General features: G+C 39.4%; 48 protein-coding genes. 15 read left to right on the top strand and 33 right to left on the bottom strand.

From position 1 onward, the window contains the following. Nucleotides 1-7: 7 nt before the first annotated feature. From polA to KEM09_RS14050, 3 genes are all read right to left on the bottom strand, one after another. On the bottom strand, nt 8-2,785 hold the full coding sequence (gene polA, locus KEM09_RS14060; RefSeq protein WP_212229243.1) for a DNA polymerase I: 2,778 nt from the start codon (nt 2,783-2,785) through the stop codon (nt 8-10). 152 nt (nt 2,786-2,937) lie between these two features. Then, the gene (locus tag KEM09_RS14055) at nt 2,938-3,384 is read right to left on the bottom strand and encodes a 6-pyruvoyl trahydropterin synthase family protein (RefSeq protein ID WP_212229241.1); all 447 of its coding nucleotides are present in this window, start codon (nt 3,382-3,384) and stop codon (nt 2,938-2,940) included. A gap of 59 nt (nt 3,385-3,443) precedes the next feature. After that, a complete protein-coding gene (locus tag KEM09_RS14050; protein ID WP_212229239.1) occupies nt 3,444-3,749 on the bottom strand; it encodes an ArsR/SmtB family transcription factor in 306 nt (101 codons plus the stop codon). A 192-nt stretch (nt 3,750-3,941) separates the two neighbouring features. On the opposite strand from KEM09_RS14050, the gene KEM09_RS14045 reads away from it, so the two are divergent. Then, nucleotides 3,942-4,916: a polyprenyl synthetase family protein gene (locus KEM09_RS14045; protein WP_212229237.1), complete on the top strand. Its 975-nt coding sequence runs from the start codon at nt 3,942-3,944 to the stop codon at nt 4,914-4,916. Nucleotides 4,917-4,973: 57 nt separating this feature from the next. On the opposite strand, the gene deoC is transcribed toward KEM09_RS14045, so the two are convergent. The 3 genes from deoC to dtd are packed head-to-tail and all read right to left on the bottom strand — an operon-like array spanning nt 4,974 to nt 6,677. Beyond that, nucleotides 4,974-5,864, bottom strand: coding sequence for a deoxyribose-phosphate aldolase (gene deoC, locus KEM09_RS14040; protein ID WP_244825023.1), 891 nt, complete (start codon nt 5,862-5,864; stop codon nt 4,974-4,976). A gap of 31 nt (nt 5,865-5,895) precedes the next feature. Beyond that, nucleotides 5,896-6,225 carry a nucleotide pyrophosphohydrolase gene (locus KEM09_RS14035; RefSeq protein ID WP_212229235.1) on the bottom strand — a complete coding sequence of 110 codons (330 nt, stop codon included), beginning with the start codon at nt 6,223-6,225 and terminating at the stop codon, nt 5,896-5,898. Then, on the bottom strand, nt 6,225-6,677 hold the full coding sequence (dtd, locus tag KEM09_RS14030; RefSeq protein ID WP_212229233.1) for a D-aminoacyl-tRNA deacylase: 453 nt from the start codon (nt 6,675-6,677) through the stop codon (nt 6,225-6,227). The genes KEM09_RS14035 and dtd overlap by 1 nt, the downstream gene beginning before the upstream one ends. A gap of 179 nt (nt 6,678-6,856) precedes the next feature. Here dtd and lplA point away from each other — a divergent pair, with 179 nt between their 5' ends. Further along, nucleotides 6,857-7,843, top strand: a complete 987-nt coding sequence (lplA, locus tag KEM09_RS14025) for a lipoate--protein ligase (RefSeq protein WP_212229230.1) — start codon at nt 6,857-6,859, stop codon at nt 7,841-7,843. Between the two features lie 55 nt (nt 7,844-7,898). Here the strand turns inward: lplA and uvrC are convergent, their stop codons facing one another. The 13 genes from uvrC to nadA all read right to left on the bottom strand — a co-directional run bounded on the left by uvrC (nt 7,899) and on the right by nadA (nt 22,324). After that, nucleotides 7,899-9,722 carry an excinuclease ABC subunit UvrC gene (gene uvrC, locus KEM09_RS14020; RefSeq protein WP_212229228.1) on the bottom strand — a complete coding sequence of 608 codons (1,824 nt, stop codon included), beginning with the start codon at nt 9,720-9,722 and terminating at the stop codon, nt 7,899-7,901. Beyond that, nucleotides 9,712-11,349 carry an adenine deaminase gene (ade, locus tag KEM09_RS14015; RefSeq protein ID WP_212229226.1) on the bottom strand — a complete coding sequence of 546 codons (1,638 nt, stop codon included), beginning with the start codon at nt 11,347-11,349 and terminating at the stop codon, nt 9,712-9,714. The genes uvrC and ade overlap by 11 nt, the downstream gene beginning before the upstream one ends. A 22-nt stretch (nt 11,350-11,371) precedes the next feature. Then, a complete protein-coding gene (gene mnmG / locus KEM09_RS14010) occupies nt 11,372-13,249 on the bottom strand; it encodes a tRNA uridine-5-carboxymethylaminomethyl(34) synthesis enzyme MnmG (RefSeq protein WP_212229224.1) in 1,878 nt (625 codons plus the stop codon). Between the two features lie 41 nt (nt 13,250-13,290). Then, entirely contained in the window at nt 13,291-13,713 is a 423-nt protein-coding gene (gene ybeY, locus KEM09_RS14005) for an rRNA maturation RNase YbeY (RefSeq protein ID WP_212229222.1), read from the bottom strand. Next, a complete protein-coding gene (locus KEM09_RS14000; RefSeq protein WP_342344008.1) occupies nt 13,713-14,108 on the bottom strand; it encodes an ATP-binding protein in 396 nt (131 codons plus the stop codon). Before KEM09_RS14000 ends, ybeY begins: the two co-directional genes overlap by 1 nt. Before the next feature lie 129 nt (nt 14,109-14,237). Beyond that, a complete protein-coding gene (locus KEM09_RS13995; protein ID WP_212229220.1) occupies nt 14,238-15,386 on the bottom strand; it encodes a murein hydrolase activator EnvC family protein in 1,149 nt (382 codons plus the stop codon). Beyond that, nucleotides 15,376-16,227 carry a lipoprotein insertase outer membrane protein LolB1 gene (gene lolB1, locus KEM09_RS13990; RefSeq protein WP_212229219.1) on the bottom strand — a complete coding sequence of 284 codons (852 nt, stop codon included), beginning with the start codon at nt 16,225-16,227 and terminating at the stop codon, nt 15,376-15,378. The genes KEM09_RS13995 and lolB1 overlap by 11 nt, the downstream gene beginning before the upstream one ends. Next, on the bottom strand, nt 16,227-17,972 hold the full coding sequence (locus KEM09_RS13985) for a tetratricopeptide repeat protein (protein WP_212229218.1): 1,746 nt from the start codon (nt 17,970-17,972) through the stop codon (nt 16,227-16,229). Before KEM09_RS13985 ends, lolB1 begins: the two co-directional genes overlap by 1 nt. Before the next feature lie 29 nt (nt 17,973-18,001). After that, a complete protein-coding gene (gene dut, locus KEM09_RS13980) occupies nt 18,002-18,439 on the bottom strand; it encodes a dUTP diphosphatase (RefSeq protein WP_212229217.1) in 438 nt (145 codons plus the stop codon). After that, a complete protein-coding gene (locus KEM09_RS22095; protein WP_212229216.1) occupies nt 18,436-19,896 on the bottom strand; it encodes a lipopolysaccharide biosynthesis protein in 1,461 nt (486 codons plus the stop codon). Before KEM09_RS22095 ends, dut begins: the two co-directional genes overlap by 4 nt. A gap of 4 nt (nt 19,897-19,900) precedes the next feature. Beyond that, nucleotides 19,901-20,914 carry a Holliday junction branch migration DNA helicase RuvB gene (gene ruvB / locus KEM09_RS13970; protein ID WP_212229215.1) on the bottom strand — a complete coding sequence of 338 codons (1,014 nt, stop codon included), beginning with the start codon at nt 20,912-20,914 and terminating at the stop codon, nt 19,901-19,903. A gap of 6 nt (nt 20,915-20,920) precedes the next feature. Then, a complete protein-coding gene (locus KEM09_RS13965; RefSeq protein WP_212192294.1) occupies nt 20,921-21,310 on the bottom strand; it encodes a response regulator in 390 nt (129 codons plus the stop codon). Between the two features lie 18 nt (nt 21,311-21,328). Further along, nucleotides 21,329-22,324 carry a quinolinate synthase NadA gene (nadA, locus tag KEM09_RS13960; RefSeq protein ID WP_244825022.1) on the bottom strand — a complete coding sequence of 332 codons (996 nt, stop codon included), beginning with the start codon at nt 22,322-22,324 and terminating at the stop codon, nt 21,329-21,331. Nucleotides 22,325-22,782: 458 nt separating this feature from the next. Here nadA and rpiB point away from each other — a divergent pair, with 458 nt between their 5' ends. The 3 genes from rpiB to KEM09_RS13945 are packed head-to-tail and all read left to right on the top strand — an operon-like array spanning nt 22,783 to nt 25,089. Beyond that, on the top strand, nt 22,783-23,223 hold the full coding sequence (gene rpiB, locus KEM09_RS13955; RefSeq protein WP_212229214.1) for a ribose 5-phosphate isomerase B: 441 nt from the start codon (nt 22,783-22,785) through the stop codon (nt 23,221-23,223). A 6-nt stretch (nt 23,224-23,229) separates the two neighbouring features. Next, the gene (locus tag KEM09_RS13950) at nt 23,230-24,600 is read left to right on the top strand and encodes a lactate utilization protein B (RefSeq protein ID WP_244825021.1); all 1,371 of its coding nucleotides are present in this window, start codon (nt 23,230-23,232) and stop codon (nt 24,598-24,600) included. Nucleotides 24,601-24,645: 45 nt separating this feature from the next. After that, entirely contained in the window at nt 24,646-25,089 is a 444-nt protein-coding gene (locus KEM09_RS13945; protein ID WP_212192292.1) for an RrF2 family transcriptional regulator, read from the top strand. Here KEM09_RS13945 and KEM09_RS13940 read toward each other — a convergent pair. Continuing rightward, on the bottom strand, nt 25,079-25,504 hold the full coding sequence (locus KEM09_RS13940; RefSeq protein ID WP_212229213.1) for a VanZ family protein: 426 nt from the start codon (nt 25,502-25,504) through the stop codon (nt 25,079-25,081). The two genes, KEM09_RS13945 and KEM09_RS13940, sit on opposite strands and share 11 nt — an antisense overlap. A gap of 103 nt (nt 25,505-25,607) precedes the next feature. Here KEM09_RS13940 and hemW point away from each other — a divergent pair, with 103 nt between their 5' ends. Then, nucleotides 25,608-26,741 (top strand): radical SAM family heme chaperone HemW, encoded by a 1,134-nt coding sequence (gene hemW, locus KEM09_RS13935; RefSeq protein WP_212229211.1) that lies wholly within the window; start codon nt 25,608-25,610, stop codon nt 26,739-26,741. Between the two features lie 42 nt (nt 26,742-26,783). Then, on the top strand, nt 26,784-27,641 hold the full coding sequence (locus tag KEM09_RS13930; protein ID WP_212229208.1) for a cation diffusion facilitator family transporter: 858 nt from the start codon (nt 26,784-26,786) through the stop codon (nt 27,639-27,641). 9 nt (nt 27,642-27,650) lie between these two features. Here KEM09_RS13930 and KEM09_RS13925 read toward each other — a convergent pair whose 3' ends face one another. The 3 genes from KEM09_RS13925 to KEM09_RS13915 form a co-directional block, all read right to left on the bottom strand. Further along, nucleotides 27,651-28,847 (bottom strand): homoserine dehydrogenase, encoded by a 1,197-nt coding sequence (locus KEM09_RS13925; RefSeq protein WP_212229206.1) that lies wholly within the window; start codon nt 28,845-28,847, stop codon nt 27,651-27,653. Nucleotides 28,848-28,961: 114 nt separating this feature from the next. Then, the gene (locus KEM09_RS13920) at nt 28,962-30,257 is read right to left on the bottom strand and encodes an O-acetylhomoserine aminocarboxypropyltransferase/cysteine synthase family protein (protein ID WP_212229204.1); all 1,296 of its coding nucleotides are present in this window, start codon (nt 30,255-30,257) and stop codon (nt 28,962-28,964) included. Nucleotides 30,258-30,865: 608 nt separating this feature from the next. Continuing rightward, a complete protein-coding gene (locus tag KEM09_RS13915) occupies nt 30,866-33,127 on the bottom strand; it encodes a GH92 family glycosyl hydrolase (RefSeq protein ID WP_244825020.1) in 2,262 nt (753 codons plus the stop codon). A gap of 284 nt (nt 33,128-33,411) precedes the next feature. Between KEM09_RS13915 and KEM09_RS13910 the strand changes: the two genes are divergently transcribed. Continuing rightward, nucleotides 33,412-35,109 carry a Na/Pi cotransporter family protein gene (locus KEM09_RS13910; protein WP_212229202.1) on the top strand — a complete coding sequence of 566 codons (1,698 nt, stop codon included), beginning with the start codon at nt 33,412-33,414 and terminating at the stop codon, nt 35,107-35,109. Nucleotides 35,110-35,183: 74 nt separating this feature from the next. Here the strand turns inward: KEM09_RS13910 and KEM09_RS13905 are convergent, their stop codons facing one another. The 4 genes from KEM09_RS13905 to lipA all read right to left on the bottom strand — a co-directional run bounded on the left by KEM09_RS13905 (nt 35,184) and on the right by lipA (nt 39,668). Beyond that, nucleotides 35,184-35,780 (bottom strand): class I SAM-dependent methyltransferase, encoded by a 597-nt coding sequence (locus KEM09_RS13905; protein ID WP_212229200.1) that lies wholly within the window; start codon nt 35,778-35,780, stop codon nt 35,184-35,186. A gap of 454 nt (nt 35,781-36,234) precedes the next feature. Beyond that, complete coding sequence (gene recJ / locus KEM09_RS13900; RefSeq protein ID WP_212229198.1) at nt 36,235-37,956, bottom strand: single-stranded-DNA-specific exonuclease RecJ; 1,722 nt, start codon at nt 37,954-37,956, stop codon at nt 36,235-36,237. A 126-nt stretch (nt 37,957-38,082) separates the two neighbouring features. Next, the gene (gene lipB, locus KEM09_RS13895; RefSeq protein WP_212229196.1) at nt 38,083-38,790 is read right to left on the bottom strand and encodes a lipoyl(octanoyl) transferase LipB; all 708 of its coding nucleotides are present in this window, start codon (nt 38,788-38,790) and stop codon (nt 38,083-38,085) included. Continuing rightward, nucleotides 38,790-39,668: a lipoyl synthase gene (gene lipA, locus KEM09_RS13890; RefSeq protein WP_212229194.1), complete on the bottom strand. Its 879-nt coding sequence runs from the start codon at nt 39,666-39,668 to the stop codon at nt 38,790-38,792. The genes lipB and lipA overlap by 1 nt, the downstream gene beginning before the upstream one ends. Before the next feature lie 285 nt (nt 39,669-39,953). Between lipA and KEM09_RS13885 the strand changes: the two genes are divergently transcribed. Then, a complete protein-coding gene (locus KEM09_RS13885; RefSeq protein ID WP_212229192.1) occupies nt 39,954-42,077 on the top strand; it encodes a M3 family metallopeptidase in 2,124 nt (707 codons plus the stop codon). A 146-nt stretch (nt 42,078-42,223) separates the two neighbouring features. Beyond that, complete coding sequence (locus KEM09_RS13880; protein WP_212229190.1) at nt 42,224-43,273, top strand: AI-2E family transporter; 1,050 nt, start codon at nt 42,224-42,226, stop codon at nt 43,271-43,273. A 191-nt stretch (nt 43,274-43,464) separates the two neighbouring features. On the opposite strand, the gene KEM09_RS13875 is transcribed toward KEM09_RS13880, so the two are convergent. The 4 genes from KEM09_RS13875 to KEM09_RS13860 all read right to left on the bottom strand — a co-directional run bounded on the left by KEM09_RS13875 (nt 43,465) and on the right by KEM09_RS13860 (nt 48,252). Further along, complete coding sequence (locus KEM09_RS13875; protein WP_212229188.1) at nt 43,465-44,568, bottom strand: LA_2272 family surface repeat-containing protein; 1,104 nt, start codon at nt 44,566-44,568, stop codon at nt 43,465-43,467. A gap of 259 nt (nt 44,569-44,827) precedes the next feature. Continuing rightward, on the bottom strand, nt 44,828-46,606 hold the full coding sequence (locus KEM09_RS13870) for an STN and carboxypeptidase regulatory-like domain-containing protein (protein WP_212229187.1): 1,779 nt from the start codon (nt 46,604-46,606) through the stop codon (nt 44,828-44,830). Beyond that, complete coding sequence (locus KEM09_RS13865) at nt 46,603-47,607, bottom strand: FecR domain-containing protein (RefSeq protein WP_212229186.1); 1,005 nt, start codon at nt 47,605-47,607, stop codon at nt 46,603-46,605. The genes KEM09_RS13870 and KEM09_RS13865 overlap by 4 nt, the downstream gene beginning before the upstream one ends. Nucleotides 47,608-47,676: 69 nt before the next feature. After that, entirely contained in the window at nt 47,677-48,252 is a 576-nt protein-coding gene (locus KEM09_RS13860) for an RNA polymerase sigma-70 factor (protein ID WP_212229185.1), read from the bottom strand. A gap of 218 nt (nt 48,253-48,470) precedes the next feature. On the opposite strand from KEM09_RS13860, the gene KEM09_RS13855 reads away from it, so the two are divergent. The 5 genes from KEM09_RS13855 (at nt 48,471) to KEM09_RS13835 (ending at nt 53,960) form a co-directional block, all read left to right on the top strand. Then, entirely contained in the window at nt 48,471-49,415 is a 945-nt protein-coding gene (locus KEM09_RS13855) for a hypothetical protein (RefSeq protein WP_212229184.1), read from the top strand. A 127-nt stretch (nt 49,416-49,542) separates the two neighbouring features. Further along, complete coding sequence (locus KEM09_RS13850; protein WP_212229183.1) at nt 49,543-50,031, top strand: RNA polymerase sigma-70 factor; 489 nt, start codon at nt 49,543-49,545, stop codon at nt 50,029-50,031. Further along, nucleotides 50,028-50,912, top strand: coding sequence for a FecR family protein (locus tag KEM09_RS13845; protein ID WP_212229182.1), 885 nt, complete (start codon nt 50,028-50,030; stop codon nt 50,910-50,912). Before KEM09_RS13850 ends, KEM09_RS13845 begins: the two co-directional genes overlap by 4 nt. A gap of 49 nt (nt 50,913-50,961) precedes the next feature. Continuing rightward, nucleotides 50,962-53,442, top strand: coding sequence for a TonB-dependent receptor (locus KEM09_RS22090; RefSeq protein WP_342344007.1), 2,481 nt, complete (start codon nt 50,962-50,964; stop codon nt 53,440-53,442). Nucleotides 53,443-53,651: 209 nt separating this feature from the next. After that, nucleotides 53,652-53,960: a hypothetical protein gene (locus KEM09_RS13835; protein ID WP_212229180.1), complete on the top strand. Its 309-nt coding sequence runs from the start codon at nt 53,652-53,654 to the stop codon at nt 53,958-53,960. A gap of 68 nt (nt 53,961-54,028) precedes the next feature. Here KEM09_RS13835 and KEM09_RS13830 read toward each other — a convergent pair whose 3' ends face one another. Beyond that, nucleotides 54,029-54,748, bottom strand: a complete 720-nt coding sequence (locus KEM09_RS13830) for an SIMPL domain-containing protein (protein ID WP_212229178.1) — start codon at nt 54,746-54,748, stop codon at nt 54,029-54,031. A 97-nt stretch (nt 54,749-54,845) separates the two neighbouring features. After that, entirely contained in the window at nt 54,846-56,729 is a 1,884-nt protein-coding gene (locus KEM09_RS13825) for a DUF4139 domain-containing protein (RefSeq protein ID WP_212229176.1), read from the bottom strand. Nucleotides 56,730-57,671 lie beyond the last annotated feature (942 nt).

Below are 57,671 nucleotides of genomic sequence, written 5' to 3'. Positions count from 1 at the left end.
ACTATTGCTAATGCGCCTCCAGCCAGTTTTCGCCCACACCCATATCCACTTCAAAGGGTACAGATAGCTGTATGGCCTGCTCCATTTCCTCTTTCACAATCGCCTTCACTTTCTCCTCCTCCGATTTCAGCACATCGAAGTTCAATTCATCATGCACCTGCAGAATCATTTTAGAGGCGATTTTTTCAGTTTCGAAGCGCTCCTGGATGTTCACCATGGCCTGCTTGATAATATCAGCTGCAGTGCCCTGAATTGGCGCATTGATAGCATTACGCTCAGCCATCCCCCTCACCACGCCGTTGCGTGAATTGATATCGCTCAGGTTACGCTTACGGCCATAAAGCGTCTCCACATAGTTATTCTCCCTCGCTTTGGCAATGCTACCATCCATAAATTCTTTCACACCAGGGAAACTTTCGAAGTAGCCATCAATTATTTCCTTAGCCTCTTTGCGCGATATAGTCAGGCGCTCTGCCAAACCAAAGGCCGAAATACCGTAAATAATACCAAAATTGGCCGTTTTAGCTTTCCGGCGCATATCAGCTGTCACCTCCTCCAAAGGCACCTTAAATATCTTGGCGGCTGTAGCGGCATGGATGTCCTCACCACGATTAAAAGCATCAATCAGATGCTCATCCCCACTAAAGTGAGCCATCAGTCGCAGTTCCACCTGCGAGTAGTCGGCCGACAGAAACACATGTTCTGTATCGGAAGCTGTAAAAGCTTTGCGTATCTCCTTCCCGTTTTCATCCCGGATAGGAATATTCTGCAGGTTGGGGTTATTGGAGCTCAAGCGACCAGTTACAACCGTTGCCTGGCTATAGCTGGTGTGTATTTTGCCTGTTTTTTCATTAATCAGCTTAGGCAGTGCTTCAACATATGTATTCAATAACTTCACTAAACCTCTGTATTCCAAGATGGCGGGAATAATTTCATGCCTCTCTTTGAGCTTTTGGAGGGTTTCTTCATTGGTACTGTATTGCCCGCTCTTGGTTTTCTTAGCCTTCTCATCAATTTTCAAATGCTCGAACAATACTTCACCCACCTGCTTTGGACTGGCAATGTTAAACGACATGCCAGCCAATTCCTCAATAGTTTTCTCAAGAGCGATGATTTGTTCACGTAATTTTTCAGCAAAATCCTTCAACGCTTCAGCATCCAGCTTTACGCCTTCAAACTCCATGTTAGCCAGCACTTCAATCAACGGCATCTCAATCTCGTTGAACAGCTTCTCAACTGCACTGCCTTTCAACTCCTCCTGAAATTTTAAAGCCAGCTGCAAGGTGATGTCCGCATCTTCGGCCGCATAGTCCAACACATTTTCGGGTGCTAAGTCGCGCATGTTCTTCTGCTGCTTGCCTTTTGGCCCAACCACCGCTTCGTAGGCAATTGGTGTATAATTCAGATAGGTCTCTGCCATGAAATCCATACCATTCTTCAGGCCCGGATATAACAGATGATGCGCCACCATGGTATCAAAATACGGCCCTTTCACATCAATGCCGTAATTCTTCAGGATCAGCATATCGTATTTCAGGTTCTGCCCTATTTTGGTAATCTTTTTATCTTCAAATATCGATTTAAATGAAGCAATTAGTTCATTATTAACCTGACCGTTAATCATCACAGGTACATAATAGGCTTCGTTGGCTTTCCAGGCAAAGGACATGCCCACCAGTTCGGCCTCCATAGCATGCACTGATGTTGTTTCGGTATCGAAACAGAACCGCTGCTTGGTGCTTAATTCAGCTCTTAAGGAAGCCAGCTTCTGATCATTATCCACCAGGTAATAGTGATGGATTACATCCTTTATTGTCTGACGATTACCAAAGCTTGTTTCTACTTCTTCTTCAACAGCTGGTGCAGCCATACCAAACAGATCGCCTTGCACCGGCGACGTGCCGTACAACTGGTTAATGCGCCCGGCCAGGTTTTTAAATTCCAGCTCATCAAACAGCTGATTTATAGCCTGCATATTGGGTTTTTCCTTTTTCAATGCATCAGCATCAAGCTCCACAGGTACATCCAAACGAATGGTTGCCAGCCTATAAGACAATTCCACCTGCTCACGGAAATTAATCATGTTTTCTTTCTGCTTGCCTTTGAGCTCATCGATGTGATCGTATATCCCATTGATACTGCCGTAAGCTTTTATCAGATCTTTCGCGCGCTTCTCACCCACACCGGGACAGCCTGGTATGTTATCAGCTGTATCACCCCATAAAGCCAGAATATCAATGACCTGCAATGGATGATCTATCTCAAATTTTTCTTTTACCTCTTCAACGCCCCACTTATCGATACCACCGCCTTTGCTACGTGGCTTATACATAATCACATTATCCTTCACAAGCTGTGCATAATCTTTATCGGGTGTTACCATGTAAGTGGTATAACCGGCCTGCGATGCTTTATTAGACAAGGTTCCTATCACATCATCAGCCTCATAACCATCTTTGACAATCACCGGAATATTCATGGCCTCAATAAACTGTTTGATATACGGAACAGACAGTTTGATATCTTCCGGCGTAGCATCACGATTGGCTTTGTATTCGGGATATTCTTCGTGACGAAAAGTGGGCCCCGATGGATCAAAAACAACTGCTATATGTGAAGGATTCTCTTTGGTCAAAATCTCCAGCAGTGAATTGGTAAAGCCAAATACAGCCGAGGTATTCATTCCTTTAGAGTTAATACGCGGATTACGAATAAAAGCATAATACGCCCTGAATATCAATGCATAAGCATCCAACAAATACAAATCCTTCTTTTCTTCAAGCATAACTATTGTTTGTTTTTTTTGCTAAGATAAAAAAAGCAACTGGCTACTTGCTTTTAGCTAATAGCTTATTTACAGACTGACATAAAACAAAAAGCCGAAATGAATGATTCACTTCGGCTTTTTGAAGCTAATGGCTATCAGCCAAAAGCTAATTAATTATCACTGGCAAACCACTCAGCATAACTTGTTGCGGTTTCGTTCAGTTTTAAACTAAATAGTTCTATATTTTGAGGCAATCGCTTTTTAATGCGCTCAGCAAAATCAATAAGCATATTCTCACACGTTGGCTGGTAATCGACTATTTCATGGCGTTCCCCCATTTGTGGCAGCGCCAACAGCTGCTCAGAAGGTGCATTGCTGCTAAGTACCACAGCGTGATCCAGCTTATCGACAATCTCCTCATTGACGATTGTTTTCAAATCACCAAAGTCCATCACCATGCCCAATTTAGGATTATTCTCATCCCCGATAGGCTCTCCAATAACCGTTACATTTAAGATGTATGAATGCCCATGCAGGTTTTTACATAGGCCATCATAATTCCACAAAGCATGCGCCATCTCAAACCTAAACTCCTTTGTCAATCTTATCTTTGCCATCTTCACTTCATAAAAAAAGACTGAAACAATCAGCCTTTATGGTCATTTTGCCTGATTTTTTACTTTACTACGGTACACTTACTCACGCAATCCACAATATTTCTTAAGCTGTTATGCTTAAGGTAATAAAAGGTATTTTTCCCTTGACGCTCACTGGCCAATACTCCTTTATCCTTTAAAATACCCAAATGATGCGAGGTGGTTGACTGCTCTATGTTTAAAAGCTTATGGATTTCGGTTACAGTTAACTTATTGCCATCTTCTAAATGACTTAATATGGCAATACGCATTGGGTGTGCAATCGCTTTAAGCATGCCTGCTGCTCTGTCGAGCATCTCTGTATCTAAATCTTTTATTTTTATCATCGACCCCAATATTTTAAAATAATTACAAATGCAAATATATAACTATCTTGTTACATTATCGTTACGAATGTGCAAAAATATTTAAATATTTAGATAATATCAATATGATGAGTTAAAAAATCCTGAATATTATTTAAATTTGGCGCTTATCGTTAATTTGCGCACTCAGTTATTTGAAAGCACTAACTTACTATGTCAGATACAAAGCTCATTAAATCGCCCATCAAGGAAGAAATGAAACAATTTGAACCTTTCTTTAAGGAACAATTGAAATCGAAAATTCCCTTATTGGATGTGATTACCAATTATGTACTTCGCCGTAAAGGCAAGCAAATGAGGCCCATGCTGGTTTTTTTATCAGCCAAACTAAATGGTGAAGTAAGCGAATCGAGCTACATAGCTGCAGCATTAATAGAACTTTTGCACACTGCCACTTTAATACACGACGATGTTGTGGATGAAACCTATCAGCGCCGGGGATTCTTCAGCATTAATGCGCTATGGAAATCTAAAGTGGCGGTATTGGTTGGTGACTTTTTCCTCTCCAAGGGTTTAAGCCTATCGCTGGATACCGGGCAAATTGATGTACTAAAAGTAGTCTCCAATGCGGTGAGTGAGATGGCTGAAGGTGAGCTACTTCAGATAGAAAAGTCGCGCAAATTGGATATCACCGAAGAAGTTTATTACCAAATTATTCGCAAAAAAACAGCTACCCTCATTGCTGCCTGCACAAAAGCCGGTGCTCTTTCGGTTGGTGTAAATGGAGATAAACTCACTAACATGGCCCAGTTTGGTGAAAACCTGGGCATTGCCTTCCAAATACGTGATGATTTATTTGATTACGAACAAAATGGGATGATAGGCAAGCCTACAGGTAATGATATTAAAGAAAAGAAATTGACGTTGCCACTTATTTATGCGCTAGGTAAAACCGACAAGCAAGAGCAGCGACGCATTTTACGACTCATCCGCCGACATCATAAGAACGAGAAGAAAGTACAGGAAATTATTGCCTTTGTAAAAGCCAATGGCGGAATTGAATACGCCACTGAGCAAATGGAACTGTTTGCTGAAAAAGCTAAAAACAACCTTGCTGGCTATCCGGATTCAGAGACGAAAACAGCCCTGCAAACCATGGTGGATTACACCCTCAAAAGAAAGAAATAGTAGTTTATATTATCACCAATAAATAAGCTAAATATAAACTACTACCTAAATTATTAATTAAAAATATTTAATCTCTTTTCTGAAGCCATTTTCCAATTCGGCAATATCACTAATCAGATTATTAGCCAGGCGGCTTGCCCCTAGCCTGAACAGTTGATTATTTAGCCATTCAGCGCCACATATGTGCTTCACCAAACAATAGTACACCAAAGCATCGTCTACTGTTGAAATACCACCCGCTGGCTTAAAACCGATCTTTTTACCCGTCTTTTCAAAGTAGGCTTTAATGGCGCTTAACATGGTAAACGCTGCTTCAAAGGTTGCTGCTGGCTGTTGTTTTCCGGTCGATGTTTTAATGAAATCAGCCCCATACTCCATTGCTATCACACTGGCGGTCCATACATCTTCGGCTTTTGGCAATGTACCCGACTCGAGGATAACTTTCAGATGTGCATCCCCCATTACGCCCTTAATGGCATTGATTTCCTCACCAACAAATTCGTAATTGCCTTCCATAAACTCACCAACGGACATAACAATATCAATTTCATTGGCTCCAAAGTCGATGGCACGCTGTGTTTCCAGCTTTTTCACGTCCAAAAAGGTTTGTGATGACGGAAACCCTGCCGAAACAACTGCACGACCAATATTGACGTCTTTTAAGCCGCTTTTTAATACCGGAGCAAAAACAGGATACACACACAAAGCTGCTACTTGTGGAACAAAATCAAAATGCTGCGGTAATTCATTGACTTTTTCCACAAAATCACGAATATCATCCGAAGAATCTTCTGTATTTAAAGATGTAAGGTCAATACAATTAAATAACAACTTCAATATATCTTTATCCGCCTTTAAATGAAGAGCTTCTTGCTTGGCAGCGTTAATTCCTTCTTCAATTTGTTTATCTGTCAACGAAAAAGGAAACTTATCCATTAATCCATCCATATCTCTATAATTAGCTATTTTTCTCTTGTTATTACTTTTTCAACTTACTGTTATTCAAATGCCTGTTAGCATCTCGTTTAGTTTTTTTAGCTATATTTTTAGCAAAGGCCTCTTCCAGATCAACCCCGGTTTGATTAGCCAGGCAAATTAACACCCAAAGTACATCGGCCATCTCATCAGCCATGTCAGTGTTCTGCTCATTTGACTTAAACGACTGATCGCCATATTTGCGTGCCATTATTCTAGCCAATTCCCCTACCTCTTCGGTTAGAATAGCCATATTGGTCAGTTCGCTAAAATACCTGACACCATAGGTTTTAATCCATTTATCAACCTGTTCCTGAGCTTCAGATAGCTTCATTATTCTCTTCTTTTTGAATCTATTAGTATCGTTACAGGGCCATCATTAATCAATTGAACCTGCATATTAGTCCCAAATTCACCGGTTCCTACCATACGGCCACTTACCGAATGTAATTCATTAACAAAGGCCTCATATAAAGGAATAGCCACTTCAGGACCTGCCGCATTAATATATGATGGACGATTTCCCTTCTTTGTCCTGGCATGCAATGTAAACTGGCTAATCACCAAAAAATCACCAGCAATATCAACTATTGACCTATTCATCACGCCTTCCTCATCATCAAAAATACGTAAGTTACAGGTCTTTTTCACTAACCAATCGATGTCTTCCTTGGTGTCGTCATTTTCGATACCTACAAGAATCATTAATCCCTTATTTATACTTGATTTACAATTTCCATTTATAGAAACAGAGGCCTGGCTTACACGTTGAATAACTAATCGCATAAATTGTATTTTAAGCATCGAAAATACAATTATCTTTCGATAGTTTATAATACTTAACGGAGGAAACCGACCATTTGGTCTATTATTAAACAAAATGAGGTAATCAGTAGTTCAATTGTAGGTAGATCCAATTACGAAAGATATCACTAACTTAATTAAAAACTCATAAAGCTCAATATATGAAAGGATTAATCAGCAAAACCAATAGTCCTTCTTTAAACCTGGCGACGGAAGAGTACCTGCTACGACATACACAGGAAGATGTATTTTTCTTATATACCAATTCGCCATCTATTATTGTAGGCAAACATCAAAATACCCTGGCTGAAATAAATTACGAATTTGTCAATAAAGCATCAATACCCATATACCGTAGATTATCAGGAGGAGGCACAGTTTATCACGATGATAACAATTTGAACTTTTGCTTTATAAAAAGTGGTAAAAAAGGTAATTTAGTGAATTTTGAACGATACTCTGAGCCTATATTATTAGCTCTTAATGAACTTGGCATTGCTGCCACATTTGGCAAAAGACACGATATCCAAATTGATGGTAAAAAAGTATCGGGCAATGCATCTCACGTATATAAAAACAGGGTGATGCATCACGGTACGCTCTTATTTAGATCTGATCTCAGCGTATTAAATAAAGCTTTAAAAAACAATCCTTTAATTATTAAAGATAAAGCGGTTAAATCAGTAAGAAGCGAAGTAGCTAACATATCGGACTATTTAAATGAAGAGATGAATTACAATGAATTCGTTGAATATTTGTTTCAGTACCTTCTGCGATATTACGAAACCGGTGCCCAATTAGAATTAACAAAAGCACAAACAAGCCAAATAGAGGCGATTTCAGAGAGTAAATTCAACACCTGGGAATGGAACTATGGCTACAGCCCCAACTTTGAATTAAAAAGACTTTATAAGCTGGAAAACGGAACAAGAATCAAATCACATATTACTGTGCAAAAAGGTATCATAACACAAAGTGAAATCAAATCAACGGATGGAGCCATTCAAAAAGAGCTGGATTTGATCAGTGATACAATTTGTGGCTTACAACATCATTCATCTACTCTGGAAAATGAATTAATAAACATTAGTTTAATTAATATAAATAAGAGCAGTCTCGAAATAATCAACAAGGGATTCTTCAGCTAATTCAATTAATTACAAGAATATTAAAAACGATTATATAACTCTTATATTCAAAGTGTTAATCCATTTTACCTCTATTAAAATAAGAATACACTTTATTCCCCTTATCCTTCCCTATTATTGACGTCAAATTTTCCAATGTAGCACTCTTAATATTGTTAAATGACTTAAAATTATTAAAAAGCGCTTCAATGGTTTTATCACCGATGCCTGGAATTTCATTTAGCTCAGAAGTGATAAAATTGATGGAACGTTTTTGTCGATGGAAAGTAATACCAAAACGGTGTGCTTCATTTCGAAGGTGCTGAATTATTTTTAGGGTCTCTGAATTTTTATCTAAGTACAATGGAATCGGATCTCCTGGGTAAAAAATCTCTTCGAGGCGTTTAGCAATACCAATCACCGATATCTGCTCACTCAATCCCAGTTCACGCAATATTTTTACAGCAGCACCAAGTTGTCCTTTACCACCGTCAATAACTACCAACTGAGGTAATCCCTGCCCCTCCTCTTTCAAGCGCTTATAACGGCGATAAACCACCTCCTCCATGGAAGCAAAATCATTAGGACCAATCACCGTCTTGATATTAAAATGGCGATAGTCCTTCTTATAAGGTTTAGCATTACGAAAAACAACGCAAGCAGCCACAGGGTTTGTTCCTTGTATATTTGAATTATCGAAACATTCGATGTGACGAGGTAACACTTTTAAACGTAGATCTGCTTGCATAACCTTTAAAATGCGTTCCTCTCTTGGTTCCTTTTTATGTAATGATTGTTGTTTAAGTTTATCTAGTCGGTAGTATTTCACGTTCCGTTCTGATAGGTCCATCAACTTCTTTTTATCACCAATTTTAGGCACTAATAGTTTAGTGCGTTCCAACTCAATATCAAGTTTGATGGGAACCAATACTTCACGCGCTAAAAAATGCAGCCGGTTTTGTATTTCAGAAATGGCCATCAGTAATATATCAGATGCAGATTCATCCAGTTTCTTTCGAAATTCCATGGTGTGTGACTGAATAATAGCACCATCAACTACTCTTAAAAAATTGACAAATCCAGCCTTTTCATCATCGATAATACTAAATACATCCACATTTGTAATCTTGGGATTTACGACTGTAGACTTACTTTGATAACCCTTTAATAACTCAATTTTATTTTTGACCTCTTCTGCCTGTTCAAAAGCTAATTCATCGGCATAATTAAGCATTATCTTATGCATGTATTTAAGGACAGAAGAAATATTTCCACTCAAAATATCTTTGATGGCTGCGATATTTTCAGCGTAAATCTGCTCGTCATATTGTCCAATACATGGTGCTTTACACTTCCCTATATGATATTCTAAACATTCACGAAACTTCCCCGCTCGTATGTTTTCCTGAGATAAATTATGCTTACATGTGCGTAAAGGGTATATCTGTCTGAATAACTCAATGAGGGTGCGTACCATCCCTACTGAAGTATAAGGACCATAATAAGTACTTCCATCACGCACAAAATTACGCGTTTGAAAAACCCGTGGAAAAGGTTCATTTTTGACAACAATATATGGAAACGACTTATCATCCTTGAGCAGGATATTATACCTGGGCTGGTATTTTTTTATCAGATTGTTTTCAAGCAAAAGAGCATCCTCTTCCGACTCAACAACCAAATGTTTGATATCTGCAATTTTATTGACGAGTATGCGTGTCTTACCATTATCCTGCTGCTTTGTAAAATAGGATGAAACACGCTTTTTCAGGTCCTTAGCCTTACCTATATATATAATAACACCATCTTCATTAAAATACTGGTAAACACCAGGTGAAGATGGTAATGCCTGAACTAAAAGTTTTAACTGATTTTCCCTATCTGATCTACTATTTATCATCTACAAATAAACTGGTAAAGGAAAACGTATTGACATCAAACAATCCTTTATCGCCAATTTTTAAGGAAGGAATTACTAATAGCGACATAAAAGCTAAGGTCATAAAAGGGGCCTTCATATCACATCCCATTTTAGCTACAAAGCGATTAATCGCAGTATATTGCTTAGCTACTTCCTCCCCTTTTTCAACGCTCATCAATCCGGCTACAGGTAATTTTAGTAGTTTTTCTTCATTACCATCTGTCGCAACAATACCTCCTTTTGTATCAATGATGGCGTTAATAGCTCTTACTAAACTCTCATCATCACAACCTATGGCTACAATATTATGACTATCGTGAGCTACAGAACTAGCTAAAGCCCCTTTTAAAAGTCCGAAATTCTTGATAAATCCCACGACCGGTTGCGCCTCTCTATAGCGATTTACAACAACAATTTTTAGAATATCATCGTCCAAACTTGATTGAATTTCTTCTCCTTTTTGATACGAAGTATTCCAAATAGTTTGTTCCGTTAGCAGCTCACCATCTTCTGCCTCCATTAAACGCAGCCCTGGATTATCTACTGGCGCAACAACTTTGACGTCATCCAAAGTAATGGGCGTACACTTGAAATTATTAATAACATCGGAGGAAGAAAGTTCAAATAAAGCCTGACCATCCTCAGCTACTTTCTTACCATCAACATATGTTGTGCGCACATTAAAATCCGATAAATTATCCACGATAATAAAATCAGCAGCATCTCCCTCTTGTAGTAAGCCAATTGGTAAATTATAATGCTTAACAGGATTCACCACTGCAACCTGATACATTTCGAAAATAGAGTATCCTTTAGCTAAACCTAAACGTACAAGGCGATCTATGTGTCCTTTGGCTAATATCAAATCAGGATGACTATCATCAGTACAAAGCATTGTATTGAGGGGTTCCCTGGTAATAAGCGGATGTAATGCTTCAAAATTGCGCGCGGCACTCCCCTCTCTTATCTGGGTTTTAATGCCGCACTTTATTTTATCCAGCGCCTCATCAATACTAAAACACTCATGATCGGTTGTAATTCCACCTGAAGCATATTTTTCCAGTTCCTCCCCTCGTAAACCTGGAGCGTGTCCATCAATAGGCACATTGTATTTCTTCGCTAATTCTAACTTGTTCCACACCTCCTTATCACCATGAATAACGCCCGGGAAATTCATCATTTCAGCCAAAAAGGAAGCGCCATTTTCTAATAAATACTCTACGTCCTTCTCCGTAATTTTATGCCCTGATGTTTCAAAATCAGTTGCAGGAACACATGAAGGAACCCCAAAATAACACTTAAGAGGAACACTTTTAGCATCTTTTATCATGTACTCCACACCTTTCACTCCCATTACATTTGCTATTTCATGCGGGTCAGAAACTACTCCAACCGTTCCACGTGGAACAACCAATTGAGCAAATCGCGAAGGTGTAAGCATACTACTTTCGATGTGCACATGGCTATCAACCAAGCCAGGTAGTATATAATTAGAATACGAATTGGTGTTTTTGCGAATAGAAATAATCGTATTGTTTTCAACCTCAATATCACCAGGAAATATTTCATTCTTGACTACATCAACAATATTACCAGAAATTTTCATACAATTTGTTTCACGTGGAACACTAGCGGCCCATTAATACTAGGAGAACATTTATATCACTTGGTGAAACACCAGAAATACGACTCGCCTGCCCTATTGTAGAAGGCTGTAGCTTTTCTAATTTTTGTCGTGCCTCAGTCGAAAGCGAGTTAATAGAAGCATAATCAAATTTACCTGAAATTTGCAGATTTTCGAGTCGTTTAAATTTATCAGCTAATAATCGTTCTCGATTTATATATCCAGAATACTTCAGTATAATTTCAGCTGACTCTAAAACTTCTCCCCTTCTTGCTTCAGGCAAAGTATCAACGAATTCCTGGAATGGACGAATGCCTTCGATTAAATCATGAATTGTTAATTGCGGACGCATTAATAAATCCATTAACTTAACACCCTGTTTTAATGCAGTAGTCCCTTTACTAACTAACCACTCATTAACTAAATTTGCCTTAACACTAAAGTTCTTTAAGAAGTCAATCACTTGCTCACGCAAAGCAAGCTTTTCGTTTAAATGATCGATACGCTCTTTTTCTGCCAATCCTATACTAAAACTCTTTGGAGTTAAACGAGCATCAGCATCATCCTGCCTTAGCAAAATTCGGAATTCAGCGCGAGAGGTAAACATGCGATAAGGTTCATCAACGCCTTTTGTAACCAAGTCATCAATCAACACACCAATATAAGCTTCATCCCTCGATAATATAAAAGCATCGTTGTTATTAATTTTTTGATGTGCATTAATACCAGCCATCAATCCCTGGGCTGCGGCCTCCTCATACCCCGTCGTTCCATTAACCTGCCCGGCAAAATACAGATTACTGATGATTTTTGTTTCAAGCGTATGGTGCAATTGTGTAGGATCGAAAAAATCGTATTCAATGGCATAACCAGGACGAAATACTTTTACATTCTCTAAACCGGGTACTAATTTTAAAGCATCAATTTGTGTTTGTAGCGGCAATGATGAACTAAACCCATTTAAATAATATTCAATGGTGGTTTCACCTTCAGGTTCTAAAAACAATTGATGACGCTCCTTTTCAGCAAAAGTTACAATCTTAGTTTCTATACTAGGACAATACCGCGGACCTATGCTTTGAATAGTTCCGTTATACATAGGCGACTCATCCAAACCAGTTTCTAACACTTTATGAACATCCGGATTAGTATAAGTAATAAAACAACTGCGTTTTACTAGACCATTATCATCAGAAGGCAGATAACTGAATCGATAATTTCCCTGATCACCTTTTTGCTCTTCTAATTTATCAAAATTAATACTTCTTTCATCAATTCGTACAGGCGTACCGGTTTTCATACGGCCAACAGTAAAACCCCGGCTCAACAATTGCTCAGAAATTCCTTTTGAAGCTGGTTCAGAAACTCTACCACCCTCAGAACGTACTGAACCAATGTGCATTAGGCCATTTAAAAAGGTTCCAGTAGTTAAAACAACGGCCTTAGATAAGAACCTTACATTATTTGCCGTTCTAACACCCTTAATTATGTTATCTTCGATTATAAACTCAACCACGGCATCTTGCCAAAATGAAACATTTGGAATTTTCTCTAATTGACTTCGCCATTCAGAAGAAAAGACCATACGATCACATTGTGCTCTCGGACTCCACATGGCAGGTCCTTTGGATCGATTTAGCATACGAAATTGGATAGAGGACTTATCAGTAATAATACCGGTATATCCACCTAATGCATCAATCTCCCTAACAATTTGCCCTTTGCCAATTCCACCAATAGCTGGATTACATGACATTTGAGCAAAACGCCCCATGTCCATTGTAATCAGAAGCACCTCACTACCCAAATTAGCCGCAGCGGCTGCAGCTTCACAGCCTGCATGTCCCCCACCTACGACAATTACATCGTAATTAAAATCCATAAAATAAATGTTACTCTTTTACTGTAAGATAAACAGCAAAATTAATGAAAAGTTGCTAACAATGATAAAGCATCATCTTCGTGTTTGCGCATAATCAACTTCTCTTGCTCACTGGCATCTTTAAATCCAAGAAGATGCAGAACGCCATGAATCATTACACGATGCAATTCATCGGTGTAGTTAAAGTTATATATTTCGGAATTGGACTTGACAGTATCAATACTAATAAATAGATCGCCAGAAATACGCTTTCCCTTGCAATAATCAAAAGTTATAATATCTGTATAGTAGTTATGATCTAAATAATCGGTATTAATTTTAAGTATATGCTCGTCTGAGCAGAAAATGTATGTTAAATTATCTAGTATATAACCGTATTGATTGATTACCTCATTAATCCAATATGTTGCCTTGTCACTAATTTCTTTTGGTAAGCTAACATCTTCACTATGAAATGCGATCATTAATCAATATTAAAAGTCATTTTTACAATACTTCCATCATTTTCGAACTCAATTTCATCTGCTAAATGGTGCATCAGAAAAATACCTCTACCATGAGTTTTTTCGAGGTTTTCAGGTTTTGTAGGATCAGGAACTTCCGTATAGTCGAATCCAGTTCCTTCATCTTTGATGGTAAACTCCACACGTGTATCATCCAACAGATACTCTACCACAACTAATTTTTCTTTGTCTAGTTTATTGCCATGTACAATAGCATTATTGACTCCTTCAACAACGGCTAATAGCAACTTACCATATATATCGTTATGAAGAGAATATTGGGCTGATAAATCGTCAATCAACTTTTCAACAATATTTATATTTTTTGTTTCGGAGTTGAATTCTATTTTGTTCACAATCAATTCCATTTTACATCTCTTAAAAAGCAACAAACAGCTCATTTATGAGCTTCAACAATTACTTATAAATGATAACCAATCTGTTTATACGTAGAATGTTGCAGATAGTTATAAAATTTAAATCTTTTATTTCAAAAGCCAAAACTCAGGGTTCAATTTCTCACTTTCTTCCCATATTTCAAAGTGTAATACACCCGAATTTTCACCATTTCCGCTGTATATTGTACCTATTACAGAATTTTTAGTTACGTTTTCTCCAGCTTTTACACTAACGTTGTCTAAATTGGCATAAACGGTTAAAAATCTTCCATGTCTGACTAAAACAGCGTTATTATAACCAGGTATTGGAACTACCCTACTAACTTTACCTCCAAAAACTACCTTGGCTTTAGAATCAGTATTACTTTGAATATCAATTCCATTATTTTTAACCTTAACATACTTAAGTACAGGGTGTTGATGTTCACCAAACTGACTTACAATAACACCATTACTAATTGGCCATGATAACTTACCTTTCGCAAGATGAAAATCAGAAGGTTCAACGGCTTCCTTATTTAATTCAGCAATCAGTTTGATAATGGTATCCTCCAACTTTTTTAAAGCATTCTTATCTTGCCTCACTTTTCGTCGAAGACTACTTTCCTTTTGTTGAAGGGATTTAATATTGGAATCAATTTTGCGTTTGTCAACCACTAATTGTTCGTACTGCGATCTAATGTTATTTAAGGCATTATTTTGCACCTTAAGCTTTGTATTCAGGAGATTATTCGCTTCATCTAATTGAGTAGATTTTTGCTGGATTAAAACACCTTGGTTATGCCGGAATTTATTGTACTCTTTAAGCATAATATACCGGCGATATGCTTCATTAAATGATTCAGCACCAAAAAAGAAAGATAATTCATTATATCGCTTTTTATTACTGTAGGTCTCTCGAATTAATTTGGTATACTGCTCCTTTAAGGCCTCTAATTGTTCTTGATTGTCCTCAATTTCAAGATTAAGCACCTTAATATCATTTTCAAGTAAACTAATTTCATCATTATATAATTGAATGAGCTCTTCTCTATCTTTAATCTGACTATTGAGTAAACGAATATTTTTTAAGCTGTTGGAACGTTGGTTCGCGTATTTCTTTATCAAACTATTGGCATTTTCAATGCGCTTATTGATGCGTTCCTTCTGAGATTCAAGTTCGGCTATCGTCTGCCCTTGTGTAATACTAAATAGCAGCGTAAATATTGATAGTATGAAAAGCCGTTTAATTACCATTTTTAAAGTCTAGTTGCTTATACTTCTCTGATACTTTAAAACCAATTGAATTATCACCATCTAATTCAAAATTATCAAATTGAATGCGTAATGAAAATCTATCAGTGCCACGTGTGCCACTAATATTGATAAGAGAAGGCATTAAATGTCCATTTTCATTGGTAAATAGATCGTATGTAATAGTAACTTCACTATTTACAGAAAAGTCCCTTATATAGGCGCTTTTTACTTTAAATACATCGGGTAAAACAGACATTTGATGGAAGATGATATTTTCAGTCTTTTCCTTACGATATTTACGTGAAAACTTTCCTTCTTTGACTGACTGAAATTGGTACATATTTTCACTGCAGTAATGCTTGTAACGCTTTAAACTTTTTTCAGCATCATCAATTGGATAAACAAACATTCGGTTTGTAACAATTTGTTGTAATGTATAGTAATCCAACTCAATCATGAACTTTTTCCAAAGTATTTCATAATCGCCATGGGAATACGTTTTTTTTGTGCGATCAATTATTTCAACTGCATCAGGACTTAACTTAACTCTGAATAACTCGATACCCATAAGCGGATTGATTGAAACAACCATTGAGGTATCTTTTAAGATAAACATATTGCCTTTAAATGATTTTGCATCATCATTATAAGATAACTCTGCTTTAAACTTCTTGAAAAAAAGTGAGTTATATTCAATATATTGATCTTCTACAGAAGTGATTAATTTTGCATCAGAAATATTTTTTAAAGAACCATCCTTAGTATAGAATTCTCTGGTGCTTTTACAACCAACAAGCTGTATAACACATACAATAACTAGTGAATATTTAAGTTTCAGCACTATTCTAAATACTTTTGTTGCTTGATCTTCTCAAGGATAGTTTCACTTTCAGTTCCCATTTCTACAGCTTTATTCCATTGCTCCACAGCGCCTTCGATATCACCGTTCTTATATAAAATATCGCCATAATGTTCGACAATAACACTGCTTTCATTGCCCCCATTATCCAAAGCCCTTTCAATAATATACTTAGCTTCAAAGTATCTTTCACGTTTAAACAACACCCAGGCATAAGTGTCTAGGTAGGTTGAATTACCTGGCTCCAACTCAACACATTTGCTACTCATTCTTTCTGCCTTATCTAAATCCTTATTCTCTAAAGAAAGATAATAGCTGTAGTTGTTTAAAACAACAATATTCAATTCATCAATTTCAAGAGACTTTTTATAGGATTCAAAAGCCTTTTCACTTTGCTTATTGGCGTAATAAATATCACCTATATTAGCATGTAATTGAGCTTCAAGAGGCTTATTATCGATTACATGCTTAAGGCCTAAATTAAGCAAACGTAAAGCTTCATCATTATCTTTTAATTGTCCGGCAGAACTACCAGCTAATAGATAGAAAAATGCGTTTTCAGGGAAATGTGTTATGGCGAGTTTTGCATTGCCATAAATTTTTGAATAATCAGGATTATCAATCATCAATAGCAGGTAATCCTGCCATATAAGCTCGTTTGAGGGTTCTATGGTAATTGCAGTCTTATAGGCATCTAAAGCTAAGTCGGTTTTACTAATACTGCGGTAATAATTACCCTTATAAACATATGCCATAGCTTCGTATGGATGCGCTTCAATGATAACATCCATAAATTCGGTAAGATATTTGTCATACTTATCAATGTTCTTACTATCCATTAAGAATGGCAAAATACGTTGAAACTTCACTTCGAAAGGAGTAGATTTAACAGCTAAACCTTTCTTATAGTATGATGTAAAGCCTGTAGTATCATTAGCTTGCAGTGCAATATTACCAAGACTGAAGTAGGCCATCACATTCTTTGGATCTTTTTCAAGTACTTTATTGTAGTAAGATTTAGCATTATCATTATCGCCCAGATACAGGTAATAATCACCAATAAATCCATAGTAACGTGCCTCTTCAGGGTACTTTGCAGTCAACTTATTTAACTCTTCCAGTGCCGACTTATTCTTCCCAATATTAAGTAGGATCTTTTCTTTTTCAAGTATGATAACTTCATTTAATCCAATTCTTTTTTCAAGCTTATTATAGGCAGAGATTGCTTTTTCTTCGTCACCGTTACGTTGATATAACTGAGCCAAACCATAGAGGTACTCATCATTATCAGGATAATCAGCAACAATCTGTTCGTATAACTTAATGGCTTGAAATCCCATCTTATTACCCTGATATAATTCGGCAAGCATTAATTTATACCAGATATTATTAGGCTCAATCGAAATTGCACGTTCTAATAAGCCTTGTGCTTTTACAGCTTCATTGCCAGCTACCAGCAAATTAGCTAATTCGTACATGGCAGCACTGCTGGTTGCATCAATTTTAAGGCATTCGGTCAGGTACATAGCTGACTTTTCATAGTTGCCTTTCATCTTTTCACGACTCGCCTCGTAAAAGAAATAATCAAACTTTCGCTTTTGTACATCAGTCAGCTGAACTTTTTGGATCTGTTCCTTTGTAACCTGGCTCTCGGTTTGTGGTTTAAGAGCACTACAACTGCACAAAACAATAATTGCCAGAGATATACCTAAATATTTTAACTTCATTATATGTTTTTGATATTTACAAAGTTCTGTTAATTAGTTCCTGTATGACCAAAACCACCACTACCACGAACTGAATCTTCTAAAATTTCAACTTCAAGCAGGGTAGCCTTGGTATACTGAGCTATTACCATCTGGCAAATACGCTCACCATCGTTGATAACGAAATCATCATTGGAAAGATTAACCAGAATTACTTTTATTTCACCACGATAATCAGCATCTATTGTACCTGGCGTATTTAGTACTGTTACGCCAAATTTAGCAGCCAGTCCGCTGCGAGGACGAATTTGAGCTTCATGCCCTACAGGTAATTGAATGAATAGGCCGGTAGGGATTAACACACGCTGGAGTGGCTTCAGAATGATAGCCCCATCAATATTGGCCCTTAAATCCATACCTGCAGAGTGTTCAGTACTATAACCGGGTAATTCGTGTTTACTTTTATTAATGATTTGAACGTTTGTCATGATAAAATCTTTATTAATTCCTTTCTTTCAATGATATAAAGAAAAACAAAATAGCTTACAAATATAGTGCCTTTGAAGGCGAAATGAAATATCAGGTTTTCTGAGCTATACAAAAGGCTTAATTGGACAACAACAATGGCGATGATTATGTGCAAAACAATTCGCCCAATCGGGTAGTTAATGGGGTAGTATTTCTGGCCCAGGCCATATGAAATAACTGACATTAACAGAAAACAGATAAACAAAGTAACTGCTGCACCTATATACCCCATATAAGGCACTAAAACGATATTACCAACAATAGATAAACAAGCGCCTAAACCACTAATTATTGCACCATAAATAGTTCTATCGGTTAATTTATACCAAAGCGACAATGAATAGTAAATACCAAAGAATAATTGTCCAAGCAAGATAAAAGGAATAATCCTGTTACCTTCATAATATTCGGGCAACAAAAGGACATTTACAACATCTATGAAAACAAGAACTCCAACATAAATAATTGCGCCAAAAATGACAAAATATTTCAGTACGCGGGCATAGAGTTCTTTAGAAGCATTTTGTTTACCTTCTTTAAAAAAGAAAGGTTCAAACGCTAAACGATAAGATTGTATGAAAATAGCCATGAGAATACCAATCTTAAAATTGGCGCCATAGATAGCTAATGCTTCCATGGCATTATCTTCAATTAAATGAGGCATTAAAATCTTATCAATCTGTTGTATTAACATGCCGAATAAGCCTACAATCATTATCGGATAGGAATACTTAATCACAGGTTTAATCAACTGCCAGCTGAATCTGGCTTTTGCCAGGAAAATTTTAGGTACAAGGAATAAGGCAATAATTCCGGAACTAAGCAGATTAGATACAAAAACGTAATAGAGCTTGTTATATGGATTATAAATAGATTCAATGAACTCGTATCCCTGTTTAAGCAGATAAGGGCATAAAACGAGGAAAAAGGTAACAAATAGGATGTTTAAAATTACCGATAAGAACTTCAGCAATGCAAAACGAACTGTATGGTTGTTAATACGCAAATCAGCAAAAGGAATACTCGTAATCGCATCCAGGGCTACAATTAATGCGCCAATCACAAAGTATTCAGCTTTGAGGTATTCATTGCCAAGATATACTTCTAAACAACCTTGAAACAAATAAACACCAACACAAAATAAAACGGAACAAACTAGAATCAGCAGTCCCAGGCTTTTTAGTAATCCATTCCTGTTTTCCTTATTAGCAAAACGAAAATAGCCTGTTTCAAACCCGAAAGTAAGAATCACCAACACAACCGCAATATAGCTGTAGATATTAAACACGCCTCCCACTTCAGCTTTATCCATGATACGAATAAAGAGTGGCATTAACAGCCAGTTGAGCAGACGACCAAGAATGGTGCTTACTCCGTAAATAATTGTATCACCTGCTAGCTTTTTAAGTTTACTCACACCTTTAAGAGAATAATGTTCCTTGATTTAAATTAGTTTCACGACCTAAATGTTCATAGGCATGAGCTGTGGCCATACGTCCCCTAGGCGTACGTTTAATGAATCCTTCCATGATTAAAAATGGCTCATATACTTCTTCGATGGTACCGGCATCATCACCAACAGCAGTAGCAATGGTAGTCACACCTACCGGTCCTCCGTTAAATTTATCAATCAGTGTCAGCAGAATTTTATGATCCATCGTATCTAAGCCGTGTGTATCAATGTTTAAGGCATTAAGAGCCATTTTACTAATTGGTAAATCGATGATGCCATTACCCTTCACCTGTGCGAAATCCCTAACACGACGCAGCAGCGCATTAGCAATACGTGGAGTTCCACGGCTGCGTCTCGCAATTTCATCAGCGGCGTTTTCGTGTATTCTTACTTCCAGAATATCGGCTGAGCGTTCAATAATGTGCGCAATTGTTTCTGCGTTGTAATATTCGAGGTGGCTATTAATACCGAAACGCGCACGCAGTGGTGCGGTTAATAATCCACTACGTGTAGTGGCACCAATCAGTGTAAACGGATTAAGATCGATTTGTATACTGCGAGCTCCAGGTCCTTTATCAATGACAATATCTATGCGGAAATCTTCCATGGCACTGTACAAATACTCTTCAACTACAGGACTCAAACGATGAATTTCATCAATAAAGAGGACATCATTCTCTTCCAAGCTGGTTAGAATTCCTGCTAAATCACCAGGTTTATCAAGCACAGGTCCGCTGGTTAGTTTAAAACCAACACCTAGCTGATGCGCAATAATATTTGATAAAGTTGTTTTACCTAAACCCGGAGGTCCGTGTAACAAAACGTGATCGAGTGCATCGCCCCTCATTTTGGCAGCCTGCACAAATATCTCAAGGTTTTCGACAATCTTATCCTGCCCCTTGAAATCGGAGAAAGAAAGTGGCCTTAATGCCTTTTCCAGTTCTCTCTCGGTATCTCCATTTCCCCTGATGTCGAAACTCATTTATGACTAAATTATATTTAATTTTTTGAGGTTATCGAAAAACTCCTGCAAATCAAATGGTTTTGCCATGTACTCATCCATCCCGTAGGATAAACACTTTTCGCGGTCAGCATCATAGGTATTAGCTGTTAAGCCAACAATAGGCATGTGTTCGTTACTACACTTTTCTTTTTCACGAATAGCTACGGTCGTTTCCAAACCATCCATTATTGGCATCATTAAGTCCATCAAAATCAGATCATACTGCCCATGTTCCAATTTATCCAAAGCTTCTTTACCATGATTGGCAATATCAATCTTAAAGCCATATTTGGACAAATTAAGGAAAATGAGCTTCTGATTGAGCACATTATCTTCAACTAATAAAACAGATACAGGTTGTTCGAGTCTTTCCATTCTGGGTTAGGTTATTTTTTATAGGCCGGCTTTTTTCGAAATATCAAGCATCCTATTAATAGGTTTTACAGCCTCTATCCTGATGTCCTCATCCACATCAATTGAAGGCCATTCATATTTTAAAGCATTATATAGTTTTTCCAAAGAATTTAGTTTCATGTATTCGCAATCATTACAAGCACACGTTGAATCATTAGGTGGCGCAGGAATAAATGTCTTACCAGGACTCTCTTTTTGCATCTGGTGAATAATACCCGACTCAGTTGCCACAATAAATTCATTGGCCTCACTCTTTATTGAATATTTTAACAGAGCTGCTGTACTACCCACATAATCGGCCAGTAACAAAAGTGGTTTCTTACATTCAGGATGTGCTAAAACCAGGGCATCAGGATGTTTTTTCTTTAAATCTACTATCTTTTCAACCGAAAACTTCTCATGCACATGACACGCTCCATCCCACAATACCATATCTCGCCCTGAAATACTATTGAGATAGTTTCCGAGGTTTCTATCAGGACCAAAAATAATCTTTTCATCCTTTGGTAAACTATCCACAATATTTTTTGCATTGGTAGAAGTCACCACAATATCAGACAAGGCCTTTATTTTTGCAGTGGTATTTACATAGGTTAAAACCGTATGATCAGGATGCTTTTCAACAAAGCTATTAAAGGCATCTGGCGGACAACTATCAGCCAAGCTACAACCGGCATTTAAATCCGGAACCAATACCAGTTTATCGGGCGATAATATTTTAGCAGTTTCACCCATAAAGTGTACACCTGCTAAAACAATGATTTTAGCGTCTGTTTTAGCCGCTTCTTGTGCCAAGGCTAAACTATCCCCAACAAAGTCTGCGATGTCCTGTATTTCGTTCTTTTGATAGAAATGCGCCATTATAATGGCGTCCTTCTCCTCCTTTAAACGAATGATCTCTTTTTTGATATCGATATTAGTTGGAACCGGTTCGTCCACATATCCACTTTTCAACCAACTATCCTTTATATTCATATTTATATAATAGAAAAGAATTTAAAAAATATAGTAATAATGATATCCTGTTAGAAAGGTTAGTATTTATTTCTAAAAATCGTTGGATGAATAGTTATCAGATTGAGAGAAACCAATACTAACGGCTTATTAACATGTTTAAAATCTGTTAATTTATTGATATTAATTAGCTTTTAGACTATATCAACAAATTGTTAATAGGCTTCAAATTTAATAATTTCTTTGGTGGATAGTGTTTAAAGCGAAGTTAAAAACGGTTCAAAAGTGAGATTAAAAAAGATTGGTTACCAACACAATTAATTCAAATGCTTGCTTGTATTGTAATTTTTCATGTAAATAGCAATTCTATTTTTTAAAAAGTATTGAAAGAGAGTTCACAAGTTTCCAACACTTATTCAGAGGTTTTTTAACATGTTTTAAAATGACTAAAGCATCATTATCTTTGCAAAAAAAACAACATGATATTCAAATCAATAGCATTAGCAGCCGACCATGCCGGTTTTCCGGTTAAAGAAGCCATCAAGGCGTACTTAGAAAAAAACAACATTACCGTTAAAGATTATGGTACATACTCGGAAGACAGCACTGATTATGCTGATTATGCGCATCCTATGGCCACTGCTGTAGAAAACAAAGAGTACGAAATTGGTATCGCTGTGTGTGGAAGTGGTAATGGTATTAACATGACAGCTAACAAGCACCAGGGTATCCGTGCTGCTTTATGTTGGAATGTTGAAATCTCTGAAATGGCCCGATTGCATAATGACGCCAATGTATGCACTGTTCCAGGACGTTACGTATCAATTGAAGAAGCTATCAACATTGTTGATAAGTTTGTTAATACTGAGTTTGAAGGTGGTCGTCATCAAAAACGTATTGAAAAAATACCTGTTAAGTAATCTGTTTTGAATTACAAACATGCTTTTAAACTGGATGCTGAGCGTATAGCGCACGATTTGCATCACCGGCAGATTATTCGCTATAATATGGCGAAGTATGATGCTGCTGTGGTTGTGGGAAAAGCACGTTATGGCGATTTAGAACTGGCAAAGTCTAATGCTGCATCAGTTAAAGAGTATGTGATACAGAAGCTTCCTGAGTTATTATTGCAGTTTGAACAAAATGCTGTTGATAACGGAGCTGAAGTCCTTTGGGCCGAGAATACAGATCAGTTAATTAAGCAGTTAGTTGATTTATTGCATAGTGAGCAATGTAAAACGCTTGTTAAGAGTAAATCAATGGTGACTGAAGAAATTGAACTCAATCAGTACCTTAGTCAGGAAGGAATTGAATCTGTTGAAACCGATTTAGGTGAATTTATTGTGCAGGTGGCTGGAGAAAAACCATATCATATTGTTACTCCGGCCATGCACAAATCAAAGCAGGATATTGCTGACTTATTCCATCAGCATTTTAAAACAGATCCTGATTTATCAGCCGAACAACTGACTGGTTTTGTAAGAAAGTTATTGCGCGAAAAGTTTATCAATGCGAATGTAGGAATAACCGGCGCTAATTTTTTATGCGCCGCCGAAGGAGCTGTAGCTGTTACCGAAAATGAAGGCAATGCGTTTTTGTCAGCTTCTTTTCCAAAATTACACATTGTAATTACCGGTATTGAAAAAATACTGCCTGGTATCAGCGATTTACCATTATTTTGGCCTTTACTGGCGGCGCATGGAACGGGTCAGCAATTAACCGTTTACAGCAACTTGTTTTTCGGACCTAAAAAAGATGACGAAGTAGATGGACCAGAGAGAATGGTCATCTTTTTACTGGATAATAAGCGAACGGAATTGTATCAAAATTCGACTGCCAAAGATGCTTTGAAATGTATTCGCTGTGGCGCTTGTTTGAATGCCTGCCCGGTATATAAAAATATTGGAGGCTATACATACAATACCACTTACAGTGGTCCGGTTGGTTCGGTCATTTCACCATACTTAAATGGTTTTGAAGGCTATAATCATTTAAGTTTTGCGTCTTCATTATGCGGAAAATGTGAAGAGGTTTGCCCTGTTAAAATTCCGCTTACCAAGTTACTCCTATACAATCGTCAGAAAGCGCAGCCTCACCAAGGTTTATCCGAAAAGTCAGTTGGCGTGTTTTTGTATAATACACTCAAAAACAGACTTCTAATGAATAGAATAGGAGGTCGTTTTAACATGTGGTTGGCACGTAGGTTTGCATCTTCATTTATTGGTAAACAAAAATCATTATCACCTTTTGCTTCAAAAACATTTAATGCTCAGTGGAAAAAGCATTTAAAGAGATAAAGGTTTTTTAATGATTTTATTACCTTAGCCACAAACTCAATAGAAATGTTATCAAACACATGTAAGTACGCTATCCGTGCAGTTATATACCTGGCTGTTAATGATGAAGATGGTAAAAAAATAGGGATTAAACAGATATCAAAAGATTTAGATATTCCCACTCCATTTCTCGGAAAAATTTTACAAAGTCTGGCTAAGCAAAAGTTACTTAAAAGTACTAAAGGACCGCACGGTGGTTTTAGTATAGGCAGGGCAGCCGAAGATATTACTCTTTACGATATTGTTTCAATCATTGATGGTAGTGATGTATTTACTAATTGCCTGATTGGTATGCATTCGTGTAAAAGTAATAACAGCGATGGGTATGCCTGTCCGGTGCATGATCAGTACAGTGCCATTCGTAAGCAGATGTATGATTTCTTCACGTCTGAAACGATTGCAAAGATTCTTAGTAATATGGAAGATAAATCAGATTATATCAAGCTTTAAACATTGGTTGCTTCAGTGGGAATAACATCCATTTGCGAAAAAAGGTGTTATTCCTTAATGATTTTACTATAAAGTAAGCAGTTAGTATACCACAGCCATTGGCTAGCATGTCCCACCAGTCACCACTTCTGTAAGTTGTAACAGAAATTTGCAGTAGCTCCATCAAACCACCATAAAGCAGCGGTAGAATCAATATTTTTGAGATTCGGGTGATTGTTTGATGATGATGAATGTAGTATTCAAACATAAATACAAAACCCAAAGTGAAGTACATCAAGAAATGAACAATTTTGTCGAAGTGTGGTATTAAACTGAGGTCATCGGGTTTAATTTTTGATGTATTAATTAAGCTTAACAGTGTAATGATGAAAATAATACTAAGTGTTTTATGGTATTTTTTAAAATAGTAAATCATTGGAATTGGTTTGTTAATAACTTTGGTTTAAATGTTTAAAAAGTGTTGATAACCCGTTAATAAAACACTGTTTTTCAATGTTTCACGTGAAACAATCCTAGTAATGGCAGGCATTTACATACATGTTCCGTTTTGTTATACGCGTTGTTCATATTGCGATTTTTACAAAACTACGGATCAACAATTCAAAGACGAATATATTAAAGCTCTTTGTAAAGAAATAGACAATCAATCTGCTTTTTTGTTAAAAGAAAGGATTGAAACCATTTATTTTGGTGGTGGTACCCCCTCCACACTTACTGTTTCAGAGCTAAAAGTTATTTTAGATCGTATCAATCAATACACCTCACTTAAAGAGGTTATTGAACTGACCCTGGAAGTTAATCCAGATGATGTGAGCGAGACGTACATTAAAGGTATTGTTGATTTAGGTGTCAATCGCTTAAGCATGGGTATTCAAAGTTTTTTTGATACACACCTTCGACAAATGAATCGGCGTCACAATGCTCTACAAGCAGTTGAAGCTATTCAAATAGCCAAGGAAAATGGGATTGATAATATGAGTATTGATCTGATATACGGCTTGCCTTATATGAAGTTTGATGAATGGCAAGCCAATGTGCGTATGGCTATTGAAAGCAAGGTGCAGCATATTTCGGCTTACCATCTTACTTTTGAGAAAGGTACTTTATATTACGATTATCTTAAAAAAGGTAAGCTAAAAGAAGTGCCCGAAGCCGCCAGTGTTAAACAATTTGACTACCTGGTGAAGGAATTGGTAAAGGCTGGATTCGAGCATTATGAAATTTCAAATTTTGCTTTATCAGGCCTGGAATCAAAGCACAACAGTAATTACTGGACAGGAAAAAAATATTTAGGCTTGGGTCCGTCAGCGCATTCCTTTGATGGAACCAATCGGCGTTGGAATGTTAATCATGTGCAGAAATACATAAAAGCCTTAAAGTCAGGAACTGAATATTTTGAGGACGAAATATTAACTGAATCGGATCGTTATAACGAACTAATCATGCTGGGTTTAAGAACATCAAAGGGATTGCTGATGGAAGCGGTACGACAATTCAATTCGTCCATCATTAAATTTTTTAATGCAGAACTGTCAAATCAGCTCTCTAAAAGTAATGTGTTGGTTAATAATGCGTATTGTTGTGTGGCTGAAGATAAAAAAATGATTACCGACCGCATTATTTCAGATTTTTTTTATGTTGATGAAGAATAATGGCTGACATAATTGTTTAAATCAAAATTTTGAAAGTGAATTATGAAAAATAAAAAAGGCATTATTGCTACATACGGTTCTATTATTCTCAATATTCTTCTGTTTGGAATTAAGTTTTGGGCAGGAATGGTCAGCTCTTCGGTAGCTATTATCGCTGATGCCTGGCATACCTTAAGCGACAGTATCTCATCAGTGGCTGTTTTAATTGGCCTTAAAGTGTCTGCTAAACCCGCTGATAAAGAGCATCCTTATGGTCATGGACGAGCCGAGGTGCTGGCGTCCATTGTCGTTGGAATGCTATTGGCTATTATCGGTTTCAGCTTTTTAAAAGAATCTATTCTTAAATTACAAAGCCGTAGTGAAGTAAAATATGGAATGATTGCCATTGTGGTTACTATTATATCATTGCTGGTCAAAGAGTTTATGGCTCAGTATTCCATTCGTATTGGTAATAAAACCAAGTCTAAATCCATGGTAGCTGATGGTTGGCATCACCGCTCTGATGCTATTTCATCGCTTGTTATTCTCGTGGGTATTTTCTTCGGACAATACTATTGGTGGATTGATGGCGCATTAGGTATTCTGGTATCCTTGCTATTGTTCTATACCACCTACTCTATTTTAAAGGAAAATATCAGTCACTTGCTGGGCGAACGGATTGATGATGATTTACGCGGTGAAATAATTGCTCTGGCACCAGAAGTTACTGATTTTGATATTCATCCGCACCATTTTTTAGTGCATCAGTATGGGCATCATACTGAGATGACCTTACATATTCGTTTACCGGGTGATTATAGTATTAAACGCGCGCATGATATTGCCACTGCCTATGAGGTGATTATAAAAAAACGAACCAATATACAAGCTACTGTGCATATTGATTCGTTAGATGTATAGCGTTTTATTCTAATAATTGAGTGACTTGCCGGTAATACCCATAAAGATATCCAGACTGCGCAATTGGTCTTTTATTTTGAGTAATTCGGCTAGTTTAATAAAGCCAATTTTGTAACTATATTCAGGACCTTTGTATTCTTCTGTAATGGATTCAAAATTGAAGTTGTCGAGTACAGATGCATCAGAATATCTTAAATACAATTCCACCTGGTGCTCTTTTGAATAATTAAAATCTTCGGCGTATTTCATTTTCTTATACTCGTATGCATAGTTATGCGCAAGAGCTGTAATGTCTGATAGTACTGCCGAGCCTGTTGGATGTGCACCTGCCCCTTTTCCAAACATAAACTGCTTATCGTAGGCCTTACCTTTGATTACTACTCCATTAAACTCATCTTCAACACTATAGATGTATTTGTCTTTACGAACAAAGCGAGGAAGTACAAACAGTGTGATATTGTTACCATCCAGTCGTTCGACCTGGCCAACCAGCTTTATTTTATAGCCTTTCTCACGAGCATACTGAATATCAAAATCAGAGATATTTGATATGCCATAGGTTAGAACATCATCGGGTTTAATGATGGAGCCAAAGCTATGCAAGGTGAGTATAATAAGTTTATACAAAGAGTCATATCCTTCAACATCGAAGGTGGGATCACTTTCGGCAAAGCCTAATTTTTGCGCATCTTTTAGTGCGGTATCATAGGATTGATCGTGATCAAATATTTTTGAAAGAATATAGTTAGATGATCCGTTTAATATGCCCGTTACTGATAAAAGAAGGTCGTTATCGTAATACTCCTCCAAGCTTCTGATAACCGGTATACTTCCGCAGGCCGAAGCCTCATACAACAGAGATACATTATTCTCTTTCTGTAACTGAATCATTTCAGCCATGTTTTCTGCCAGCATCTTTTTATTGGCCGATACAACATGCTTTCCACTCTGCAGGGCTTTTTTTACTATGCGATAGGCCTCATCTGCATTATCAATCAATTCAACAACCGTATTGATAGTCGGATCATCCAGTATTTCGTCAGGATTATAGCAGAAGTAGCTTTCTGGTAAAGAACGTTCTTTTTTGTTTTTAACGCAGATTTTAGAAATCTCTGAATCAAAGGCCGGACTTGTTTTGAGCACATCATATAGTCCCTGTCCCACTACACCAAATCCAAAAAGGCCGATGTTTAGTTTTTGTTTCATGGTTTTTGTTTTTACAAACCCTTATGGTTTGTCTGTTGGTTTTTATTTTGCCTTACAAATGTACATGAAAATGGCAACCATCCAATACATTAACTGTACCGGATGGTTGATTTTTTATAGTTGAGCAAAAGCCGTTTCTAAATCCGCTTTAATATCGTCAATGTGTTCGATACCAACCGATAACCTTAATAAACCAGGTTCTACACCGGAGGCTTTTTGTTCTTCAAGGCTCAGCTGTTCATGCGTAGTTGAACTTGGATGGATAATGAGTGATTTGGCATCACCAATGTTGGCTAAATGGCTTATAAGCGACAGACTATTGATAAATTTATCACCCGCACCGGCATCTCCTTTAATTTTAAAGCTCATAACACCACCAAAACCTCTTTTGAGGTATTTTTTAGCTAGAGTATGATAAGGACTGGATGATAATCCAGGATACTTCACATATTCAACCTGTGGGTGTTGTTCAAGCCATTCGGCAATTTGCTGGGCATTACTTACATGACGATCCACACGTAATGATAAGGTCTCTAGTCCCTGAATGAGAAGAAAGGCATTAAAAGGACTCAATGCAGATCCATAATCGCGCAGTCCTTCAACCCTTGCTCGTGTAATAAAGGCGATATTCCCAAACTGACTTTGGGCTCCAAATACTTCCCAGTATTTCAGTCCATGGTATCCTTCAGACGGTTCTGTAAAAGAAGGGAATTTACCATTGCCCCAATTAAAATTACCACCATCAACAATAACGCCACCAATGGTGGTACCATGTCCGCCAATCCATTTAGTGGCTGATTCTACCACAATGTTGGCGCCATGCTCTAAAGGACGAAACAGGTAACCGCCCGCACCAAAGGTATTATCCACTACCAATGGAATATCATGTTGCTTAGCTATTGCGGCTATGGCTTCAAAATCAGGAATATTGAACTGAGGATTACCAATTGTTTCGATGTAGATAGCTTTGGTGTTTTCATCAATGGCTGCTTCAAAATCTTGTGGATTATCGCCTTCAACAAATTTAACCTGAATACCCAAGCGCTTAAATTGCACCTTAAATTGATTATAGGTACCACCATATAAGTACGATGTGGAAACAAAATTGTCACCTGCTTCCAGAAAATTGGTTAAAGCAATGAATTGTGCAGCCTGGCCCGATGAAACCGCTAAAGCACCTACTCCGCCTTCTAATGCTGCAATGCGTTTTTCAAACACATCAGTTGTGGGATTCATTATACGGGTATAGATGTTTCCAAACTCCTTAAGACCGAATAAATTAGCCGCATGCTCCGAGTCCTTAAATAAGTAGGAACTGGTTTGGTAAATGGGTACCGCTCTTGATAATGTTGTTTCATCCACATCGTGGCCTGCATGTAGTTGCAGTGTTTCAAATCGAAAATCAGACATACTATTTAGTTTTTATGGTTAATGTTCTGTTTTAACCTCTACCTGTGCTTTACGCACCGGTCTGTACTAATTATTTATTTGATTTTCAGATACGATGCGTTGTAACACTTAAAGTGTCATCATCATACACATCATCATATGACAAGAAGGATGAATGGCCTTTGTGGCATTCACTTTAGTAGAAGTAATATGGAATAAATTGTTATTCATCAGATGCAAATAAAGAGAATTTACTCTTAATTTCAAAAGGTAACCAATAAATGTTTGCTAAAAATTTGCACAATAAAAAGATTTTCAGTCCGTTATTAATTTAGATTGATTTTAATCTTATAAAAATGTTACCCTCAGACGCAACTTTATTATTTTTGTTGCGTCTAGAAAGTGGAATCGGGAGTTATAGTAGTATTAATTGCTAGTTTTTTAGCTAAAACCTTATAACTATGATGACTCGAAGCTTATTGACAGTGAAAGAATGGATGAGGAGTATTGATATACCTGTGCGATTTTTAATATTGCAGGTTGTTATACTATCATTAGTAACACTCGCCATCGTATTCTAAAAAAAACAGTAAAGCGCAATAGAAATCTATTACGCTTTACTGTTTTTTTTATTTGGCAGAAGATGGTGGGTAAGATTCGGGTGAAATCCATAATGATTTATTAGGTGTAGCCCCCATTATAAATTCCAAAGTACCACCATTCATTATTTCGTTATGGTAAATATATGTACGTTCAAGTTCTTTACCATTTAAGCTTACTTTCTGAATATATTTATTTTCATTCGATGCATTTTGACAAGTAATAGTAAAGCTTTTATCACCACCTAATTGTATAATGGCGTTTTTCCAAAGCGGTGTTCCTATTACATAAATGCCATCAGCCGGATTGACCGGGTAAAAACCAAGCGAACTAAAAATATACCACGAAGACATTTGACCGCAATCTTCGTTACCACAATGGCCGTTTGGAACTGGCGCGTATTGTGTTTCCACTATTTCCCTGATTCGTTCCTGGCTTTTCCATGGTTTTCCCAGATAGTTGTATAAATAGGCAACATGGTGACTTGGCTCATTACCATGTGCATATTGACCTATCATACCAGTACTGAAAATAGGCAATTCATCTTCTTCTTTTGGATGATAGGTAAACATACTGTCCAACTTTTCTTCAAAGCGATTAGGGCCACCCGTTGCATCAATAAGCCCTTGAATATTATGAGGAACAAACCAGAAGTAATGCCAGGCGTTACTTTCACAAAAATGATCGGTGTAGTCTTTAGCTACGAAATCGGCCAGAAATGCCCCATTTGCATGTTTAGGTCGGAGAAATGAAGATTCTGAGTCGTAATGATTCTGCCAGTTTGCCGCACGTTTCATAAAATATGCAAAATCATCGGTTTTATTCAAAGCTTTTGCCAACTGCGCTATACACCAGTCATCATAGGCATATTCAACTGTTTTGGATACTGACCAGTTTTCATGGTCATAAGATACAGGAACATATCCAAGCTCCTTATATTCTTTAATGCCATGATCATCATCCATAGCATTTGACTTACAGGCCTGATATAATAACTCACTATCAAAATCATTTAAAAGGCCCTTAAAATAGGCATCCACTATGACCGGAATCGCATGGTAGCCAATCATCATATTGGTTTCGTTACCATGCATCGACCATACAGGAGTTAAACCTGTTTGTTCGTAATGACTTAGCATGCTGCTAACAAAATCCTGTACTTTTTCAGGATGCATAATAGTGTATAAGGGATGAGCAGCTCTGAATGTGTCCCACAAAGAAAATGTATCGTATTTATCGTAGTTATTAGCTGAATGATACTGTCCGTCTGCACCTTTATAGTTGCCGTCAATATCGCTCAATAATGTAGGAGCCAGCATCGATTGATATAAGGTGGTATAGAAGGTTTTTTTCCAGATTTCATTGTCTGTTTCTATCTTAATTTTAGATAGTTCAGCTTCCCACCTGTCTGAAGCAGCCTGTTGATATGTCTTGAAGTTGTTATGAGAAGCTTCTGCACTTAAACTTCTGGCAGAGCCATTAGTGCTGGCTGATGAGAAGCCAAATTTCACTACCACCTTTTCATTATCGCTTGTGGGAAAACGTACAATTACTTTTGTGTTTTTCGCCTTAACGGACATATTATCAACCATTTTGTTATCCTGATATAATTCAGATGAAACGAATGGTTTAGAAAAAGTAGCTGTAAAAAATACCCGCTGATCACTGGCCCAACCAGTTGAAAAACGATAGCCTTCAATAGTTGAATCATCAATAACCTTGATGTAGGTATCGGTTGGTGCATCCCAGTTAAGTGAATACCCTAAATCAATGATGAATCCTGAATTATCATCTTTTGGAAAAGTATATTGATGGATACCAGTTCGTTCGGTGGTTGTTAATTCAGCATTAATACCATAATCCTGCAGGTAAACCTGATAGTAACCAGGTTCGGCATGCTCATTATCATGCGAAAAGGTGCTGTAAGGGCGGTTCCCATTTTCTGCCAGTGTTTTAGTGGCTTTTGAGTTAATAGGACTTAAAAGTATATCGTATAAATCGCCCGCACCAGTACCTGTCAAATGCATGTGACTAAAACCGGTTATAATGGTGTCAGGGTAGAAATAACCCGCAATTCGGTCCCATCCGCTAAGACCATGATCCGGACTTAACTGTACCATACCAAACGGCACTGTTGCACCCGGATATGTATTGCCCGGTCCATCGGTGCCCATAAATGGATTAACAAAACTGGTCAATCGTTCTTTACTTGTTTGTTGTTCATCGGAACAGCTTTGTAAAAAAAGGGCGGTTATGGCGACTAAAAATACAATACGTTTAATCATACTCATTCATCTTTAAATTTATAGAACAAAGTAAAAATGATTCAGTCGCATTTCAGGTAGTCGCAGGTTCAAATAGGTATATATATGCGACTAATAAGTCATTTAAAGCTTGTGTAAAGGAGCTCTAAATTAGAAGTATTCTAAAGAGGACATCAGAATGTTAAAAAATCATTATTTCAATCTTATTTAAAAGTTAAAACTTAAAAAAAATCACATCTTTGAACTCGAATTGAAGCATAGAATCTATAATCGAAATAGCAGAGGCTTAACGCCTTTACACACTTTTAATTATGAATTATTCATTTTTTGATTTCCTAACCCTCATTGGATCATTAGGATTATTCCTCTTCGGGATGAAGATGATGAGCGAAGCCTTGCAAAAAGTAGCAGGGGACCGCATGCGTAAGATTTTGTCAGCCATGACATCTAACCGCTTCCTTGGTGTTTTAACTGGTTTTCTTGTAACCGCAATTATTCAATCATCTTCGGCTACAACCGTTATGGTGGTGAGTTTTGTTAACGCCGGATTGATGTCGCTAGTGGAATCCATTGGCGTTATTATGGGGGCGAATATTGGTACTACCATCACCGGCTGGATGATTACCCTGCTTGGTTTTAAAGTGAAAATCAGTGCCTATGCCCTGCCAATGATTGGACTAGGCTTACCACTTATCTTCTCAAAAAATTCATCTCGCCGTTCATGGGGTGAATTCCTGGTTGGTTTTGCTTTATTATTCCTTGGTTTAGAATACCTGAAGGGATCAGTTCCTAATATTAAGGAAAGCCCTGAGGTATTAAGCTTTTTACAGAATTATACGCAACTTGGATTTGGTTCTACCCTCATATTCCTATTTATTGGAACATTATTAACGGTTGTTATTCAGTCATCGAGTGCTACCATGGCATTAACTTTTGTAATGTGTAATCAAGGTTGGATACCCTTCCATTTGGCCGCAGCCATGGTGATGGGTGAAAACATTGGAACCACTATTACGGCTAATCTGGCCGCTTCAGTCGGTAATGTTTCAGCCAAACGGGCTGCTCGTGTGCATTTGCTGTTTAACCTGATGGGAGTAACCTGGATGCTGATAGTTTTCCCATGGTTTGTTGATGCCATTGATCATTTTGTATCGAAAAGTAACGGTGGGATATCGCCTAGTCAATCGGCAGCAGCTGTACCAACTGCGTTATCCATTTTTCATACCTCATTTAATGTGATTAACGTACTGGTATTTATCTGGTTTGTGCCTGTATTCGAGAAGGTGGTTAAACGTATGATTCCTGCATCAGAATTAGAAGAGGAAGAATTCAGGCTGAAGTTTATAACCACCGGTATGTTATCTACTTCTGAATTATCGATATTACAAGCTCGAAAGGAAGTACATTGGTTTGGTAAGCACAGTCAGAAAATGTTTGGTTTCATTCGTAAGCTGATGGGGCAAAATAAAGACAGTAAGTTTAGTAAGCAGTTTGCACGCATCGAGAAATACGAAGGTATTTGCGATAACATCGAGGTGGAAATTGCTAACTATCTGGCTCAGGTTAATCAAGGTAAATTGAGTGATGTAGGGCGTAAACGTGTTCGTTCGATGCTGAAACTGGTTGATGATCTGGAGAGTATTGGTGATTGTAACTACAATTTGGCTAAAACAATCAACCGGATGCGCAATGCTAATGTGAAGTTTAGTGATGAGATTTTGAAGAAGCTGGAGTTAATGTTTAACCTGGTTGATGAAGCGCTTAATGTGATGGTTACCAACCTGGATGATGCCAGCGAAGATATTCACGTAACCAAAGCGAAGCAGATTGAAAATGAAATTAACAACTACCGTAATCAACTAAAAGTTGAGCACCTTGATAACTTTAAAAATGGTGTGTATACTTATGAGGCAGGTATTATTTTCAATGACCTGTTCTCGGAGTGTGAAAAACTGGCTGATTACGCCATCAATGTAACCGAGGCATTGGCAGAGGTTAATCCGCAATAAAAAGGAAACTAAGTACATAAAAACTAAAAAGACCGCTTTTGCGGTCTTTTTTTTCTCAGAATATTAGGTGTTAGTTACTCCTTTTTCATTTCAAGAATTGCAATTTCTGCCAGTCCTTCATGGCCATTACCTTCATTTAAAGTGGTTTTAAAATCCTCGGCTTGAATGATTGTATGAGCTTTAAATTGCTCTTTTAAATTCTCAGCAGAAAATAGCCAATCTTCATTGCGAGGCCCACCACTCGAGTATTTTAGCTGCTTTTTATTGAAGCCTACTATGAGTAATCGGCCTAGGGGTTTCAATAAGCTAATTAACCTTTTGTAAATAAGTTGGAGTTGCTCTGATGGCAAGTGCATAAAAACACAGGCTATGTAATCAAACGTGTGTGCTTGAAATTCTAATTGTTGAACATCGTCAATATGGTAAGTAATGCTGGTTTTTTGTGATTTTGCCAGGTTTAAGGCCTTTTTACGCGCCTCTTCACTAAAATCTATGGCTGTTACTTCCCACCCTTTTGTAGCGGCGTATACTGCATTTCGGCCTTCGCCTTCTGCTGGGAGTAATAGTTTTCCAGGAGTATTATTATCAATAAACGACTTAAAGGCAGGATTGGGTTCTGTGCCGTAGAAGTAATCCTTTGATTCATATCGTTCATTCCACATTTCTTTCATATAGCCACTGATTTATTAACTAAAACTGACACGGGTAGCTGGTGTGCTCCAATATCAATAACGGTAATGATGTCAGAAAGTTTATAAACGCAAAAAGGTCCGGATTAACCGAACCTTTTTTCATCTGGATTTTATCTGATTTAAGGGAAAGGGCTTAACTTTCTCGGCCTAAATATAGATAAAAATGTATTACTTCAATCTTCGAATTCAAAAAAATATAACGTGTAATTAACTTATAATTAAGATTTTGCTTTTTATAAATATTGTATGTTCGAAATAGACCCCTTGAAAAATACTGTGAAAGTTTGTTAAAACATATTTTCTTGTGTTACACCCCTTGAAAAATCAACCCGATTACTTTAAAAGGTATAAAATATTAAAAATACCCCCCTGTTCACGTTTTTTGGTGAGATGTATTTTTAAATATCTAATTTATAAGGATTCAAAATAATACTTACTCGGAATAGGGGAATTTAATGTCTTTTAGCATGACCTGCAGTGTGGTAATGCCATTGTAAACATTTTCTTCTACGGTGTAGCATACATCAAATGGCTTGTTTGATTTAATATTATCAATAACATGACCCATTGAAAAGGCAATACCTTGTTTGATTGCAGCAGAATGTTCCTCAATGATTTCAAGTTTCAGGTGATCACGATCTTTACCAACGCACTTACTGGTACCATAATCAAATACGCGATTGGAGGCAAAAACCGGTTTCATATTTCCCGGGCCAAATGGCCTGAATTGCTTAAGTATCCTGTAAAACTTTGGTGTAATATCTTTCAGGTGCAAGTGAGCATCAATTTCTATTTGAGGAATTAATTGTTCGGGCAGGATATTGTCTTCCACATATTGTTCAAAACGCTCCTGAAAAGCAGGGATGTTCTCAATTTTGAGGGTTAACCCGGCTGCGTACATGTGTCCGCCAAAGTTCTCGAGTAAATCACTACACGATTCGATGGCTTTATAGAGATCAAAGCCTTCCACAGAGCGTGCACTGCCGGTGGCAAAACCTTTTGATTCGGTAAGGATGACTGTTGGACGATAAAAGGCCTCTGTTAAACGCGATGCAACAATGCCAATTACGCCCTTGTGCCAGTCTTTATTATAAAGAACTGTTGACTTTTTATTAAGTAATTCCGGATTGTTGGCAATGACGTCATGAGCCTCGATGGTAATGCTTCTATCCAGGTCTTTACGCGTCTCATTGCATTCATCAATATCTTTACTCATCAGGCCGGCATTCCCCGAATCACGACTCACCAACAAATCAACTGCATCACTTCCGGCATCAATACGGCCGGCAGCATTAATTCGCGGACCAATCTTAAAAACGATGTCACTAATGGTGATTTCGCGACCTTCCATTCCGGCGATTTTAATGATGGAACTGAGTCCGATGCCCGGATTGGAGTTCAACTTTTCTAATCCGTAATAGGCCAGTATACGGTTTTCACCGGTGATGGGTACTATATCAGAAGCAATACTTACTGCCACTAAATCAATCAAATCGTATAACTGTGATTCTTTATAATCTTTGAATCGACAAAATCCCTGCATCAGCTTAAAACCAACACCGCATCCTGACAGGTTTTTATCCGGATAATTGCAGTCAGGTCGTTTAGGATCCAGACAGGCAGCTGCTTTTGGTAACACATCACCAGGTGTATGGTGGTCACAGATGATGAAATCAATGCCTTTTTCTCGGGCATATTCCATTTTTTCAACAGCTTTAATACCGCAATCAAGGGCGATAACCAGTGTTATGCCGTTATCAGCCGCATAGTCAATACCCTTATATGATATGCCATAGCCTTCTTCGTAGCGGTTGGGTATGTAATAATCGATGTGATTATAATGTAGGCTCAAAAATGAATAAACCAGGGCTACACTGGTAGTACCATCAACGTCGTAATCGCCGTAAATAAGTATGCGTTCGCGGTTATCAAAGGCTTTCACTATCCGGTGAACTGCTTCCTCCATATCCTTCATAAGAAAAGGATTGTGCAGATCAGTCAGTTTGGGGCGAAAAAAAGCTTTGGCTTCATCGTAATTAGTAACACCTCTCTGAACGAGCAGGTTTGCTAATACGCGATTAATATTCAGTACCTCTGATAAGTGATTGATTGTTTCATCATCACTCTCGGGTTTTATGCTCCACCTTTTTTCCATCTCCCTATTTTGCCCATTTAAGAGCATAAATTTTTCGAAAAATTATCTTATTTCAAAAGCCTAGCTTACAATTGTTAATAAAAATTAATTGAGCATAGCACTTTGAGAGTGCTATGTTGTTTAGCTTCATTGGTTTAATTGCAGATGGAAAATATCAACTAATTTTTTTAACAATATGTCCTTTACTTCATCCATATCAATTTGGCGGCCCAATTCTTTTTCCATGGACGTAACACCTTTATCAACAAATCCACAGGGATTTATATGGTTGAAATACGACAAATTGGTATTTACATTAAGGGCAAAGCCATGCATGGATACGTAACGGCTGGCTTTAACGCCAATGGCACATATTTTACGCGATTGACCAGGCGTATCTGTGTCGAGCCATACACCTGTAGCTCCATCCAGTCGTTCGCTTTTAATGCCGTAATGGGCCAGCGTTTCTATTATCGCCTCTTCCAGCTTATGAATGTAGCTTTTAACCTGTAAGTTGAGAGCTTCCAGATCCAGTATGGGGTAGCCAACAAGCTGACCGGGTCCGTGGTAGGTGATGTCTCCTCCCCGATTGATTTTGTAAAATGTAGCATCAATCTGTTTCAGGAATTGCTCGTTAATGAGCAGGTTATTCTGCACGCCGCTTTTTCCAAGGGTATAAACATGGGGGTGTTCCACAAACAAAAGGTGATTAGTGATGGCTTTCTCATCATCAGGATTATCGCGGTTATGCAGCTTTACATCCACAACTTCAGCAAATAGTTGCTCCTGGTAATCCCAAACTTCCTTGTAGTCTTTTACACCGAGGTCTTCAAATACAGTTGAGCTATGATTCATTATTGTTGTTTTAAAGCGTTAATGTGTTGTTCGGCGTGATACGATGAGCGCACCAGCGGTCCGCTTTCAACATATTTAAAACCCTTTTCGAGGCCCACTTGTTTATATTTTTCGAATCGTTCAGGTGTTACATATTCCGAAACCGGCAAGTGATTTTGCGTTGGTTGAAGGTATTGGCCTATGGTCATAACCGTTACGCCGGCAGCCAGTAAATCATCCATCGTTTCAAACACTTCCTCTTCAGTTTCGCCTAAGCCAAGCATAATACCCGATTTAGCCACCATGCCACCATCGGCAATGTATTTCAGCACTTTGAGGCTTAAATCGTATTTGGCCTTGGTGCGAATCACAGGTGTCAATCGACGAACCGTTTCCAGGTTATGCGAGATAACCTCGGGTTGTGCATCCATCACCTGTTGTATAAGGTGGTGCAAACCATTAAAATCAGGGATAAGCACTTCCATGCTTGTATTAGGGTTTAACTCCTTGGTCTTACGGATGGTAGCCGCCCATATTTCGGCACCTCCGTCCTCAAGATCGTCGCGGTCAACCGAGGTGATAACAGCATGCTTCAGTTTCATAATCTCTATTGAGCGTGCTATACGCAAAGGCTCTTTAATATCTACGGGATCGGGTTTACCTGTTTTTACATTACAAAATTTACAGGCCCTGGTGCAGATATCTCCCAGTATCATAAACGTGGCTGTTCCGGCTGCCCAGCACTCCGCTGCATTAGGACATTTACCACTTGTACAGATGGTGTGCAACTCGTTATCGCGAATGGTGTTGTGCATCCATTTATAATCACCGGTATTAGGGAGTTGTATCTTGAGCCAGTCTGGTTTTTGTCTTAGTCTTTTTTCTCTAATCTTAACCATCTTATCACTTATTTAAGCCTTTATAATTCGGCAATATTACTTAAAAATTACGGTCTAAAAAATGAGGAATATTGGCAATTAGTTGTTGAATCAGACGCGTTGATTCAGCCAATACCGTAAAAAAACAGCAGAGTTTCTACATTGTTCACCTTCTTTTTATTCGGCCCAATGTGTTATACGACATATGTAGTATTGCTATTTATCATACTAGTAGTCTATCTATTTTCTATATCTTGGCACTCTTTGAGTAGCAACCTATTTAGTCAATAAAATTATTAAGGACAGATGAGAAATTTTTTAATGCTTGCCATGGTTGTGGTATTAGGCTTGTCGGCCTGCCAAAACCAAAAGAAAGATGGCGCGGGTGCTTCAGATAACCCGTTTTTTAGTGCTTACACTACCCCTTACAATGTGCCTCCGTTTGAGCAAATTAAGCCTGAACATTACATGCCTGCTTTAGATAAGGCTATGGCTGAGCATAAGAAAGAGGTAGAAGCGATCATTAATAATAGTGAGGCCGCTACCTTTGAAAATACCATTGTGGCGCTTGATGATGCCGGTAAAATGTTATCAGAGGTGACGTCGGTATACTACGGTTTAAAATCTGCTGATGGAACCGAGGGCATCATGGCAATTGCTACAGATGTGGCTAAAAAGTTGAGTGCACACAGCGATGATATCAGTTTAAATCCTGATTTATTCAAGCGTGTTGAAGCCGTATACAATCAAAAAGAAGAGCTGAATTTGACCGGCGAACAGCAAATGTTACTGGAGGATACCTACAAAGGATTTGTGCGCAGTGGGGTTAGTTTGGCTGATGATAAGAAAACCGAATTACGCCAGATAAATTCTCGTTTATCAGAACTGTTCAATAACTTTTCGACCAATGTATTAACAGAAACCAATAGTTTCAAGCTGGTTCTTGACAAGCAGGACGACCTGGCCGGACTGCCTGAGTCAGTGATTGCCGGAGCTGCCGAAACGGCTAAGGAAATGGGTATGGAAGGCAAATGGGTGTTCACCACTCATAAGCCAAGTATGTTGCCATTCCTGCAATATGCCGATAAGCGTGAATTGCGCGAAAAGCTTTACAAAGGCTATTACATGCGTGGTAATAATAACGATAGCCTTGATAATAAAGAGATTATTGAAGAGATTGTTAATCTGCGCGTTCAAAAAGCTAACCTACTAGGCTATGAAACCTATGCCGACTATGTGTTGGAAGAGCGTATGGCCAAAACATCGGATAAAGTATATGAGTTACTGAACGAACTTTGGGACCGTGCTTTGCCGGTTGCTAAAAAGGAACGTGCTGCCATGCAGGCCATTATCGATCGCGAAAAAGGTGGGTTTAAACTAGCTTCGTGGGACTGGTGGTACTATGCCGAGAAAGTGCGTCAGGAAAAATATAACCTGGACGAGAATGAGGTGCGTCCTTATTTCGAACTGAACAATGTGCGCGATGGAGCATTTGCCGTGGCGACTAAGTTATGGGGTCTCACCTTTGAAGAAATCACAGGTGAATTTCCTAAACCACATGCCGATGCACAGGTGTTTAAAGTATTAGAAGCTGATGGTTCACACAAAGGCATTCTGTATATGGACTGGCATCCGCGTGCCACCAAGAAGCAAGGTGCCTGGTGTGGTGCTTACCGCAAGCAAAGCCGTCGTGGTGGCGAAGAGATTCCTCCGGTTGTTACTATTGTATGTAATTTCTCAAAGCCGGTTGGTGATTTACCTGCTTTATTAAGCTTCGACGAGGCTTCAACGCTGTTTCATGAGTTTGGTCATGGTTTACACCAACTATTAAGCGATTGTACTTACAACGGCTTGTCAGGTACTTCAGTGCCACGCGACTTTGTAGAGCTGCCTTCGCAAGTAATGGAAAACTGGGCCGGCGATCCTGAAGTGATGAAGGAATATGCCCGTCACTACAAAACTGGTGAAGTGATTCCGGATGAGTTGGTAACTAAGTTAAAAAACAGTGGTCATTTTAACCAGGGCTTTGCTACTACCGAATACCTGGCGGCTGCTTTGTTAGATATGAACTACCATACACAAAAAGAAGAGCAAAAGCTTGATGTCAACCAGTTTGAAGAAGACTACCTGAAGAGCATTGGTCTGATTCCGGAAATCATCTCGCGTTATAAGTCGACTTATTTCATGCATATTTTTGCCAGCAGCGGTTACACAGCTGGTTACTATAGCTACATCTGGTCGGGTGTATTGGATGCCGATGCATTTGAAGCCTTCAAAGAAACCAGTTTATACGACCAGGCCACTGCCAAGTCATTCCGTGAGAACATTCTGGAAAGAGGTGGTACTGTTGACGCCATGGAGATGTATAAAAACTTCCGTGGCCGTGAGCCTAAGATTGAAGCATTACTTCGCCAGCGAGGTTTAGAATAAGCGCTCTCATATCCAATCAATAACAACAAAAGCGGCTACTTTATAATGAGGTAGCCGCTTTTTTATGCCCGTTGTTTTTGTCAAATCCATGCTTTATTAACATATCTTTGCAATAACCATTACTAATCAATCTTAGAAGCATTACGATGAACGACCTTAAAACAACGAACACATTATTGTTAATTATAGTCATTCCTTTTATTTTTTACTTACTTAAAGTACTGTCTTTTATATTTATACCATTGGTATTGGCTATGTTTATCTCACTCTTATTTTTGCCAATTATGCGCTGGCTTGCCAAAAAAAGAGTGCCTAAAACTGTTAGTTTACTCTTGGTAATTATAGTGATAACAGGTGTATTCAAAGTAGGTGGTGAGTTAATTAAATTATCCAGTCAGGAGATACTATCAGCCGATAGTACTTTTTTTAAAACAGCTGAAGAAAAGTTGGTTGGTGTTATAGTTTCGGTTGAAGATTTCTTTGGCATCACACGTGTTCAAGGAGAATCAGTCTTCAGTCATTACTTTAAGAATAATAACATGCTGAGTAATATTGGCGTGACCATCGATTTCATTGGGAATGCTTTGTCTTTAACCTTAACAACAGCCTTCTTTGTCATTCTGTTGCTTTCCGGAACTATGAATTTTGAGAAGCTCTTAAATTCAACTTTATTCAAGGTAAGGTATTCATCTGTAAAGGCCTTTCGCCAGGTTGAGAAGGACATCATTAAGTTTGTACAAGTAAAATTTTTCATCAGCTTGCTGACAGGTATTGGATTTAGCCTGGCCTGTGTCTTTTTCAATGTTAGTTTCCCAATATTTTGGGGCTTGTTTGCCTTTGCCATCAACTTTGTTCAAATGATTGGCTCCATTATTTCGGTAGTGTTATTAGCCTTATTTGCCTTAGTAGAGTTGGACCAAAGTGGCACATTGCTGTTTTTTATTGTGTCTATAATTGCAGTTCAAGGCTTGATGGGTGGTGTACTCGAACCTATTTTTATGGGTAAGACTTTCTCAGTCAATGTTATTGTTATCCTGATTATGCTAATGTTATGGGGGTATATTTGGGGCATTCCGGGTCTAATCTTATCAATTCCTTTAACTGTATTTGCCAAAATATGCTTCGACCAGTTCCCGCGTTACAAAGTTGTTTCTAACATTATAAGCGGCGATAACTCATCAGGTAAGAGGGCGTAATATCAAAAAATTATAATCATTAATATAGGTATATGCCACACTGCCAGTCAAACCTTCTCCTTATGTAGATTTCATTTCATGAGTGTTAAAGAGCAAGAGGAAGCACAAAGCAAGGTGTAGTTGAGTGTTTTGGGATACATGCTGGTACTTCCTCCCGTTAGATTTTTTTTGTTGTAATATTAGGCGCTTGCTTACAGGCGGATGTTGATACCCACATTATAACCTATCCACATATATTGTCCATTGCTGTTACCCTCATGTTTCCAAATGGTTGAAGGCATATCCAACGTGCCATATTTGCCGTCTACCTTCTGGTCTGTGATGTAAAAGTTAAGCGATGGACCACCAATCAAAGAAATGCACTTGGTGACGTGAAACTGGTAGGTTAGGTTCATTTTATTCAACAGGTTCAACTCGTCCCAGTTACTGTCGTAAACAATGTGATTGGTTACGCCTTCAATGGCCAGTGCATGACGCTTGTGCAGTGGGATAAGCGTACCTAAACCTAAACCGTAGCTATACACATCTTTATTGTTGTACTTACTGTATCCGGCCGTATAGATATTATACAATTGTGTCTTCCCCATCTTGTAGCTCAGGTTTGCGTACATTACTTCACTGTTGGAAGCTTCAAAGGCATAGTAGCCATTTTTGGCAATACTGATGAAGCCCAGTGCCGCCCCACCCAGGCTATCGGCCACGTTAATAAATCCCAGCTGAAAGCCTTTCATTTTATTGGCGAAGTTGATAAAACCCAGCTGAAATCCGCTCATCGATTGATGTGCTGTGTTGATAAACCCAATCTGAGCACCGGTCATATCATCCACAGCCACATTGGCCAGGCCAGATAGCATCAGGCCAATGGATGTGCCACCGTTAACATTAGCAATACCGGATATTTGCGCCCCATTGGCATTTTCCTGCGTATAGTTGGTGATGCCAGTTAAATGCAGGCCATTGGCCGATTGGGAGGTAATGTTGGCAATGCCGCTTATGATGGCGCCAGTGCTCGCACCATCGGTAATATTCACGAGGCCACCAATCTGCACGCCACTGACATCACCCATGTTTTGGTTGCCAATACCACCCAATTCAAATTGTTTAACGCCGCCGTTAACGCCATACAGAATGTTGAAAGAATAGTTATTGGCAATGTGCATGGAGCTATGTCCATTGGTTCCTAATGGATAGGCAAAGGATACCTGGGCGGTGGCCACTTTTTTTTCTTCCTGCGCTTTTAAACCGGTTACAATCAATAATAGTGCAACTGTCAGGGTCATAAGTTTTGTTGTCATCTTTATCATTTTTTTGTTGTTATTTTGTTTTAACAACAGGATGACAAGCATTACAAGGGGTACCCCCATTCGGGAAATGAAAAAAAGTAAATTTTATTTGAAGGGCTTGATTTAATTAGATTCTAGGCTTCTTTAAGTATGGATGAGTGTTTCATATGGTTGATAATTAAAGGTGTACTGGTGTTTGATATATCAATTTAATTGACATAAATGTGCTTCATATTGGCACTATCTGTTGAAATAGCATGTTCTTTATGGTTTAAAACCTGACACTCATGTGCCAGCCAATCCAGTGTTGATTCGATTGAGTACTGATGGCTTTCTCAAGAAAATAGCCGCCATAATACATACCCGAAGGCTTGTTTAATTCTGCTGGAGGCTCGCTGCCGGTATCTTGAAACAAGGCAAAGAAGTTAAAAGCCGGTCCAGTCGAAATGGTAAAGTGTTTAAAAAGATGGTAGTTAATTCCCAGTTGTGCACGGTATAATGTGCCCATGTATGAGTTGACTTCTGCATGGGGATCCAGTAGGGCCGCCCCATAAACGTCTATATTAAGCGACGCTTTGCGATTGTAGTTGGTGGTGTAGCCAAATCCATAGCCCGCGCCGATGTAGTTGTCGATGCCTGCATTTAAAAAGCTATACAGGTGATTTCCGCCTGTTTTAAACGCTACATTATAGCGGAAGAGCTCGTTGGTTGAAAACTCGATGGCATGGTAGCCGTGTTTCACAATGTTGATTAAACCAATGGGCACACCGGTTTCAACCGTGTCGGCGATATTAACAATACCAATTTGCACGCCATTCAGTTTTTTAGTGTAATTGGCGAGTGCGCTTATCTGAATACCATTGATGTGTTCGGCCTGGTTCCACACCGATGAAATTTGCAGGTTGGAGGTGTCTTTGAGGTGGATGTTTGTAAGTCCCGATACCTGGGCGTTAAAGCCTTTGGGTGTTGGGTAGTACTCATTACCTTCGGTGATATTAATAACACCCGCTGCCATTACACCGCTGTGGTGCCCTTTAACACGGTTAATGACACCACTGGCCTGGCCGCCTTCCATATTACCCACTACCACATTGGTAATACCTGCTGCCTGAAAACCACCTACGTGCTTGCCAACCACATTGCTAACACCAGCGCCCTGAAAACCGTACACGCTGTTTTGTATAAAGTTGGAAACAGCGCCAAACTCCACACCTTCTATTTGGGCTGTGTAACCGGCAATAACATTAAATGAGGCATTATTGGTGGTTAAACCATTCATCAAATCGTTGGTACCCACATAGGGAAGGAGTGATATTTGTGCCCGTTGCCAGTTAAATACGTTTAGGTTGTTGGAAACGAACAGGGCTTCGTCGTTCACCATAAATTTAGCCAGACCAATATCGCTTATGCCTGTTAATTGATGCTGGCTGAGCATGGTCGCACTGCGTGTTTCCATCTCACTAAAGTTACTGGGCAGTATGCGTTGTCCGGGCAGGGGAATGATGCGCACCTGCTGCATCTGTCCTTTACTCACATAGATAACCGTGTCGCGAAAACCAATGTGGCTGATGCTCAAAGCCGCCGGATGATCCTTATCCCGAAAGTTCAGTTGGTAGTAGCCATCGGTACTGGTGAAAGTAGCCTGCTGGCGGTTGGCTTCGTATACAATGGCATTTTCAAGAGGATGGTTATCAGGCCCTACCACCTGCCCCGCGAAGCTAAACTTATCGGCCCGTTTATCAAGCGGTGTCAGTGTGCTTTGTATAATCACGTGCGTCCCAACTACTTTAAAGTCATAACTATTGCCAAGTGTGGTTTTTAGTACCTTTTTCAAAGGGCTTTTGTTGGCATGAATGCTTACCCGTCGATTCGCATCAATTAGCTGTGCCTCATACGAAAAGTTGAAACCTAGCTGGCCCTCCAGTTCAGTTAAAGCCTTAGCCACCTGTACATCCTGCAACTGCATAGTGACGGGCATTTCCAGATAGTTTTGACCCGTTATAACCAGAGGCATAAGTAATAAGAGCAGGCTGAAAAGTGATTGCTTCATTTTTGAGCTTTGAATATCCGGTAGGTCTGACCTTGTTGTTCGTAGGCAATATCAAAGGTAGCGGCTATCACATCCAGCACCTCGTGTACCTCCTTAGCTTTAAAAGTTGCAGTCAGGTTGGTCAGGTTAATATTGTTATCGTTACAATTTATGTGCACGGCGTAGCTCTGCTCCAGTACATTAAAAACCTCTTGCAGGGGCTTGTTTTGAAACAGCAGAGTCCTGTCTTTCCAGAAGAGTGAAGAAGGTGTCGATGTTGTACTTCGCAGGTTTTGTTGTGCATGCGAGAGGATGCCGCGCTCACCGGCTTTCAGCTCTAAGCGCAAGGTATCGCCCGATGCCGCAACAGGGTAGAATAATTCCACCAAGCCCGACTCCACATCCACCGTTACATTGCTTGAATTGGTAACTTTTACATTAAAACGCGTGCCCAGCACCCGGATGCCACCCATACCGGCTTTCACAATAAATGGCCGAAGGGAATCGCACACCACCTCAAAAAAGGCTTCGCCCTGCAGTTCCATATGGCGGTGCATGTCCTCAGCCTGGCTCAGGTAGCTTAGTTGGCTACCCTGATTAAGCGTTACGATGGAGCCATCGGGCAGAGTGTCGGTTTTGCTTGTGGTGGTTTGATTGTTGACAATAAATGGCTCGTGCACATCTGCTTCCTGCTTGAAGATGTTGAACAGTAATATAATCAGCGCAATGGAGGCGGCTGCATAAATTGCAGGATTCAGAAAGCGACGTATGTTTTTGTTCTGGTCATGCTCATCAATCCGTTTTTCCAGTGTGTTCCAGGCATTAGGCACATCAACCGGCAGTGGGGCAGGATTTAGCTCACCACTCTTTAGCCAGGTAGCTTCCAATTGGTCAAACTCAGCCTGATTGGCCGGGTTATCTTCCAGCCACTCAATAACCTGAAGTTGCTCAGTATGCGATACCTCGCCAAGCAGAAACCTGGTTAAGAGGTCGGTGGTGATATGTGTTGGTTCATTCTGCATATGGTTTAAGCAATCTGACCTTGCCTTTCATTTAGCTTATTAGTATGACATTTTATTAGTTCCATAACCCTATTTGCCATTGATAATTTGGTGAAAAAAGATGAGCAGTAAAGGCAAATAATCCTTGAGCTCCTCCCGCAGGTATTGCAGGGCCTTGCCCATTTGGTTTTCTATCGTTTTTTTTGATAATCCCATTTTTTCGGCAATCTCCTTATAAGTCATCTCCTCGTACCGGCTCATGATAAATATTTTCTTGCGCTGAAGCGGCATTTGGTCAATGGCACTTCTTATTTTCTGATCCAATTCGCTAACAGTGAGTGTATCGGTGAAATCATTATCACTTTTTTCGATTTGCTCACTGTTATACTGCTTGTAGGTTTCGCGTATAGTAATGTGCTTAATCAAATTAATACAACGGTTGCGCACAGCCCGGTATAAGTAGGAGCTGATGGCTGTTTTAATCTCTGTTTTGTCTCTGTTGATCCACAATTGAAAAAACACCTCCTGGCAAACTTCCTCCGAAGCCTCCTGCTCCTTCAGAAAATTATAGGCATAGGCCACCATAAGACTATAATGCGCATTAAAGAGTTGCTCATAGCCGGCACGGGTTTTCCAGTCGTGCGTTATTTGTGTTTCAGGTGCCAAGTGATGGTTTATATCTGTGGTAAAATTAGGGAAAATATGTTTGGATCGTCCAAAAACACTGATGCTTCAATTTTTTTTCAAAAAAACTTCAAATTACTGGTAGGGTATTTTCCTTCTAATGCGGTATGTCAGTGTAAGAGCGTTTTAAACAGGATTCAAACGGAACGCTGACAGCTCTTCCGACTAAGAAATTAACTAATCACATAAAAAATGAAGTTATGAAAAAGGTATTATTATCATTAGCAGTTATGGCGGCCCTGGCAGCTTGCGATAAAAACGACAGTATTATCGACGATATGCCATTGGCTGATGTGGATCTGAAATCCACTACTGAATCGGTTGTGACTACCGAAGCGGCCCTGGATGATGTGGCCGAAGCAGCCGAATTTGAAGTTGACCTGTTTACCGGTACCGATGAAGCTGCCGAAGTAGCCATGGCCGTAGAGGGAGATGCAAGTCTGAAAGCAGGTGGCGATCAAACACGCAACCGTTTCCGCGAGCGTTATAAACTGGGTGTTTGCCCCAGTATTCTGATTGAAAAGGAAGAAGGCGGCTGGCCACGCACCATCACACTCGATTACGGCGATGGCATTGAACTGGCCAATGGACGTATCATTGCCGGTGTGATTGTTATTGTACAAACCGATTCGCGATTGGTGAATGAAGCCACCCGAACCATCACATTCCAGGATTTCAGTGTTGATGGCGTTGGTATTTCCGGAACCATTGTGAAAACCTTCCTGATTGATGAAATGAAAGTGACCATTGAACGCGACTTAACCTTCACACTGGAAGACGGAACAACCATTGACCGCTATGCGGAGTACGAACGTGTTTGGTCAGCTGGTATGGCTACACCTTTCGACCCGACTGATGACGTGTTTGAAATCACCGGTAGTGTAAACTGTGAAGATTCGGATGGTAACAGCTATCGTCGTGAAATTACCAACCGACTGATTAAAAAAGGTGGCTGTCGCTGGATTGTTGCAGGTGAGGTAGCTTTATACAAGAATGGTGTTCAGTTTGCCACCATAAACTATGGCGATGGCGAATGCGACAACATTGCTACCATGACCACAGCTGAAGGTTCTGAGCAGTTTGTAATAGGTAAATGGAAGCGTGAACGCCGACAAGAACGTAATCAAAATCAAAACGGACAATAATCAATTTCCCGATTCCGTATAAAGACCGAAGAAGTAAACGTGCTTCTTCGGCTTTTTCAACACAATGATGACATTCAATATTTTCGTAGTAAATTAGCTAAGCTAAAGACCATCAATTATCACTATTTTGAAACGGGAAGATTTTAAACGATTGTTTGATGAGCAATTTGATCACTTGCGTAATTTCATATATTACCGCTGTGGTGATGCTGAACTGGCAACAGATATTGTTCAGGATGTATTCCTTAAATTGTGGGAGAAACAATTGGATAAACGACCCGAGGAATTGGTTGGATTGCTCTACAAAATGGCAAAAGATGCTTTGGTTAGTAAGTACAGACATAGCCAAACAGAGCAATCATTCAGGGCCAGGCCACCCAACGACAGCAGCAGTCAAACACCCGAAGAGGCCGTCAGTTATGAAGAATTAAAAACAAACTATGAAAAGGCGCTTAGACGGATGCCTGAAAAACAAAGAGAGGTATTTCTGATGAGCCGCAACGACGAACTAAAGTACCATGAAATAGCCCAACGGCTCGAACTAAGTATCAAGGCCGTAGAAAAGCGGATGAAGCACGCATTACAATTTCTAAGAGAAGCACTGGCAGTACAATGAAGAACGAACAGTTACATAACGACCAATTGCGCAACGATGAAGACTTTTTAAGGTCGTTGCCAGAGCTTGAACCATCCTATTCGCGTTCAAAGCACGATGTGTGGCAAAAGCTGGAGGCAGCTATGGAAGCATCGCCAAGCGAAAGAGTGCAGCCTGTAGCCATGCCTGCAAAGGTCAGAACATTACGTCCTGTGCTGATGACAGCGGCAGCTTTACTGGTGGTGTTATTAGCAACAACTGCATTCTTCCGTTTGTATACAAAAACAGTGAGTGCGCCCATGGGTCAGCACCTGACCGCCCTTTTACCAGATGGTTCCAGCATTGAACTCAATGCAGGTTCAGTTGTCAAGTATCAGCCATTGTGGTGGCGTTTCAATCGCGAAGTACAGTTTGAAGGCGAAGGCTTCTTTAAGGTTCAAAAAGGTCAATCATTTGAAGTGGTTTCGTCATTGGGGCGAACCATTGTATTGGGCACCAGCTTTAATATTTATGCCCGCAAAAATGAGTATAAAGTCACCTGCTATACCGGCAAAGTGAGAGTAGTGAGTGTGCTTAGTGGCCAATCAACCGATATTACCCCTAATATGCAGGCGTATATCCAGTCAAACGGTAGCGTGGTGAGTGCAGTGGAGGAGGATGCTGAAACAAACATATCCTGGATGAACGATATGTTCTTCTTTACCGGAACGCCTGTTCAAATTGTTTTTGAAGAAGTGGAGCGCCAGTATGGGGTACGCATCCAAACAGTGGGCCAACTGAATGACTTGTATAGCGGTAACTTTTCACGCGGTCGCTCGGCCGATGAAGTGATGAACATGATATGCTTGTCGATGGGACTGAAGCTTGAAAAAACAAGTTATGGCTATAAGGTAAGTCAATAGATAGTATACTGATAAAGGCATTTGCCGTCATTGGAGATAAGTTGATTACGTGAAACGAATTATTGTTTTTTTTATATCTACTTGGATGTTATCCACCTCAGGAGTTTTTTCACAAACTATTGAGGTGGATTGCCATTCCAGGCCCCTGAATGAACTACTCATCGAATGGCGGGAGGCCTACCAGCTGCAGTTTTCCTTTAATGATGAGCAACTTTCACACTATAAAATAACCATTAAGCAAAGCTTTAACAGTATTGACGAAGCGCTCTCAGTTATTTTAAAAGGGCTGCCATTGGATTATCAAAAAAGCAGGGAGGTGTATATCATCTACCCGGTAAAGCCAACCAAACCATTGAAAAGCTATACGCTGGTAGGAAAAATTATTGAAGCAAAAACGGGCGAGCCATTGCCCTTTTCGCATATCAGGGCCAATGATCAGCAGACAGTGACTGACATCAAAGGCATGTTTAGTTTCAACTTTCAGGAGGATAGTGTATATGAAGTAACGGCTTCGCACCTCGGGTGTTATATGCTTGATACAGTTTTGGTAGCCGGCGCCCAGCATACCATTGTATTGCAACCATCGGTTTTTGGTATTAAAGAGGTGGTGATTACCAATAACATTGTGGAGAAATCAACACAGATTGGTGAAGCATCCGGCCTTACCAGCCTAAACCATCACATTGCGAATTACCTGCCCGGAAACGGTGATAACTCGGTTTTTAACCTCTTACGTTTGCAACCGGGGATTCTGGCAGCTGGCGAGCAACCCAACGATCTAATCATTTGGGGCAGCCCCGAAGGTACCAGCCGTGTTAAGTTTGATGGTTTCACCATTTGGGGGCTTAAGAATTTTAATGACAATATCAGTGCCGTAAACCCTTATGTTGCCAAAAGCATAGAGATTCAGAAAGGTGGTTATGGAGCGTCCAATGATGATGTGGTTGGGGGCATTGTTAATATTGCAGGTAAGAATGGTAATTTAAATAAGCCCGGTGTTAATTTATTCATCAATAACCAGACGCTCAATGGAATGGTTGAAGTGCCGTTGTTCAGGAAATCATCTCTGATGCTGGCTTTCAGACAAACCTACTACAACATGTTTGATAAGGATGATGTCAGTTATAATAGCAACAACAATTCGAACAGCCCGGTTGAGGCAATTCCTGATTATGAGTTTCGGGATTTTAACATCAAATACTCTTTGCAGGGAGATAATGGCGACCTGTTATACATGAGTATGCTCTATGCTGATGATGACTTTTTGGTTAATGCCTCACAAGAGCGGGATAGAGGTAGCTGGGAGCAACAAACCCGAGAGGATAATCATCAGTTGGGTGCGACACTTTTTTATGGTAAAACACTTGCGAATGGTCTTTCATCTAATTTAAAAGTGAGTTATTCGGCCCTATATTCCCACTATTCACAGCTGCGCGAGGTGAGTAATCGCCGTAATACCTATAAAGTGGTGAGATCTGATGAACAGGCTCAAAATGATGTGGGTGAACTGTCTGCGCAGTGGGAAAATAAGTTTCAGATAGGAGAGCGAAATAGCCTGACTATAGGTCTTGATTTCGTGCATAACGATTTGGTGCTATATGAAGATACGTTTGATACCCGCTACATCGACCTCACCGAACGGGCCAACCGGCTAAGTGTATACGCCCAGGATGAGCTGAAACTGGCCTCCCGCTTATATATGACTGCAGGGCTGCGCATGAATCATTCTTTTTTTCTTAATAAGGTATATTTCGATCCGCGCCTGAGTCTGTCATTCAGAGCATCGGGAAATATTAAGCTGAATGCCTCGTGGGGGCGCTATCACCAGTTTTTAGTTAAAAGCTCGGTGGAAGATGCAAGTGGTAACTATCGCTACTCCTGGTCTATTGCCGATAACGATGAAGTACCCGTAATCAGTTCAACGCACTATGTATTGGGAGGGGCTTACACACCTGAAAATTTTCTGTTCAGCATTGATACCTATTACAAAACCAATGATGGCTTAACCCGCTTTATCCGTTATCGGCAAGAGAGCTATATTTTTGTTGGCGACAGCCGCTCTTATGGGATTGATTTTTACGCCAAAAAAGACTTTAAAGGGCATTCGGTTTGGGCCTCCTATTCATTGAGTAAAACAGAAGACCATTTCCCATTTTACCAAAAAGACGAGTATCGCAGGGCATTTCAGGATCAGCAGCATGAAGTAAAACTGGCCGGCTTGCTTAACCTCGGGCGCTTCCATCTATCAGCCAGCTATGTATATGGTTCCGGCTTTCCTCTGTATAATAGCTATGTCGATCAAAGCTACACAGAGGCTGATTACAACCGACTGGATGCATCGCTGGTGTACAGGCTCGCATCAACTAAATTTGATGGCGAAATAGGCCTGTCAGTATTAAATCTCACAGATGCTGATAATATCAAATATAACCAGTTTAATCGTGTTCCATTCGATCAGCTTAATACGGTGTACATCAACCCTGAAGCCGTTGCTTTTACGCCTTTGTTATATTTGAAGCTGCATTTTTAGAAAGGCTGAATAGTTGCTGATCTGAAAGCTATATCATGTAAATTTCGGCCAGTTTATCAGTTTTATATAGGCGTTTGTTTTTATTATTAAGTATTTTTTTAGATAATTGTAACCCTTTAGTAATAATACCGTATTAAGTAGAGCTATCTTAATCAGAGTTTTATATAAACTACATTCACATACATTTATTAACTCAAACTATCAAAATCATGAAAAGAATTCTAGTAGTATTGGCAGTAGCAGCAATGGTGGTTTCATCATGTGGAATGAAAACTAATGCACAAGGTGAAGAAGCTAAAGACAAAGCAGCTGTAGAAACTACTGTTGAGGCAACAGTTGAGGCTGAAGTTGAAAAAGCTTGTTGCGAAAAAGACAGTACAGCAAAAGAGTGTACTGATGCTGAGAAAAAAGCTTGCTGCGAAAAAGATAGCACTGCTAAAGAATGCACAGATGCTGAAAAGAAAGCTTGTTGCGAAAAAGAAGTAAAAGATACAGAGGGTGAGAATACGGAAGCATAACGCTAATCAGGAAATCGTCTCATGAAAGAGAGAAAGGCTGTTCGCTACCTGGCGAACAGCCTTTTTTCTTACTCGGCAAATGTCCACTCCATGTAGATGGATTTCATAATTACCTGTTCTTTGGGGTTCAGGTCAACGCCCGAAAAATTGTCGGCCCGGGTAATGGCAGGTGTCGATTCTGTGTCCATCATCAGCTCCATTGGGCGGAAAGAAGGGGTATCGGCGCCATAATTGATATTGGCAATGCCTGTTAGCTTCACGCCTGCGGCATTGGCTATAATCTCTGCTTTTTGTCGGGCATCAGCCACAGCCAGTTCAATGGCTTTTGCTCTTAACTTCTCTTTTTGTGTTTCGCTAAAGCCAAAGGCCAGACGATAGTTAATGTTTAAATCTTCACGATTCAGACTTTTAAGCAGGGCGTCTGAGAATTTTTGGGTGAAGGTGCTTTTTACTTCCAGCGATATGTTGGCCACATAGCCCGACTTGACGCGCTTATTCTGCTGCCACTCATAGGCCTCGTTAACTGATATAGCTTTGGATTTAATCAGTTTTGGATCAATACCATTCTTTTCAAAGGTGCGCTTCAGTGTTTTCAGGCTTTCCATGGCCTTACTGAAGCATGCCTGATAAAGACTGTCCTTCACCGTCAGGTCAACCGATACAATAATTTCTTCTGGTACCTCAGTTATGCGCGCCTGGCCTTCTACTTTGATGCGATTACTGTTTTGAGCTACAAGGGTATTGGCAATAAAAAGAATCATCAGGCTAATGTAGGTTGTACGTTTCATAAGTATCTGTTTTTAATGTTTTATAAATTAGTTGTCGCTATAAGGATGCCGCATTGGGTTTAATTCCATAAACAGCCTTCATTTTTTTGAAAAAAGTTTACTCAATCACCAAGTTACGATATTTAGGATACTTCACCGTGTATTTAAGCTGGAGTTTGGTCTGTTCAGTTGGTGCCAAGCTCAGCTCCCAGCTCACTTCTCCGGTATCCTTGTTTAGCAGTCCTTTGCTTAGTTCGTCTATTTTTACTTCAATCTCCTCAAGGGTCGATACAGGTATTTGGTCTAACACAATCAGGTTAATGGCCTGGTTCTTATTATTTCGTATGGTAGTCTCCCAAGCTTTACTATCCTGCTTTTTATTGCCAATAAACTGTCTGGTAGTATAATTTTTAACTGTTTCGCGCGAAACAAGCACCTGCTTATCACGGCCGAGTGAGAGCTTAAGTGTATCACTGGCATAGCGCACATCCAGCAGGGTTTTGCCAATGTAAGTGTCTTCAAAAAAGATGTTGGCTTCCCCCTCCAGCAAGTTGTATTTTTCCCAGTCTGTTATCCGGGCTATCAGAAAGGCATCGCGATCGAACTTGGGCACGCAATAGTATTGGTAGCTGGCATCCAACTCGTAGGCATCCATGTCCACCGTATAGTTTTTATTATCTGTAGGAATGGTGTAGGCCCGCTTAATCTGAAAATCAACCGTCGTTTGGTTGCGTACTTGTTGCGTCGGTACGGCCAGGCTCGACATACCTCTTATCTTTATACTTTTCTCTTTTTTAGGTCGCACACTAACACCTGCAGCACGTCCTTGTAAAGCCGAGCTGATATCACCTCCATAGCCTGTAACCACTACTTCGTCCAGATCCACGGCATCAGGTATCAGCTTAACATTGAGGTTAGCCCCGGTGATGGGCAATGTTTTTTGCTCAAAACCAACAAACGAATACTCCAGATAGGCCGCATTGTTTGGGATGGTGATAGAGTAGTAGCCATCCATATTGGTAACTGTTCCGATAGAAGTGCCTTTTACAACCACATTAGCGCCTGGCAAGGGTTCGTTCATATCGTCCAACACGCGACCTCTCACTTCATTCACTGCCTTTTCGTAGTTAGGCGGCAGCATGTTGTAATCCAGGTAATAGGTTTTAAGCTCTGGAGCTACTCCCGATGCTTTAGGGTTGGAGGATGAAAAGGTGAGCTTTACATTATTCCAGTCTACTTTGGTATCCTGTTGTACATTGGCTTTATAGATGAGCTGCACAGGCTCGCTAATGGTTTTGGCCCTGATGTCGTAGGATGGAAACCAGCCAGCATTACTCACCAGGTACGACAGTTCGAAACGGGCTTTGCAAGGCGTTTTAACATCTACCTTCACCAGTACTTCTCCGCTTGGGTGCTCTTTCTGGCCCGAGAGGGTTCTGATTTGCTGCTCCAGCTTGGTGCGTTGCGTTTGTAATGAATTGATTTGTTTGCTGTGTTCTATCTCTTGTAGTTTCAGCTCCTTCAGCCGCTTTCCATAATAGGTAGATGTTTGCTGCAGGTTGCTAAGGCTCAGTTGCTCATTTTTTCCGCCCAGCGAACGGTTGGCTTTTAAAAACTCCAGCTCTTCGAGTGTCACTGACTGGTAGGCATGTATTAACTGTAGTTGTGCATCCAATTCTTTTTTTTGAGTTTGCAGCTGTTTAATTTCATCCGAGTGTTTTAGCTGGTTCAGATAGTTCTGCTGATGATTAACGGACAGTACTGTCAGCGCGCCATTGGCTTTCACCTGTATGCTTTTGGCATCGATGTAGGGCGATAGGCCTGAGAAGCGAAGCATCTGGATGCCCTTGCTGAGTTCAATGGATTTGAAGCGGTTCACCTGGGCTCCTTTCAAGAACACGGTGACTTCGTTGACTTTGGTAGTAATGTCTTTTTCTGCAAGATTACTGGCCGAAAGGCTCGTCATTGTTAGCCATACTAACAGGAGGTTGAGGTATCTCATGTGCTTTTCAAATTATGTGAATAATCAGTTGTTGCTATCAGGATGCAGGCAATTGGACTATTCCATAAATGAAATTGAATTTTTTTTGAGATAATCCTTTATGGCTAATCGGATGCGTTTTGTAAACGGTTCATTGGGCTAACGACCTGAAGGCTTGAAGCCCTCATGCCGGGCTGGCCTTTCCATTTTTTTAGAAAAAACGGAAACCAAAAAGTCGTATCGCTCAAGGGGAGTGCTTCGCACCGTTGCTGAGAAGCAGCTTCAGGCTTCCCCTTTTTCAAAGGCCGCTCTTTTGCCTTCTCATCCATTCTCCCTGACGGGCGATTACATCGAAACCCTGTTTCGAGTGGGGTTTGCAAGAGTAACTGGAGGAAGCAGCCTACCCCCCGACCTCAGCAACGCAGCATGGGACCCACTCATTGAGTGGAAGAAAGGAAGATTTGGAGCACGTATTGTCAGTCTTTAAATCTTCCCTGAAACGAAATGTTAGTGGGAAGGTGAGTGCTGCAGTCTTGATGTTCTTTGCGTACTTTCTTATATCAAGATAAGAAAGTATGAGCCCCTGCGGCTTGAGCAGAAGAAAGCTTAATTGCTCTCATGCCGGGCTGGCACATCCTTTTTCGAAAAAGGATGCAAAAACTTTATTGAAAGAGGTGATTGCAGCGCACCGGAATGAATCTGTTACGCCAGGCTTTCCCTTTTTCAAAGGCCGCCATTCTGTAACATTCATTCCTATCACTGGCTTTCAATATTTCGAAACCCTGTTTCGAGTGGGGTTTGCAAGAGTAACTGGAGGAAGCAGCCTACCCCCCGACCTCAGCAACGCAGATGGGGTGCCCTTATCCGAAAGCTACCCTTTACCATTATTATTGTTTAATATACTCATGGCTAGTCTATAACCCTCGTATTTTAATTTAAATCTATCCAGTCCTTGTTTGATGG

It is taken from the genome of Carboxylicivirga mesophila (assembly GCF_018271975.1).
Taxonomy (GTDB): domain Bacteria; phylum Bacteroidota; class Bacteroidia; order Bacteroidales; family Marinilabiliaceae; genus Carboxylicivirga; species Carboxylicivirga mesophila.
This window is presented reverse-complemented; position numbering and strand designations above follow the sequence as displayed.

Excerpts from the sequence above, each read along its gene's own strand:
- polA (WP_212229243.1), bottom strand. The coding sequence starts at position 2,785 with ATGCTTGAAGAAAAGAAGGATTTGTATTTGTTGGATGCTTATGCATTG.
- KEM09_RS14055 (WP_212229241.1), bottom strand. The coding sequence starts at position 3,384 with ATGGCAAAGATAAGATTGACAAAGGAGTTTAGGTTTGAGATGGCGCAT.
- KEM09_RS14050 (WP_212229239.1), bottom strand. The coding sequence starts at position 3,749 with ATGATAAAAATAAAAGATTTAGATACAGAGATGCTCGACAGAGCAGCA.
- KEM09_RS14045 (WP_212229237.1), top strand. The coding sequence starts at position 3,942 with ATGTCAGATACAAAGCTCATTAAATCGCCCATCAAGGAAGAAATGAAA.
- deoC (WP_244825023.1), bottom strand. The coding sequence starts at position 5,864 with ATGGATGGATTAATGGATAAGTTTCCTTTTTCGTTGACAGATAAACAA.
- KEM09_RS14035 (WP_212229235.1), bottom strand. The coding sequence starts at position 6,225 with ATGAAGCTATCTGAAGCTCAGGAACAGGTTGATAAATGGATTAAAACC.
- dtd (WP_212229233.1), bottom strand. The coding sequence starts at position 6,677 with ATGCGATTAGTTATTCAACGTGTAAGCCAGGCCTCTGTTTCTATAAAT.
- lplA (WP_212229230.1), top strand. The coding sequence starts at position 6,857 with ATGAAAGGATTAATCAGCAAAACCAATAGTCCTTCTTTAAACCTGGCG.
- uvrC (WP_212229228.1), bottom strand. The coding sequence starts at position 9,722 with ATGATAAATAGTAGATCAGATAGGGAAAATCAGTTAAAACTTTTAGTT.
- ade (WP_212229226.1), bottom strand. The coding sequence starts at position 11,349 with ATGAAAATTTCTGGTAATATTGTTGATGTAGTCAAGAATGAAATATTT.
- mnmG (WP_212229224.1), bottom strand. The coding sequence starts at position 13,249 with ATGGATTTTAATTACGATGTAATTGTCGTAGGTGGGGGACATGCAGGC.
- ybeY (WP_212229222.1), bottom strand. The coding sequence starts at position 13,713 with ATGATCGCATTTCATAGTGAAGATGTTAGCTTACCAAAAGAAATTAGT.
- KEM09_RS13995 (WP_212229220.1), bottom strand. The coding sequence starts at position 15,386 with ATGGTAATTAAACGGCTTTTCATACTATCAATATTTACGCTGCTATTT.
- KEM09_RS13985 (WP_212229218.1), bottom strand. The coding sequence starts at position 17,972 with ATGAAGTTAAAATATTTAGGTATATCTCTGGCAATTATTGTTTTGTGC.
- dut (WP_212229217.1), bottom strand. The coding sequence starts at position 18,439 with ATGACAAACGTTCAAATCATTAATAAAAGTAAACACGAATTACCCGGT.
- ruvB (WP_212229215.1), bottom strand. The coding sequence starts at position 20,914 with ATGAGTTTCGACATCAGGGGAAATGGAGATACCGAGAGAGAACTGGAA.
- KEM09_RS13965 (WP_212192294.1), bottom strand. The coding sequence starts at position 21,310 with ATGGAAAGACTCGAACAACCTGTATCTGTTTTATTAGTTGAAGATAAT.
- nadA (WP_244825022.1), bottom strand. The coding sequence starts at position 22,324 with ATGAATATAAAGGATAGTTGGTTGAAAAGTGGATATGTGGACGAACCG.
- rpiB (WP_212229214.1), top strand. The coding sequence starts at position 22,783 with ATGATATTCAAATCAATAGCATTAGCAGCCGACCATGCCGGTTTTCCG.
- KEM09_RS13945 (WP_212192292.1), top strand. The coding sequence starts at position 24,646 with ATGTTATCAAACACATGTAAGTACGCTATCCGTGCAGTTATATACCTG.
- KEM09_RS13940 (WP_212229213.1), bottom strand. The coding sequence starts at position 25,504 with ATGATTTACTATTTTAAAAAATACCATAAAACACTTAGTATTATTTTC.
- hemW (WP_212229211.1), top strand. The coding sequence starts at position 25,608 with ATGGCAGGCATTTACATACATGTTCCGTTTTGTTATACGCGTTGTTCA.
- KEM09_RS13930 (WP_212229208.1), top strand. The coding sequence starts at position 26,784 with ATGAAAAATAAAAAAGGCATTATTGCTACATACGGTTCTATTATTCTC.
- KEM09_RS13925 (WP_212229206.1), bottom strand. The coding sequence starts at position 28,847 with ATGAAACAAAAACTAAACATCGGCCTTTTTGGATTTGGTGTAGTGGGA.
- KEM09_RS13920 (WP_212229204.1), bottom strand. The coding sequence starts at position 30,257 with ATGTCTGATTTTCGATTTGAAACACTGCAACTACATGCAGGCCACGAT.
- KEM09_RS13915 (WP_244825020.1), bottom strand. The coding sequence starts at position 33,127 with ATGAGTATGATTAAACGTATTGTATTTTTAGTCGCCATAACCGCCCTT.
- KEM09_RS13910 (WP_212229202.1), top strand. The coding sequence starts at position 33,412 with ATGAATTATTCATTTTTTGATTTCCTAACCCTCATTGGATCATTAGGA.
- KEM09_RS13905 (WP_212229200.1), bottom strand. The coding sequence starts at position 35,780 with ATGAAAGAAATGTGGAATGAACGATATGAATCAAAGGATTACTTCTAC.
- recJ (WP_212229198.1), bottom strand. The coding sequence starts at position 37,956 with ATGGAAAAAAGGTGGAGCATAAAACCCGAGAGTGATGATGAAACAATC.
- lipB (WP_212229196.1), bottom strand. The coding sequence starts at position 38,790 with ATGAATCATAGCTCAACTGTATTTGAAGACCTCGGTGTAAAAGACTAC.
- lipA (WP_212229194.1), bottom strand. The coding sequence starts at position 39,668 with ATGGTTAAGATTAGAGAAAAAAGACTAAGACAAAAACCAGACTGGCTC.
- KEM09_RS13885 (WP_212229192.1), top strand. The coding sequence starts at position 39,954 with ATGAGAAATTTTTTAATGCTTGCCATGGTTGTGGTATTAGGCTTGTCG.
- KEM09_RS13880 (WP_212229190.1), top strand. The coding sequence starts at position 42,224 with ATGAACGACCTTAAAACAACGAACACATTATTGTTAATTATAGTCATT.
- KEM09_RS13875 (WP_212229188.1), bottom strand. The coding sequence starts at position 44,568 with ATGACAACAAAACTTATGACCCTGACAGTTGCACTATTATTGATTGTA.
- KEM09_RS13870 (WP_212229187.1), bottom strand. The coding sequence starts at position 46,606 with ATGAAGCAATCACTTTTCAGCCTGCTCTTATTACTTATGCCTCTGGTT.
- KEM09_RS13865 (WP_212229186.1), bottom strand. The coding sequence starts at position 47,607 with ATGCAGAATGAACCAACACATATCACCACCGACCTCTTAACCAGGTTT.
- KEM09_RS13855 (WP_212229184.1), top strand. The coding sequence starts at position 48,471 with ATGAAAAAGGTATTATTATCATTAGCAGTTATGGCGGCCCTGGCAGCT.
- KEM09_RS13845 (WP_212229182.1), top strand. The coding sequence starts at position 50,028 with ATGAAGAACGAACAGTTACATAACGACCAATTGCGCAACGATGAAGAC.
- KEM09_RS13835 (WP_212229180.1), top strand. The coding sequence starts at position 53,652 with ATGAAAAGAATTCTAGTAGTATTGGCAGTAGCAGCAATGGTGGTTTCA.
- KEM09_RS13830 (WP_212229178.1), bottom strand. The coding sequence starts at position 54,748 with ATGAAACGTACAACCTACATTAGCCTGATGATTCTTTTTATTGCCAAT.
- KEM09_RS13825 (WP_212229176.1), bottom strand. The coding sequence starts at position 56,729 with ATGAGATACCTCAACCTCCTGTTAGTATGGCTAACAATGACGAGCCTT.